Origin of the sequence: Streptomyces sp. 4N124 (assembly GCF_052245395.1) — a bacterium.
Taxonomy (GTDB): domain Bacteria; phylum Actinomycetota; class Actinomycetes; order Streptomycetales; family Streptomycetaceae; genus Streptomyces.
Genome location: NZ_JBQQBS010000041.1, coordinates 1 through 57671, shown reverse-complemented (window position 1 = coordinate 57671; position 57671 = coordinate 1). Strand labels below are relative to the sequence as shown.

Sequence of the window (57671 nt, the reverse complement as noted above, 5' to 3'; positions counted from 1 at the left end):
TGATGGCGCGCATGTGGGAGCGCATCGCGGCGAGCTTCTCCAACGACGCCCGGACCGGGGCGACATCGCCCGCGGTGAAGAGCTCCGCCAGATACTCCAGCGGAATGCGCAGGGTGTCGATCGCGCCGAAGAGGTTCCGCGCGTCCTCGCCGTCGTGCCCGGTCTCCGTCAGCGCCTCGACGACCGGCGACAACGGCGGGATGTACCAGACCATCGGCATGGTGCGGTACTCCGGATGCAGCGGTAGTGCCACCCGGTACGTGCTGATCAGCGCGTGCACGGGCGACCGCCGGGCCGCCTCCACCCAGTCGTACGGGATCCCCGCCTCCGCACAGGCCCGCCGCACCCCGGGATCTTCCGGGTCGAGGAAGACGCCCAACTGCGCCGCGTACAGCTCCTGTTCGTCGACCACGGAAGCCGCGGCCGTCACCCTGTCCGCGTCGTACAGCACCACCCCGAGATAGCGCAGCCGCCCCACGCACGTCTCCGAGCAGACCGTCGGCAGACCCACCTCAAGGCGCGGATAACACAGCGTGCACTTCTCGGCCTTGCCGGTGCGGTGGTTGAAGTAGACCTTCTTGTACGGGCATCCCGTCACGCACATCCGCCAGCCCCGGCAGCGGTCCTGGTCCACCAGGACGATGCCGTCCTCCGCCCGCTTGTACATCGCGCCGGACGGACAGGACGCCACACAGGACGGGTTGAGGCAGTGCTCGCAGATGCGCGGGAGATAGAACATGAAGGTCTGCTCGAACTCGAACCGCACCTTGTCGGCGGCCTGCCTGCGGACCCGCTCGACCATCGGATCGAGGTCGCCGTGGGCGGGGGCGCCCGCGAGATTGTCGTCCCAGTTCGACGACCACTCGATCTTCATGGGTTTGCCGTCGAGCTGTGAGACGGGCTGGGCCACCGGGTAGTCGTCGCCGAGCGGGGCGTCGGTGAGGTTCTTGTAGTCGTAGGTCCAGGGCTCGTAGTAGTCCTTGATCTCCGGGAGCCTGGGGTTGGAGAAGATGCCGGCGAGCTTCTTGAAACGGCCGCCGGCCTTCAGCGTCAGCGCACCCCGCCGGTTCAGCTGCCAGCCGCCCTGCCACGTGTCCTGGTCCTCGTAGCGGCGCGGATAGCCCTGGCCGGGGCGGGTCTCGACGTTGTTGAACCAGACGTACTCCATGCCCTGGCGGTTGGTCCACGCCTGCTTGCAGGTCACCGAGCAGGTGTGGCAGCCGATGCACTTGTCGAGGTTCATCACCATCGCGATCTGGGCCATCGGGCGCATCAGTACTCGACCTCCTGGCTGCGGCGGCGGATCACCGTCACCTCGTCGCGCTGGTTGCCCGTGGGGCCCAGGTAGTTGAACGCCCAGGAGAGCTGGGCGTAGCCGCCGACCAGGTGGGACGGCTTGAGGATCAGCCGGGTCAGGGAGTTGTGGATGCCGCCGCGCTGCCCGGTCGTCTCCGTCTTCGGCACGCCCACCGTGCGTTCCTGCGCGTGATGCATGTAGACGGTGCCGTGCGGGATGCGGTGCGAGACGACGGCACGGGCGACGACCACGCCGTTGCGGTTGACCGCCTCGATCCAGTCGTGGTCCTTGACGCCGATCGCGTCCGCGTCCTGCGGGGACATCCAGATGTTCTGGCCGCCGCGGGACAGCGCCAGCATGAAGAGGTTGTCCTGGTACTCGGAGTGGATGGACCACTTGTTGTGCGGGGTGAGATAACGGACCGTCACCTCGCTCTGGCCGTCCGGTCCGAGGCGGGGTTCGCCGAAGAGGCGGTTCATGTCCAGGGGCGGCCGGTACACCGGCAGCGCCTCGCCCAGCTCGTGGATCCAGTCGTGGTCCAGGAAGAAGTGCTGGCGCCCGGTGAGCGTGTGCCAGGGCTTGAGGCGCTCGGTGTTGAGCGTGAACGCCGTGTAGCGGCGCCCGCCGGACTCGCTGCCCGACCACTCCGGCGAGGTGATGACCGGGACGGGCGCGGCCTGTGTGTCCGCGTACGTGACCCGCTTGCCCTCGTGCTCGGCGGCCAGGTGTGCCATGTCCTGCCCGGTGCGCGCCTCCAGGGTGCGGAAGCCCTGGGTGGCGAGGCGGCCGTTGGTGGTGCCGGACAGGGCGAGGATCGTGTTCGCGGCCTTCACCGCCGTATCGAGGGAGGGGCGGCCTTCGTACGCCGTGCCGTTCAACTGCCGCAGATCCTCCACCTCCTCGGTCGGCCACAATGCGATCCCTTTGGCGGGCAGGCCCAGTTGCTCCACGAGCGGGCCGAGCGCGGTGAACTTCTTGCCGATGGCCGTGTAGTCACGCTCCACCACGGTCAGGTGGGGCATCGTCCTCCCGGGCACGGGGTCGCACTCCCCGCGCTTCCAGTCCCGGACCATCCCGCCCGGCTGGGCGATCTCGCCCGGTGTGTCGTGCTGGAGGGGCGACGCGACCAGGTCCTTGCGCACCCCGAGATGGTCGACGGCCAGCTCGCTCAGCCTCTCGGCCAGTGCCTTGAACGTGTCGAAGTCGGTGCGCGCCTGCCACGGCGGGTCCACGGCCGGGGTGAAGGAGTGCACGTAGGGGTGCATGTCCGTGCTGGACAGGTCGTGCTTCTCGTACCAGGTCGCGGCGGGCAGGACGACGTCCGACAGCAGCGTCGACGAGGTCTGCCGGAAGTCCAGCGACAGCAGCAGGTCGAGCTTGCCCTCGGGCGCCTCGTCCCGCCAGGTCACGTCCCTCGGGCGCTCGCCTGGCTCGGCCTCCCGCGCGCTCAGCGACGACTGCGTGCCCAGCAGATGCTTGGTGAAGTACTCGGCGCCCTTCGCCGACGAACCCAGCAGATTGGCCCGCCACAGCGTCAGCACACGCGGCCAGTTCTCCGGCGCGTCCGGGTCCTCGCACGCGAACTTCAGGGTCCCGGCGCGGAGTTCGGCCACCACCCGCGACACCGGATCGCCGAACGCCCCGCCCAGCTCCAGCGGATTGCGGTCGAAGGTCGGATACGACGGCATCCACCCCGAACGCGCCGACAGGGCAAGGCAGTCCGCGCCGGTCATCCCCGCGAACCGGCCCTCACCCAGCGGCGAGGCGAGCACATCGGCGGTGAACCGGTCGTAGCGCCACTGGTCGGTGTTGAGGAACCAGTACGCGGTGCCGATCATCTGGCGCGGCGGACGCGACCAGTCTGAGGCGGCGGCCAGCGTCGCCCAGCCGGTCACCGGACGGCACTTCTCCTGGCCCACGTAGTGCGCCCAGCCGCCACCGTTGCGGCCCTGGCAGCCGGTGAGCTGGAGCAGGGCGAGGAAGGCGCGGTAGATCGTCTCGGAGTGGAACCAGTGGTTCGTCCCCGCGCCCATCAGGATCATGCAGCGGCCCTTCGACCGCTCGGCCGTCCGCGCGAACTCCCGGGCGATCTTCACGCACTTGGCCGCAGGGACGGACGTGTGCGCTTCCTGCCAGGCGGGCGTGCAGGGCGAGCCGGCGTCCTCGTAGGAGGCGGGCCAGCGGCCGGGCAGGCCGTGGCGGAAGATGCCGTACTGGGCCAGCAGCAGGTCGAAGACCGTGGTGACCAGCGGGCCGTCGGAGCCGCCCAGCCGGGTCGCCGGGACTCCCCGCCGCAGGACGTCCCCGCGCCCCTGTCCGTGCTCGCCGCCCTCGGTGTCGAAGCGCGGGAGCAGTACCGCCACGCCTCCCGAAGCCTGATGGCCGTACAGGCTCAACTGCGGTTCGATGGGGCCGAGTTCGAGGTTCCAGCGGCCCTTGCCGGAGTCGGTCCAGCGGAAGCCGAGCGAGCCGTTCGGGACGACCGCTCGCCCGCTCGCCGCGTCCAGCACGACCGTCTTCCACTGCGCACCCTCGCCCTCGTGCCCCAGGTCGGCGGCGCGCAGGAACTTCCCGGGGACGTAGGCGCCGTCCCGTTCGGTGAGGGTCACCAGGAAGGGCAGGTCGGTGAACTTCCGTACGTAGTCCGCGAAGAACGGCGTCTCGCGGTCGACGAAGAACTCCCTCAAAATCACATGGCCCATCGCGAGCGCGAGGGCGCCGTCCGTGCCGGGGTGCGGATGCAGCCACTCGTCGGCGAACTTCGCGTTGTCCGCGTAGTCGGGGGCGACGACCACGACCTTCTGGCCGCGGTAGCGGGCCTCGGCCATCCAGTGCGCGTCGGGCGTGCGGGTCACCGGGACGTTGGAGCCCCACATCATCAGATACGCGGCGTCCCACCAGTCGCCCGACTCCGGTACGTCGGTCTGGTCGCCGAAGACCTGCGGCGAGGCGACGGGCAGGTCCGCGTACCAGTCGTAGAACGACAGCATCGGGGCGCCGATCAGCGAGTGGAAACGGGCGCCCGCCGCGTGCGACACCATCGACATCGCCGGGATGGGGGAGAAGCCGGCGATGCGGTCGGGGCCGTACGTCTTGATGGTGTGGACATGCGCGGCGGCGACGATCTCGACCGCCTCGTCCCAGCCGGCGCGGACCAGGCCGCCCTTGCCGCGGGCCTGCTGGTAGCGGCGGCGGCGCGCGGGGTCCCGCTGGATGTCGGCCCAGGCGAGGACGGGGTCCCGCAGGCGTTCCTTCGCCTCCCGGTACATCTTCAGGAGCACACCGCGGACGTACGGGTAACGCACACGGGTGGGGGAGTAGGTGTACCAGGAGAACGCGGCGCCCCGCGGGCAGCCGCGGGGCTCGTACTCGGGGCGGTCGGGGCCGACGCTCGGATAGTCGGTCTGCTGGGTCTCCCAGGTGATGATGCCGTCCTTGACGTACACCTTCCAGCGGCACGAGCCGGTGCAGTTCACGCCGTGCGTGGAGTTCACGACCTTGTCGTGGCTCCAGCGGTCCCGGTAGAAGGCGTCCGCCTCCCGGCCGCCGGTCAGGCCGATGCTGTGCAGGTCGGGGGAGGGCGTGCCGGAGCGGAAGAACCTCCCGGTGCGCAGCAGGAACGCGGCCGGCTCGGCGGGCGGCATCTGCGTGTCGGTCACGTGCGCTCCCTTGCTTGCCCCGGCTTCAAAGCTAGGGGCGAGCAGGCGAGCGCACCTGTTCACGGCGCCCGTACGGGTCAGGCCTTACGGGCGACTCCCGCATACACCGGCACGATGCCCTCGGCCTGGACCGCCACGTCCTCCGGGTCCGGCCGCCAGCCCGTCACCGGGATCACGCCGGGGCCCAGCAGTTCCAGGCCGTCGAAGAAGCGCGAGAACTCGGCGAGCGAACGGGGGAAGAACGGGGTGCCGCTGCGCCGGAAGTTCTCCGCCGCCTTCCCGATCGCCTCCGGGCTGAGGTCCGGGGTGACCTGGGACAGGACCAGGTAGCTGCCCGGGGCGAGCGCGGCGACGTACTTCCGCAGCAGTCCGTACACGTCGTCGCCGTCGGGGTCGTCGCCCAGGTAGTGCGTCAGCGCGACCAGCGACAGCGCCACCGGCGCACCGAGGTCCAGGGACTGACCGGCCCGGCTCAGCAGGGTGTCGATGTCACGGACGTCGGCGTGCACGTACTCGGTCGCACCCTCCGCCGAGCCGTGCAGCAGGGCCTCCGCGTGCCGCAGGACGATCGGGTCGTTGTCGGCGTACACCACCTTCGACTCCGGTGCGACCTGCTGGGCCACCTGGTGCAGATTGGGCTCGGTGGGGATGCCCGTGCCGATGTCCAGGAACTGGCGGATCCCCGCCTCGGCCACCGTCCGGGTCGCCCGGTGCATGAAGCGGCGGTTGGCGCGCGCCCCGCGCAGTACCGTGCCGTCGACGGCCAGGATCCTGCGGGCCAGCTCCTCGTCCACCGGGTAGTTGTCCTTGCCGCCCAGCCACCAGTCGTAGACCCGGGCGGGATGCGGACGGCTGGTGTCGATGCGGGCGAACTCGGCCTCGGATCCGGTCATGCGGTGTCTTCTCCTACGACTTCGGGTCGGGGTGGTGGCTCAGCAGTTCCCGCGATGGTCCTGAAGGATCTTCTTGGTCTGCTCGGCGGACGCGGCACGCGCCGTCATGTGGTCCAGCACCTCCAGGTGCGTGGAGACCTCCTTGCGGGAGTCGAGATAGAGCGCACCGGTCAGATACTCGGTGAAGACCATGTCGGGAAGCTCGGGCTCGGCGAACCGGAACAGCGTGAAGGGCGCGTACGTCCCCGGGTGCGGGCCCGCCTTGAACTCGGCGATCTGGAGGGTGGCGCGGTCGCGCTCGGCGAACTCCAGCAGCTTGTCGATCTGTTCGCGCCGCACGGAGCCGTCGTCGCTCACGGGACGGAGCAGGACCGTTTCATCCATGATCACCCACAGGTGGGGGCGGTCGTCGCGCTCCAGAAGCTGCTGCCGGGCCATGCGCAGCGACACATGCCGCTCGATGGCCTCCGGACCGGTCTGCCCGATCGTCCCGGCCTCCAGCACGGCCCGCGCATACGCCTCCGTCTGCAGCAGACCGGGCACGAAGTGCGGCTCGTAGGAGCGGATGATCCGGGCGGCGCCCTCCAGGCTCACATACAGGCTGAACCAGTCCGGCAGCACATCGTGGAACCGCTGCCACCAGCCCGGCTGGTTCGCCTCCTCGGCGAGCGAGACGAACGACGCCGCCTCCTCCTCGGGCACGCCATACGCATCGAGCAGCAGCTGGACGTACGGGATCTTCAGCGCGACATCGGCCATCTCCATGCGCCGCACGGTCGCGGGGGCCACCCGCAGGACCTGTGCGGCATCCTCACGCTTGAGGCCGGCCGCCTCGCGCAGCTCCTGCAGCCGCTTGCCGAGCACCACCTGGCCGACCGTGGGCGCGGGTCGCCGCTCGCTCACGCCACGCCTCCCCTACGTGCCGAAGTTCGGGAGCAGTGTGTCATGTTCGGGTGGGTGTCCGACAGAAACGGTGGTGAGTCTCTCACCACGGGGTGCTTCCCCGGAGAGCACGTCAGGGCAGCAGTGACTGGAGGTACTTGAGTGTCGCCGGATCGGCCGGGAGCAGTGTCTCGATGGCCAGCTCGGCGACGGTCACGTCCATCGGGGTGTTGAAGGTGGAGATGGAGGAGATGAAGGACAGCACCCGGCCGTCGTGCTCGATGCGCATCGGGAGGGCGAAGTACGGGACCGGTCCGGCCGGTTCCTCTGCGCGTTCCGCATCCTCGTCCGGCACCGGAAACGCGGCGACCTCCTCGTACAACTCCCGCAGCGGTTCGGAGCGTTGCAGCGCGATCTGCCGTTCCATCTGGGCGAGCAGATGGCCGCGCCACTCGCGCAGATTGCGGATCCGCGGCGCGAGGCCCTCCGGGTGGAGGGTGAGCCGCATCGCGTTCAGGGGCGGCATGAGCAGCGACTCGGGCAGGCCGTCGAGCAGGGCCAGGATGCCCCGGTTCGCGGCCACGACGTTGTACGTCGCGTCCACCACGAAGGCCGGGTAGGGCTCATAGCCCTGGATCAGCTGCTCGATGCCCTCGCGCAGCGTGTTCAGCGCCGGGTCGTCCAGCGGGGTCTCCCGGTAGCGCGGGGCGTAACCGGCTGCCAGGAGCAGGGCGTTGCGCTCCCGCACCGGCACGTCGAGATGCTCGGCCAGCCGCAGCACCATCTCCTCGCTCGGCCGGGAGCGGCCGGTCTCGATGAAGCTGATGTGCCGGGCGGAGGAGTCGGCCCGCAGCGCCAGCTCCAGCTGACTGACCCGCCGCCGCTCCCGCCAGGCCCGCAGCAGGGGACCGACGCCGTCGTCGGCGGGGAGTACGGCGCCGTCGGACGCGGGAGTGGTCATAGGACGACCGTAGTCCAGGGGCGTCGAAATGTGTCCGGAACAGATCTCCGGGCACCCGTCTGACCAGGGCGTCAAGTGCGCGGCTGTGGCACGCTGAAGAGGAACCCCGACGCCCTGGAAGGAGCGAGGCCATGCCCCTCGAACCGCTGTCGCAGAAGGAGATCGAGGAGCGGCTGGCGGAGCTGCCGGGCTGGTCCCTGGACGGGGACCGTATCGCCCGCTCCTACCGGCTGCGCTCACACCTCGCGGCCACCGCGATGGTCGTCCACATCGCCCAGGTCCAGGAGGAGCTCGACCACCACTCCGACCTCACCCTCGGCTACAACACCCTGTCACTGAGCGTGAACACGCACACGGTGGGCGCGGTGACCGAGCGGGACTTCAAGCTGGCCCGCCGGGTGGAGGAACTGGCGCCGGCCCACGGGGCGAAGTGACGCGGTGCTGGACTACGACAAGGAAGCCGACGCCTACGACATCACACGCGGCGGCGAACCCCGGGCCGCCGCGGCTGCCGACGCCGTCCTGGGCCTGCTGCCCGGCGTGACCGGCCGCCTCCTCGACGTGGCCTGCGGCACCGGCATCGTGACCCGGCGGCTCGCGGCGGCCCGGCCCGGCCTGCGGGTGACCGGCGCGGATCTGACGTCCGGGATGGCCCGCATGGCCGCGGCTCGCCTGCCCGGCGCGGTCGTGCTCGCCGACAGCCGACGGCTGCCGTTCCCGGACCGGGCGTTCGACGCCGTGACCAGCGTGTGGCTGCTGCATCTGCTCGACGAACCCGACGACGTGCGGGCCGCCGTCGCCGAGTGCGCCCGGGTGCTGCGGCCGGGCGGTGTGTACGTCACCACCGTCGACAAGGCCGCCTCGCACGACGTGGGCAGTGACATCGATGCCATGCTCGCCCCGCGCCCACGCCGCCCCGCCCGGGACGAGGCGGCGGCCGTGACGTCGTACGCCGCCGAACAGGGACTGCTCCCCGCCGGGCAGGCCCGCTTCCCGGGTGTGGGTCAGGGCCGCAGCCCCCGGCGGACCGCCGCCGACCTGCGGCGCGGCTGGTTCACCCAGCTGCCGCCCGGCGAGCCGCGCACCGAAGGGTTCGCCGAGCTGCTGGCGACGCTCCCCGACCAGGACCGGCCGCGCCCCGACCCCGTGTTCTCCCTCCGGGCCTTCAGGAAGCCGCCCGACGACTGAACTCCATGATCCAGTTCGTCAGCCAGGTCTCCCCGCCTGGGGAACGTGTCGTCGGCTCTCTCGGTGCCGGGCACCACATCTCCGCCTGTCCGGCGTTTGAGGACGAGGCCGTTCAGGCCGAAGCGGGGGTGTGGGGGCGGCAGCCCCAGCCACGGCCACGTACGCCGACCCGCACCTGAAACCCCGGATGCGGGCGGCTCACGCCAGCGCAGCGCCGTGGCTGCTCATGAGCGGTCTCCAGTAGTTCCGGCGGGCAGGGTGTCCGCCAAGTAGGCGTCCAGATCGGGGAGTTCGGGCGCGAGGATGTGCCGTACCCAGGCATCGCGTTCGTGCAGGATCGGCGGCAGCTCCCAGACGCAGCCGATCCACGGCTTGTCCGGGGTAATGAAGTGCGTGGGATCGTGGTCCGGGCAGCCGAGCACCGGCTGGCCCGCCGAGGCGCCGCGGAAGTGCAGGACGTTGTCCCACACCCAGCTGTACGCGTTGAGATAGGCGCCGTCGTCACCGCCCCGGTGCAGCACGACGAAGGTCGCCGGCGGAGTGCCGTCCGGTTCCGGCAGCAGCTCCGGTAGGAAGGCGTACGCCGCCTTCTCGACGTCCGGCGCGATGCCCGCCGGGTCGGCGGTGACGTGGTAGCGCTTGATGTGTCGCCCGGCCACCTCGATCGGCGGCGGCACGGTCAGCAGTTTCTCGGTGAAGCTCATGGCAGGACGCTAGGACCGCTTCACTGCCACCATGTGTCAGTGAAGTCCAGCCGCCTGATCTCGATCCTGCTGCTCCTCCAGACCCGCGGCCGGATGACCGCGGCCCAGCTCGCCGAGGAACTGGAGGTCTCCGTCCGCACGGTCTACCGGGACGTCGACGCGCTGAGCGCGGCCGGTGTCCCGCTGTACGGCGACGCGGGCCACGACGGCGGCTATCGGCTGCTGGACGGCTACCGCACCCGCCTCACCGGCCTGACCGCCGACGAGGCCGAGGCGCTGTTCCTCGCCGGGATCCCGGGACCCGCCGCCGAGCTGGGCCTCGGCTCCGTACTCGCCGCCGCCCAGCTCAAGGTCCGCGCCGCACTGCCCGCGGAGCTGCGCGCCCACGCCGACCGGATCAGCGGCCGCTTCCACCTCGACGCCCCCGGCTGGTACGCGGACGGCGAGGAGGCCCCGTATCTCCCGGAGGTCGCCGATGCCGTGTGGAACAGCAGGGTGCTGCACGTCGTCTACCGGCGCTGGCGCGAGCCCACCGACGTGGAGCGCCGCCTGGAACCGTACGGACTGGTCCTCAAGGCGGGCCGCTGGTACGTGGTCGCCGGTCCCGGGCCGCGCACCTTCCGGGTCGACCAGATCCTCGAACTCACCGCGTCGGACGAGGAGTTCACGCGTCCCGGCGACTTCGATCTGACGGCCTACTGGGAGGCGTACCAGAGGGACTTCCACGACCGGCTGTACCGGGCGGAAGCGGTGGTGCGCCTGGCGCCGTCGGCGACGCTCTCCGGCCCGCTCGCCCGCGCCGCGGCCACCAACGGCCGTACCGACGAGACCGGTTGGATCCAGGCCACCGTCCCCATCGAGTCCGTCGATCACGCGACGGGCGAGTTTCTACGTCTGGGCACGGACATCGAGGTGCTGGGCCCGCCCGAGCTGCGGGCGAAGATCGCCCGGTCGGTCGCCGAACTGGCCGAAAGATACGGCAACTTCGAGGTGCACGGCGACCACTGAGAGGCCGGAACCCGTCCGACCTCCAGGAGGTACGTCTCGTGCAGCACCCGCACAAGCACCGCAGACGAAGGGTCGTCGTCTCCGCGCTGGGCGCCACGGCCGCGCTGATCGCCGCCGGACTCACCGCGCTGACCGGCCCCGGCACGGCCGAGGCGGCCACCGCACGCCAGGTCGAGGCCCTCGACCGGGGTGTGGTCAGCGTCCACACCAGCAGTGGCAACCTGGTCAGCTGGCGCTGGCTCGGCACCGACCCGGGCGACGTCTCCTTCAACGTCTACCGCGCCGGTACGAAGGTCAACGCGACCCCGATCACCGGCTCCACCAACTACTTCCACTCCGGCGCGCCCGAACAGGCCGACTACACCGTCCGCGCGATCGTCGGCGGCGTCGAGCAGGCCGACTCGGTCCACGCGATCCAGTTCCGCACCGGCTACAAGGACGTCCCCATCTCCCCGCCCGCGGGCGGCACCACGCCCGACGGCGTCGCGTACACCTACGAGGCCAACGACGCCTCCGTCGGCGACCTCGACGGCGACGGCGCCCTCGACTTCGTCCTGAAGTGGCAGCCCACCAACGCCAAGGACAACTCCCAGTCCGGCTACACCGGCAACACCATCGTCGACGGCATCAAGCTCGACGGCACCCGGCTGTGGCGTATCGACCTGGGCCGCAACATCCGCTCCGGCGCGCACTACACGCAGTTCCAGGTGTACGACTACGACGGCGACGGCAAGGCCGAGGTCGCCATGAAGACGGCCGACGGCACGCGGGACGGCACCGGCGCGTTGATCGGCAGCGCGTCCGCCGACCACCGCAACTCCAGTGGCTATGTGCTCTCCGGACCGGAGTACCTGACCATGTTCAACGGGCAGACCGGCAAGGCGATGGGCACGGTCGACTACGTCCCGGCCCGGGGCTCGGTGGCGTCGTGGGGCGACTCCTACGGCAACCGGGTCGACCGATTCCTCGCCGGCACCGCCTACTTGGACGGCGCCCGCCCCTCGCTCATCATGGCGCGCGGCTACTACACCCGCTCCGTGATAGCGGCCTGGGACTGGCGGGGCGGCACCTTCACCCGCCGCTGGACCTTCGACACCAACTCCTCCACCAACACGGGGAAGGGGTACGACGGTCAGGGCAACCACAGTCTGTCCGTCGCGGACGTGGACGCCGACGGCAAGGACGAGATCGTGTACGGCGCCATGACCGTGGACGACAACGGCCATGGGCTGTGGACGACGAAGCTGGGCCACGGCGACGCGGGTCATGTGGGCGACCTCAACCCCGCCCGCTCGGGCCTGGAGTACTTCAAGGTCTCGGAGGACACCTCCAAGCCCGGCTCCTGGATGGCCGACGCTCGCACAGGTGCGCTCCTGTGGCAGACGGCCTCCGGTGCCGACAACGGGCGCGGGGTGTCCGCGGACATCCACGCGGGGTCCGCGGGCGCCGAGTCCTGGTCCGCCTCCGACACCACCCTGCGCTCCCCGACCGGAGCCTCGCTGGGTCGCGAGCCGTCCAGCATCAACTTCGTGAACTGGTGGGACGGCGACACCACCCGCGAACTCCTCGACGGCACACGCATCGACAAGTACGGCACGTCGTCGGACACGCGGCTGCTGACCGGTGCCTCGGTCCACTCCAACAACGGCACCAAGGCCACCCCGTCGTTGTCCGGCGACATCTTCGGTGACTGGCGCGAGGAGGTCGTCTGGCCGACGTCGAACAACACGGCCCTGCGGATCTACTCCACTCCGAACGAGACCGGCACGAAGATCACCACCCTGCTCCACGACACGATGTACCGCACCGCCCTGGCCTGGCAGAACACGGCCTACAACCAGCCCCCGCACCCGAGCTTCCACATCGGCAGCGGCATGGCGACGGCCCCCAGACCGACCGTCTACACCCCGTGAACGACGGTGGGTGCGGGACCGCCCGGGCCCGCACCCACCGGTTCGTGCTCAGCCGACCGCGCAGGTCTGGTCAGCCACCTTGAACGCCGTCGGTTTCGCATTCGCCCCCGACCAGCTCCCCGTGAACCCGAAGCTCACCGACGAGCCCGCCGCCACGTTGCCGTTCCAGCCCAGGTTCTTCGCTGTCACCGCTGAACCCGACTGCGTGTGATCGGCGTTCCAGAGCTGGGAGATGGTCTGGCCGTTCGGGAAGGTCCAGTTGAGGGACCAGCCCGACCAGGCACTCGTCCCGGTGTTGCTCAGCTGGACGTCCGCCTGGAAGCCGCCCGACCACTCGTTGGTCACCTTGTAGGTGACGGCGCAGGCGCCCGTCGGTGTGGGTGTCGGGTCGGTGCCGCCGCTGTCGGCGGTGTCGCCGTAGACGACGCCGCGGCCGTTCGTCGCCACGTACACCCGGCCGTACACGCGAGGGTCGCCGGTGATCGCCGCGCCCGTCCAACCCCACTGGTGGGCGTCGTCGTTGATGCGGGTCCAGGTGGCGCCGCGGTCGGTGGAGCGGAAGATGCCGCGTACACCGCCGATCTTCGCGCTGGTGTAGAGGGTCTGGTACGTCGCTCCGGGCGCCGCCTTGCCGAAGCCGATCGTGTCGGCCTGATCGACGTTCGGCAGCTTGGCGAAGGTGGCGCCGGAGTCGGTCGAGTGCCACAGGCCGTACGCACCGTCGCTCGCGCCGCCCGCCAGCCATACGTCCCCCTTCGTGCCGGGCAGCGCCTTGAAGCGGACGGTGTCGCCGGAGGGGAGTCCGGTCGCGGCCGACGCGGAGAAGGTCGCGCCGCCGTCCGTACTGACGTAGAACTTCCCGGACTTGAAGCCGTAGAAGGTCATCGGGTCGACCCGGTCGGACTCGACGATCGCGCCCGCCGGGATGCCGCTCGACGCCGACCAGGACGTGCCGAAGCCCGTCGCGTGGTGGACCCCCGTGCCCTGCGGACTCCACACGAACCGGCTGCCGTCGGCCGCCGCCGCGACCGTGCCGCCACCGCTGACGCCCGAAGGGTCCGTCCCCGCGAACCAGTTGGCGCCGTTGTCCGTCGAGAACGCGATGTGCGGTCCCGAGTCCAGGTTGCCGGCGCGGACCACGGTGTTCGGGTTGCTCTCCGCGAAGTCCAGGCTGGTCGTCGAGGTGAAGTTGGGTGAGGTGTACATCATCGGCGGGACCTTGGTGAGATCCGTGTGCCGGAAGCCGCCTATGTCGCCGAGCGCGCTGAGCAGGGGAGCGCCCGAGGGCGGTGACGCGAGGTCCAGCACGGCCGTCTCCTCCAGGCCCCGCACCATCGGCTTGATGGTGAACTGGCCTCCGCTGTCCCACTTCGACAGATCCTCGGTGCCGTAGATCGTCGCGCCCGTCCCGTACATCATCCGGTTCGAGTCGAACGGGTCGATCTCCAGCGACTCCGTCATCCAGCCCAGTTTCGGCGTCTGTTCGGGCGGCGCCGGGTTCGCGCCCCAGGTCAGCCAGGGCGACGACGAGACGTCCATCGTGTAGCGGTTCGAGCGGTCGGGGTACGACGTGTAGTCCCAGGCCTTCGTCCAGGTGGAGCCGCTGTCCGTCGAGCGGAAGATCTGGGTGTCCGGCCACCAGGAGCTGTACGCCGTCGCCATCACCGTGCCGGGCCGCTGCCGGTCGACGGTGAGACCGCTGAAGCCGTAGTACGTGTCGGCCTCCGCCACCGGGCTGATGTCCGTCCAGGTACCGGTCGCGGTCGCATACCGCCACAGCCGGCCCTTGCCACCGTCGTACGGACCGCCCGTGTCGCTGTAGGCGAGGTACAGATAGCCGTTCGTCGCGTCCAGCACGCCCTTGTGGGCCAGATAGCCGGTCGGCTGCCCGGCGACACGGGACCAGGTCGCCCCCGCGTCCGTCGAGCGGTACACCGCGTTGTCCTTGTCGGCGACCCCGACGTAGATCGTCCGTGTGGCGCTGCCCGCCGTACCGGTCGACTCGTCGAACGTGACCCAGACGATGCCCTGATTGTCGGAGGCGTAGCCGCTCGTGTCGCTCGGATCCTGCGCGTAGTTGCCGACGTTGGGGAAGTTCGTGACCTGCGACCACGTGACACCGGAGTCCGTCGACCGCCACAGCCCCTTGCCGCTGGGCGCCCCCAGATACAGCACGCTGTTCCTGTTCGGGTCGACGGCGAGCCGCTCACCCATGCCCCGGCCCGGCATGTTCCCGCCCAGCTTGAACGGCAGCTCGGCCTTCTGCCAGCTCGCCCCCCGGTCGGCGGAGCGCATGACGGCGCCGTTCCCCGGGTCCCAGCTGTTGGTGTACGTCCCGACCGCCGCGTACACCCTGTCGGGGTCGACGGAGTCGGAGGCCAGACTGACGACACCCGTGTGCGCCCAGTCGTCCCAGCCGACCGAGTCCAGCAGCGGCGTCCAGGTCTTCGTCGACTCCTGCCAGCGGTAGGCACCGCCGATGTCGGTACGGGCGTAGGCGAGGTTCTTCTCGGCGCGGTTGAAGACGATGCCGGGGACGAAGCCGCCGCCGTCGATGCGCGCGTTCTTCCAGGTGTAGGTGTCGGCGGCGATCGACACCTTCTTCGCGGCGATGACGTCGGAGGCGAGTGCGGGCGGGGTGCCGGCCAGGAGGCCGGCTGCTAGGGCCAGGACGGCCGTGAGGACGCGGGTTCTTCGCACGGGGGGTCCTTTCCTGGGTGGGGGAGGGATGTGGCGGTAAGCGCTTACTGCACAGCGCGAGAGTTGCCGGGCGGCCCTCTGTGCGGGAGAGGGCCGCCCGGCGGGGTGGCCTCGTCGTCCGGTGACGAGACCGCGCACGCGAAGCTTTGAGGCGGTTCCGCGGAAACGCCGTGCACGGGAGCGCCCCTTCAGGGGCGCGGGGAACTGCGCGACCAGCCACAACGGTCCCGCAGCCGAACACGGCCCAACCCGCGGAGCGCCCGGCGGGGACTATTCGAGAAGCTCCGCGTACGAGCCCATGGCCAGGGCGATGTCCGCCTGGGCCCAGAACCGGTGGTACGTGAAGGAGGGCGCGGCTCCGCCCGCCAGATAGGCCTCGATCTTCGACCAGGCCGGGTCGTCCTCGTAGAACGAGCGGATCGAGTCGAACGTCGACGACGAGTTGATCGCGTCACCGTTCGGCATCGTGCCGGTCCAGCCGGACGGGACGTGTACCCCGTCGTCGAACCGGCTGTAGTCCGCCCGTGTCTCCGGAACGGCGACGCCCAGCGCGTCCTGATGGTTGCTCCACATGCCGTCGAGCAGAGCCTTCGCCGTCGCCGCGGCCTCCGTGTCACCGGAGCGGTCCGCGTAGTACGTCAGGGTCTTGGCGTACGCGGCGGCCACACCGACGTCGTTGGTGTAGTCGGCGACGGTGACATGAAGTCCGTTGTTGGCGCCCGGACTTGACGGGTTCCAGGTGTCGGGCTGGCCCGACCACTGAAGTGTCGACGGAATCTGGTACGTGCCGTCGGGATTGACGGTCGTCTCGGACAGCGCCCAGTCGACCCACTTGTCGAGGACCGCCTTGGCGTCCGCGTTCCCCGTCTGCTGGTAGTACTCGGCCACCCGCTCCATCGACCACGCCTGGAAGCCGAACCACTGGTTGGACGGCGGGTCGTGGTAGACGGGCTGCTGGTCGTAGTACATGCCGTAGAACGTCGACTTCCCGGCCGGCGGAGTCGCGTACCGGCCCGCCCAGCTGTTGGTCGCGCCGCCCGCGATGCCGCCCTCGGCCGACTGCAGCCAGCGGTAGAACTCCAGCTGCCGGTCGAGCGACTTGGCCCAGTCCGCCTGGCCCGTCGCCGACTTGGGCTTCAGGTCGGCGTAGCTGCTCAGCGCGTACGCGGCCAGGGGGTTCTGGTAGCCGCCGTGTGCGTGACTGGAGCCGATGCGCCAGGACCAGCCCGCCGAGGTGTCGGTGGCACCGCCCCACGCGTAGTACCAGGACATCAGGTACATCGAGGCGTCCTTGCCGGTGCCGGCCGGGCAGGTGGTGGGCCCGACACAGTTGCCGACCTTCTTGAAGTACTTGTCGTACATCGAGTAGCGCAGGTAGTCGCCCATCTTCGCGGCCTTGCCGACGGTCGCGGAGACGTCACCGCCCTTGCCCTGCTCCTCGGCCCACTTGTCGGCCCAGTACGCGGCCTGCACGGCGCGCGCGTCGGCGTCCGGGGCGTTGGTGAACTTCCACTGCTTGGCGTAGGACGAGTCGCCGGTGAACAGGTCCAAGTACCCGTTCGGGCCGCCGTACTTGAAGGCGTCACAGGTCGGCTGCGGCACCGTCTCCCACACCGACTCCTGCGCACCGCGCTGGAAGGTGTTGATGTACGACGGACCGGTGTCCGACGGCCCCGCCTCGCACTTGCCGGGCGAGTTGCCGTAGCCGTAGACGTTGTCGACGTCCTGCAGCCAGTGCATGCCGTAGACGTCGTCCGTGCCGTACGCGCTCTTCAGCTCGGCCGCGATCGGGTCGGAGCCGACGGAGACCGACTGGTCGAGCCGGGCCGGGTACTCGTTGGGAGTGTCCAGCTCGGGCGCGTACGTCGCCGGCTTCGACGCGTTGTAGAAGGAGTTCGTCGGCTGGTCGGCGTGGGTGGGGATCATGAACTTCTCCATGATCTCCCAGGCGCCGTTGAACTTCGACCAGTCGCCGGTCACCTTGCCGTACATGGCCTGGAGCCACAGCAGATAGCTGTACGCCTCCGACGTCGTCTCATGGCCATGGTCCGGCGCCTCGACGATCAGCGTCTCGACCGAGTGGTACGGGATGCCCTCGGGGGAGAAGTAGCCGTTCGCCGGGTTGGTGATCTTGCCGTAGAGCTCCAGGAAACGGGCGTCGTACTGCTTCGTCGCCGCGATCTGCGTGACCGTGACAGCGGCCTTCGCATGCCCGGTGGCGGACGACTCGAACGTCGCCGAGCCCGTGCCCGACGAGTCCGCCGTGACCGTCACCGACTGCGCGGTGTTCCAGTTCGACGGAGTGAAGGTGAGGGACGCCCCACCGGTCACCGACAGACCCGAGTTGCCGCCCGTCCGGGCCGTCGTGACGGTCACATTCGCGGACGGCTGCGTCGACAGCTTCACCTGGTACGTGCCCGTCTTGCCCTGCTGGACGGCCAGTTGGTTGGTCGAGGCCACCACGGCGGGACCCGAGGCGACCGTGATGCCGACCGGCGTGGAGCTCGCGGACGCGCCCAGGCTGTCGTACGCCTTCGCCACCAGCGAATGACTGCCCACGGTCAAACTTGAGACCGAGAGCGAGTACGGCGCGCTGGTGTCGGTGCCGAGCAGCGTGGTGTCGTCGTAGAACTCGACCTTGCTGATCGTCGCGTCGTCGGCCGCCGCCGCGCTGGCCGCGAGCGGGACCGCGTCACCCTGCGAGTAGACGGCCCCCGCGGTCGGGCTGGTCAGCACGGTGATCGGCGGCTGATGTGCGCCCGTGCAGGGCGTGCCGTTGATCGCGAAGCTCGTCGGCGCGGTGTTGGTGCCGCTGTAGGTGAACTGCGCGCCGGTCGAGGCGGCGGCTCCCGCCGCGATCGTCGCGTTGTACGAGGCGCTCTGCACGGTGACCGTCTGGCCGGACTGGGACCAGGTGCCGTTCCAGCCGTTGGACAACTTCTGGTTGCCCGAGTACGCGTACGTCAGGGTCCAGCCGCTGATCGGATCCGTGCCGCGGTTGGTGATCGTCAGGTCCGCGGTGAAGCCGGAGCCCCAGTCGTTGGTCTTGTAGTCGACGCTGCACTGAAGTGCCGCCGCCTGGGCGGGCGTTGAGCCTGTCGACAGCATCGTGAAAGGGAGTGCGAGGGCCGCCACGACGGCGGTCCATAACCGCCGCGCGGTGCGGCGTCTCCTTCTGGGGGGCATGTGCTGGTTCCTCCTTGCGGCTCGGGAGAAGTCAAGGCTTGAACCAGTGGGAGCGCTCCCATAGTGGAGAGGGGCATCAAGGGGGTCAAGGTGCTTGAAGAGTCGAAAAGATTCGATGGATCCGGTTGAGGAAAAGTCAAGCGCACCCTCTGTCCTTTACCGTCACTTGGCGCTACCTTCCTTCGCACCAGTGGGAGCGACTCCATCAGTCGACGCGTCCGTCACGACGCGTCCGAACTGCAAGGACTCGCTCATGCGACACCCCCCGCGTTCAGGACTTTTACTCGGCTCATCCGCCGCGAGCACCAACAACACGGCTGCGGTGAGCAGTTGGCGTGTCCGTTACGAGGGCACCGGTGTGCGGAACCTGGACCTCGAACGGGTGGAACCGCAGCTGACGAGATCCCTTGCGCGCCCTCAACGGACAACACCTCCTATCTCCGACCGAGAGGGAAACCCGCACTCATGAGTCGTACCAGAACAGCGATGCTCGCCGCCCTGGCGCTGGTCGCCGGGGCCTCCGGGACGGCGTTAGCCGTCGACACCGGCGGGATGGAGACGGCCGCCGTCCCGTGCACCGTCGACTACAAGGTGCAGAACCAGTGGGACTCCGGCTTCACCACCGCCGTGACAGTCACCAACAACGGCGCCGCCAAGTCGGCTTGGGCGGTCAAGTGGTCGTACGCCGGAAACCAGAAGATCACCAACGGCTGGAACGCGAAGTTCAGTCAGAGCGGGGCCGCCGTCACCGCCGCCAACGAGTCCTACAACGGGACGCTGGCGGCCGGCGGTTCGATCAGCTTCGGCTTCAACGCCTCGTACAGCGGGAGCAACGCGCTGCCGACGACCTTCACCCTCGACGGCGTGACCTGCAACGTCGACGGCGGTGGCGGCCCGACGGATCCGCCGGACCCGACGGGACCGAAGGTCGACAACCCGTACGCGGGCGCCAAGGTGTATGTGAACCCGCAGTGGTCCGCGAACGCCGCCGCCGAGCCGGGCGGCAGCCGGATCGCCAACCAGCCGACGGGTGTGTGGCTCGACCGGATCGCCGCCATCAACGGGGCATCCGGCAAGATGGGGCTGCGCGCCCACCTCGACGAGGCCCTGACGCAGAAGGGCAGCGGCGAGCTCGTCGTCCAGCTGGTGATCTACAACCTGCCCGGACGGGACTGCTCGGCCCTCGCCTCCAACGGTGAGCTCGGCCCGACGGAGATCGACCGGTACAAGACCGAGTACATCGACCCGATCGCCGCGATCCTCGCCGACCCGAAGTACGCCGCGCTGCGGATCGTCAATACCGTCGAGATCGACTCGCTGCCCAACCTCGTCACCAACACCGGAAGCCGCCCGACGGCCACCCCGGAGTGCGATGTGATGAAGGCCAACGGCAACTACGTCAAGGGCGTCGGCTACGCGCTCAACAAGCTCGGTGACGTGCCCAACGTCTACAACTACGTCGACGCCGGGCACCACGGCTGGCTCGGCTGGGACGACAACTTCGGCCCCTCCGCCACCATCATGAAGGAGGCGGCAACCGCCGAGGGCGCCACGGTCAACGACGTCCACGGCTTCATCACCAACACGGCCAACTACAGCGCCCTGAAGGAGAACAACTTCACCATCAACGACAACGTGGCCGGTAAGTCCGTCCGCGAGTCCAAGTGGGTCGACTGGAACCGGTACGTCGACGAGCTGTCCTTCGCCCAGGCCTTCCGCACCCAGCTGGTCTCGGCCGGCTTCAACTCGGGCATCGGCATGCTGATCGACACGTCCCGCAACGGCTGGGGCGGCACGGCACGGCCCGCCGGTCCCGGTCCGCAGACCAGCGTGGACGCCTATGTCGACGGCGGCCGCTACGACCGTCGCTTGAACACGGGCAACTGGTGCAACCAGTCGGGCGCCGGCCTCGGCGAGCGTCCGCAGGCCGCGCCGGCCGCCGGCATCGACGCGTACGTGTGGGTGAAGCCGCCGGGGGAGTCCGACGGTTCGAGCAAGGCCATCGACAACGACGAGGGCAAGGGCTTCGACCGGATGTGCGACCCGACGTACGAGGGCAACCCTCGGAACAACTACAACATGTCGGGTGCGTTGCCGGACGCGCCGATCTCGGGGCGCTGGTTCTCGGCGCAGTTCCAGCAGTTGATGCAGAACGCGTATCCGCCGCTGTCGTGACGCGGTGAGTTCGGCTGCGGGCCGGCCGTGGCTGGTCGCGCAGTTCCCCGCGCCCCTGAAGGGGCGCTCTCGCCCGCCGGGGACTGGTCAGTTCTCTCTGTCCAGTCCCCGGCGGATTGCGAACTCCACTGCCGAGTAGTCGGCGTCGGGTCGCTCCAGTTCGATGGGGGTCGCCGGGTGCAGGGGTGGCTGGGCCATGAAGCGGGGGCGGGTGCCGTGGTGGGGCTGGGCTGCGTGGACGAGGAAGGGGTGGCAGAGGTAGACGTCGCCGGGGTGGCCGGTGGCGTGGGCGAGCGGGCGGTGCGCGGAGGCTTCGGCGACCTTCGGGCCGAGCTCCAGGTAGGAGGCGCCCGTTTCGCCGTACGGCGCCAGGACCGGCGGTACGTCGAGATGTGAGCCGACCCGGATGCGGGTCGGGGCGTTGTCCTCGGTGACCTCGCTGAACAGGAACAGCATCAGCAGGGCGCGGTCCTTCGAGCGCAGGTTCGTGTGGGGGTGCTCGGCGCCCTCGGGGACGTAGCTGCCCTCGATGTGCCAGCCCGCGTCGTCCGGTTCCTCCTCGTGCGGGAACCGCAGCGGGAAGGTGCCCAGCGAGTAGCGCGACTGCCAGCGGTCCTCACCCACCAGCAGGTCGAACGCCTCGTGCAGGGCGGGGGAGTTGGCGGCGGCCGCGAAGGGGCCCTGCGCCATGTCGTAGACCCAGTGCACCGGGTCCTTCCAGGTGCCCGGATCCTCCGGGTCGTACCCGGTCTCCCGCCACAGCAGCCGCGCGCAGTGCTCGGCGACGCGCGGCGGGAAGGCGCCCTCGATCTTCACGAACCCGTCTTCGAGGAACCGCTCCACCATCACGTCGTCCATGGGGCCATCCTGGGCGACCGGCGGCAGGCGACGCATCCGATTTTCGGCGTCGTGGTTTTTGCTGTGGTGGCAACTGCGATTGCCTGTTCGCGGTGCGTCGGCGCACGCTGGCCGTACCTGGACGAGAGGCTCACCACCATGGCGCACGATGACCAGCAACAGCATCAGCACGACCACCATCACCATCACGATCACACGGACATCGACTGGGCGGAGATGGCCCCGCTGCTGGAGGCCCAGGCGGAGCTGTACATGCCCCTGCACGAGCGAGCGCTCGCCTGGCTCGGCAAGAAACAGACCGAACCGGGGCTGATCGTCGACGCGGGCAGCGGACCCGGCGTCGTCTCCTGTCTGCTCGCCGACGCCTTCCCCGGCGCCCGGGTCGTCGCCGTCGACGGCTCTGAGCCACTGCTGGAGCGAGCCCGCGCGCGGGCGGAGCGGCTCGGCGTCGCGGACCGCTTCGGCACACTCGCCGGTGAACTGCCGGACATCATGGCCGACTTGGACTACCCGGCCGATCTGATCTGGGCCAGCCACAGCCTGCACCACCTCGGTGACCAGCGCGCCGCGATCGCGGCCTACGGTGAGCGGCTGACGTTCGGCGGCACGCTCGCGCTCGTGGAGGGCGGCCTGCCCACCCGCTTCCTGCCGCGCGACATCGGGATCGGGCGCCCGGGCCTGCAGGCACGTCTCGACGCCGTGCAGGAGGAGTGGTTCACGGAGATGCGGGCGGCGCTGCCGGGCAGTGTGGCCGTGCCCGAGGACTGGCCGGCCCTGATGACCGCCGCCGGTCTGAAGCCCACCGGCACCCGCAGCTTCCTGCTCGACCTGCCCGCCCCGGCTCCCGACCGGGCACGCACCGTCGCCGCCGCCACCCTCTCCCGCCACCGCGAGGTCATCGGCGACAGCCTCGACGCCACCGACCGCGCCACCCTCGACCGCCTCGTCGACCCCGACGACAAGGCGAGCGTCCACCACCGCCCGGACCTGTTCGTCCTGTCGGCCCGCACGGTCCACACGGCCGTCCGCACCGGCTGAGGCGGGCCCGGGGCAGCAGCGGCCGGGACGGGCACAGAGCACTTGACTTCAAGAGCACTCCAAGTGATGGACTCCTCCGCAGTTCACCTACGAACAGGGGGAAACCATGACCGACTCTCCGGTCGCGCTCATCACCGGCGGCGGCAGTGGCATAGGCGCCGCGGTCGCCCGGCAGCTGCTCGACGCCGGGCAGCGGGTGGCCGTCACCGGTCGCGGTGAGGCACGTCTGCGCGGCTTCGCCGAGGAACTCGGCGATCCCGAGGGCCTGTTGACGATCACCGGGAACGCGGGCGACTACGACCAGATCCGTGCGGCCGTCGAGGTCACGCTGAAGGAGTTCGGGCGGCTCGACACCGTGGTCGCCAACGCCGGTTTCGCCACGCACGATTCGGTGGCCGAGGGCGATCCCGCCGGGTGGACGGAGATGGTGCTGACCAATGTGCTCGGCCCCGCGCTGCTCATCCGCGCGTCCATCGACGCGCTGAAGGAGACACGGGGCCGGATCGTCCTGGTCGGGAGCGTCGCCGGGTTCGTGCCGGGCCCGGGCAATATCTATGGGGCGACGAAGTGGGCGGTGACCGGGCTCGCCGAGAACACCCGGCGGCAGGTCACCGAATGGGGCGTCGGCGTGACTCTGATCGCGCCCGGCCGCGTGGAGACCCCGTTCTGGGACAGCTACGGCAGTCTGCCACCCGGCCATCTCCTCACCGCGGACCAGATCGCCGACTCGGTGGTGTGGGCGATCCGCCAGCCGGAGGGGGTCGACATCAACACGGTCGTCGTACGACCCATCGGGCAGCCCAACTGACGCGATCGGGCGGCCCGACTGACGTATGCGGGCCGCCCGATCGGTGTTGCTCAGGCTTATTCGAGCGTGGCGGGGTCCGGACCGATGCGCCGGTCCTCGTTGAGCGCGCTGATCGCCGCCAGGTCCTCGGTGTCCAGGGTGAAGTCGAAGACCTCGATGTTCTCCTTGATCCGGGACGGCGTCACGGACTTGGGGATCACGACGTTGCCGAGCTGGAGGTGCCAGCGCAGCACGATCTGGGCGGGCGTGCGGCCGTGCTTCTGGGCGATGGCGACGACCGCCGGGACCTCCAGCAGGCCCTTGCCCTGGCCGAGCGGCGACCAGGCCTCGGTGGCGATGCCCTGCTCCGCGTGGTACTCGCGGGCCCGGTGCTGCTGGAGGTGCGGGTGCAGCTCGATCTGGTTGACCGCCGGGATGACCGACGTCTCGCCGATCAGGCGCTGAAGGTGCTCCGGCAGGAAGTTGGAGACACCGATGGCACGGACCCGGCCGTCGGCGAGGAGCTTCTCGAACGCCTTGTACGTGTCGACGAAGTTGCCGGTGGCCGGGCGCGGCCAGTGGATCAGGTACAGATCCAGGTGGTCCAGGCCGAGCTTGGCCAGGGACTCGTCGAAGGCGCGGAGGGTGGAGTCGTACCCGTGGTCGCTGTTCCAGAGCTTGGTGGTGACGAAGAGATCCTCGCGGGGAACGCCGGCGGCGGCGATCGCCCTGCCGGTGCCCTCTTCATTGCCGTAGATCGCCGCTGTGTCGATGCTGCGGTACCCGGCCTCCAGCGCGGTGGTGACCGCCTGCTGCGCCTCGTCGTCCGGCACCTGCCAGACGCCGAAGCCCAGCTGGGGCATCTCGACGCCGTTGTTGAGGATGATCGGGGGGACCTTGCTGCTCACGAGCTCTCGATCCTTCGGTTGTCGTCAGGTGGTACTCATATCGTCAACGATCACGAGCCGTGATGCATTCCTGACCGGAGAATCCCTCGAAACTCCTTGCACCGGCGTCACGCCCGGTACAGCGCCTCGACCTCGTTGGCGTACGCGTTCTCGATCGCCTTGCGCTTCAGCTTCAGCGACGGGGTCAGCAGCCCGTGCTCTTCGGTGAACGGCTGGGCGAGTATCCGGAATGTGCGGATCGATTCGGCCTGGGAGACGAGCGTGTTGGCGGCGACCACCGCGCGCCGCACCTCCGTCTCCAGGTCCGCGTCGCGCACCAGCTCGGCCGGGGACAGCTGGGGCTTGCCGCGCATCGACAGCCAGTGCTCGACGGCCTCCTGGTCGAGGGTGACCAGGGCGGCGATGTACGGGCGGTCGTTGCCGACGACGATGCACTGGGAGACCAGCGGATGGTCCCGTACGCGTTCCTCCAGCTGGCCCGGCGAGACGCTCTTGCCGCCGGAGGTGACGAGGATCTCCTTCTTGCGGCCGGTGATGGTGAGATAGCCGTCCTCGTCGAGGGAGCCCAGGTCGCCGGTGGCGAGCCAGCCGTCGTGCAGGGTCTCGTCGGTGGCCTTCTTGTTGTTGAGGTAGCCGTGGAAGATGTTGGCGCCGTGCAGCCAGATCTCGCCGTCGTCCGCGATGTGCACGGTCATGCCGGGGATGGGCTGGCCGACGGTGCCGTAGCGGGTGCGCTCGGGCGGATTGGCGGTCGCGGCGGCCGTCGACTCGGTGAGGCCGTAGCCCTCGAAGATGTGCACGCCCGCGCCCGCGAAGAACAGGCCGAGCCGCCGGTCCATCGCCGAGCCGCCGGTCATCGCGTGCCGGATGCGGCCGCCCATCGCCGCCCGGATCTTGGCGTAGACGAGCTTGTCGAACAGCTGGTGCTGCACGCGCAGACCGGCCGAGGGGCCGGGCCCGATGCCCCAGGCCTTGGCCTCCACGGCGTCCGCGTACTTCACGGCGATCTCGACGGCCTTCTCGAAGGGCCCGGCCTTGCCCTCCCGCTGGGCCTTGCGGCGGGAGGCGTTGAAGACCTTCTCGAAGATGTACGGCACGCCGAGGAAGAACGTCGGCTTGAAGGCGGCCAGGTCGGGAAGGAGGGCGGCCGCGTTCATCTGCGGCTGGTGGCCGAACTTGACCTTGCCGCGGATCGCGGCGACCTGCACCATCCGCCCGAAGACATGCGCGAGCGGCAGGAACAGCAGGGTGGCCGCCTCGTCGCCCTTCTTGGAGTGGAACACCGGCTCCCAGCGCTCGATGACCGTGTCCGCCTCGTACATGAAGTTGCCGTGCGTGATGACACAGCCCTTGGGGCGGCCCGTCGTCCCCGAGGTGTAGATGATCGTGGCGACCGAGTCCGGGGTGACCGCCTGCCGGTGCCGGTGCACGATCTCGTCGTCGATGTGGGCGCCCGCGTCATACAGCTCCTGCACGGCGCCGGAGTCGAGCTGCCACAGCTGGCGCAGCTGCGGCAGCCGGTCGATGACCGTGGCGATCGTCATCGCGTGGTCCTCGTGCTCCACGATCGCGGCCGTGCACTCGGCGTCGTACAGCATCCAGAAGCACTGCTCGGCCGAGGACGTGGGATAGACCGGCACCACCTGGGCACCGATCGTCCACAGCGCGAAGTCGAAGAGCGTCCACTCGTAACGGGTGCGGGACATGATCGCGACCCGGTCGCCGAACCGGATGCCTTGGGCAAGCAAACCTTTGGCGAGAGCCAGCACTTCGTCACGGAACTCCGCGGCGGTGACGTCCCGCCACTGGTCCAGCTCGTCCTTGCGGCCGAGCGCGATGTGCAGCGGGTCTTCCTGGGCGTGCTGAAAGACGACATCGGCCAGACCGCCCACCGGCGGCGCCAATGCCAACGGAGGGTTGGTGAACTCGCGCAAACCCCGCTCCCCGCTCCCTCTTACCTGGTTCGCTCATTGGTGACGCTCCGCACAGGCCGTGAAAGCTACCCCACGCGCGGGCGCGGCGGGAGAGGGGTCGAAACGGAGTGACTCTCAGGTACGCCCTGGTCAGCGTCGGAAAATGCGCTCACATGGGGAAGGGTCGGACAGTTTCCTGACGGTTGAGTAAGTTTCGGTGCCGTAATCTCCACCGAATCTGTACGACGCGATTACGGCACCGGACGACGTCAGTTCCGGTGTGCGGCCCTCTCTTCCGTCAGCGTCCGCGCGGGCGCTTTCGTCACTCCGCCCGGCGCCCTGACCAGCGCGAGGACGAGCACTCCGGCCGCCATCGCCACGCAACCGGCAACCCCCGCGGCCGAGTTGAGGCCCGCGGCGAACGCCTCGTGCAGCGTGCGCTCGGAGAACGTGCCGTGCAGCGCTCCGGCGCCACCGCCCGCCAGCGCGTGCGCCGCGTCGTGCGGCAGCGTGTCCTGCATCCGGGAGGTCAGCACCGTACCGAAGACGGCGATGCCGAGCGCATACCCGAGCTGCCGGAAGGTATTCACCGCGCCGCCCGCCATGCCCGCGCGGTCCTGCGGTACGGCCGCCAGCGCGGCGCCCGCGATACCGGGCGACACCAGACCCGTACCGACACCCACCAGGATCAGCCCGGGGACCAGCGTGCCCGCCGTCGAGTCCGAGTCCAGGACCGCCATACAGAACTGGCCGGAGCCGATCAGCAGCAACCCGCCCCCGATGGTGATCCGCGCCGGCACCCCGTGCAGCAGCCGCCCGCCGGCCGCGGCCACCACGAACGAGGCGAGCGACAGCCACAGGAAGACCAGCCCGCCACGCACCGGACTCATCCCGAGCAGGGTCTGCAGCCAGATCGACGTGTACGCCATCACGCCGAACGCGGCCCCGTTGAAGGCGAGCGCCCCCACCATCACCCCGGAGAACGACGGCTTCAGGAACAGCCGCGGATCGAGCAGCGGGTCGGCGACCCGCCGCTCCACCACGACGAAGCAGACCAGAGCCAGGGCGGCCACCGCGAAGGAGGCGAGCGTTCGGGACTCGGTCCAGCCGTGCGACCCGGCCCGCACCGCCCCGTACGTCACCGCACCGGCGAGCACCGCGAACGTCGCCGTGCCCGCCCAGTCGATCCGGCGCTCCCGCGGCCCCCGCGACTCCGGCACCACCCGCAGCGTCAGCCACACCGCGGCCACGCTGACCGGCAGATTGACGTAGAAGATCCAGCGCCAGCCCGGCCCGTCGGTCAGCAGCCCGCCGAGCACCGGCCCCACCGCGGCCGCCGCCCCGCTGACGGCGCCCCACACGCCGAGCGCCACCGAGCGCCGCTTGCCCTGGTACACCGAGCCCAGCAGCGGCAGCGTGGTCGCGAGCATCGCTGCGGCGCCCACACCCTGCAACGCGCGCGGTGACCAGCATCCCCGGCCCCGACGCCAGCCCGCACAGCAGCGACGCCACCGCGAACAGCACGGTCCCCGCCACATGCACCCGCCGCCGCCCCAGCACATCCGCCGCGGCGCCCACCCCGAGCAGCAGCGCTGCCAGCGCCAGCGCGTGCCCGTCCATCACCCACTGCAGATCGCTCAGCGACGCGTGCAGCGATCCGGCCATCTCCGGCAGTGCCACGATCGCGATCGTCACGTCCAGCAACAACATGAACGTGCCCAGACAGACGGCCGTCAGCGGCCCCCAAGTACGCATGTCCTCAACTCCCTGTGCGATGGCTGCGTATCGGTTCGTACGATGGGGTCCGTCCGGCCGATCGCGGCGGTACGAGGCGTTCGGCCGCTGGAATCCGATGGGAGAAGCCGTGATCGAGCTGGAATCCGACACCTTCGACCTGCTCGACGTACAGCTGCTGTCGGCGCTGGAGATCGACGCCCGCGCCTCCTTCAGCAGGATCGGAGCGGTGCTGGGTGTCTCGGACCAGACCGTCGCGCGCCGGTTCCGCCGGCTGTGCGCCCAGGGCGGGCTGCGGGTCGTGGCGGTCCGCGACGCGGTGCGGCTGGGGCAGGACGAGTGGATGGTGCGCCTGCGATGCGCACCCGACGCCGCGCAGACCATCGCCGACGCGCTCGCCCGGCGCCCCGACACCAGCTGGATCGGGCTCGCCTCCGGCGGCACCGAGGTCGTCTTCGGTACGCGCCCGCGCAGTCCCGGCGCCTACGACGACCTGCTGCTCGGCAAGCTGCCCCGCACCCCCAGCGTGGTGGAGATCCGCGCCCACCAGATGCTGCACCGCTTCTACGGCGGACCGATGGGCTGGACACGCAAGTTCGGGGTGCTCACCGAGGACCAGATCGCGGCCCTGCGCCCCGAGCCGGTGACCGCCACGGGCCCGGCCCGCGTCCCCGCCGAGGACGAGCCGCTGCTCGCCGTCCTGGAACGCGACGGGCGTGCCACCTATCCGGAGCTCCAGCGCGCCACCGGCCGCTCCGAGTCCGCCGTCAAGCGCCGCCTCGCGGCGCTGCTCGCGTCCGGAGCGGTCTACATCGACGTCGAGTACCACTCCGAGACCCTCGGCTACCCCTTCGCCGCCGCCCTCTGGATCACCACCAGTCCCGCCGCCCTGCACTCGGTCGGCGAGGCCCTGGCCACCCACACCGAGGTCGCTTACGCCTCCGCCACCGCGGGCCCGTCCAACATCATGGTGACGTCGGTGGTGAAGAACAGCGCGGGACTCTACGACTACTTGAGCGGGCCCCTCGGCCACCTCCCCGGCGTCCAGCACGTGGAGGCGACGCCGTTCCTGCGCCGGGTCAAGCAGCTGACGTATCAGAAGCCCTTCCGCTGACGCCGGTGCAGCCGGTCGCCGCCCGCCAGGATCGCCGCGGCGAGGGCGTCCGCCGCGCCCTGGGCGGAGGTGCGGCGGCGGCCGTGGACCAGGACGAAGTCGACCTGGCCGAGCTCCGGCAGGCCCGCCCGGTCCGGGACGCGGATGAGGCCGGGCGGGATCAGGCCGCGGGAGTGGGCCATCACGCCCAGACCCGCGCGGGCCGCCGCGACGAGGCCGTTGAGGCTGCCGCTGGTGCAGGCGATGCGCCATGCGCGGCCCTGCCGTTCCAGGGCCTCCAGGGCCAGGGCGCGGGTGATGCCGGGCGGTGGGTACACGATCAGCGGGACCGGGCGGTCGGGGTCAAGCCGCAGGCGTTCCGCGCCGATCCACACCAGGTCGTCGTGCCAGACCAGTTCACCGCGCGGGTCCTCGGGCCGCCGTTTCGCCAGGACCAGGTCCAGCTTCCCGGCGGTCAGCTGCTCGTGCAGGGTGCCCGACAGCTCGACCGTCAGCTCCAGGTCGACCTCGGGGTGGTCGTGCCGGAAGCCCTCGAGGATCTCCGGCAGCCGGGTCAGCACGAAGTCCTCGGAGGCACCGAAGCGAAGCCGGCCGCGCACCCGGGTACCCGTGAAGAACGCCGTCGCCTGCTCGTGCACCTCCAGGATCCGGCGGGCGAAACCGAGCATCGCCTCGCCGTCCTCGGTCAGCTCCACGGAGTGGGTGTCCCGGCTGAACAGCTGCCGCCCGGCGGCGTCCTCCAGCCGTCGCACATGCTGACTGACCGTCGACTGGCGCAGCCCGAGACGCCGGGCGGCCTGCGTGAAGCTCAGGGTCTGCGCCACCGCCAGGAAGGTGCGCAGGTGGGAGGGGTCGTACACACGGAACACGGTAGCGCTTTATCGTGGAACGCGATGACAGTCAGAGCGGTATGACGGATTCCCGATCACGATGCCGTGGAGGACGATGGAGAGGGGCCCTCTTGGCCCCGCACCGCCCGAGAACCAGAGCTAGTGGAGCACCGTGAAACGCCTGCGCCCGCCCCGTTGGATGCCGATCGACCCGTACATCCTGCTCCTGCTCGGGACGGTCGGCCTCGCCGCTCTCCTCCCGGCGCGCGGGACGGGCGCGGACGTCGCCTCCGGTGCCTCCACGGCCGCGATCGCCTTCCTGTTCTTCCTCTACGGGGCCCGGCTGTCGACGCGCGAGGCGCTGGACGGGCTGAAGCACTGGCGGCTCCATGTCACGGTCCTGGCCTGCACGTTCGTGATCTTCCCGCTGCTCGGTCTGGCGTCCCGGGGCCTCGTCCCGGTGCTGCTGTCGGAGCCGCTCTTCCAGGGCCTGCTCTTCCTCACACTCGTCCCGTCGACCATCCAGTCGTCGATCGCCTTCACCTCGATCGCTCGCGGCAATGTGCCCGCCGCGATCTGCGCCGGCTCCTTCTCCTCACTGGTGGGCATCGTCGCCACACCCCTGCTGGCGGCCTCGCTGCTGGGCAGCACCGGCGGTTTCTCCGCCGACTCGCTGATCGAGATCGTGCTGCAGCTGCTGGTGCCGTTCGTCGCCGGGCAGATGCTGCGCCGGTGGATCGGCGGATTCGTCGCCCGGCACAAGAAGGCGCTCGGGCTGGTCGACCGCGGGTCGATTCTGCTCGTCGTCTACACCGCGTTCAGCGAGGGCATGGTGCAGGGCATCTGGCACCAGGTGAGCCCGGCCCGGCTGGCCGGTCTGCTCGCCGTGGAAGCGGTCCTGCTGGCCGTGATGCTCGCGCTGACCTGGTACGGCGCCAAGGCGCTGCGCTTCGACCGGGAGGACCGGATCGCGATCCAGTTCGCCGGTTCGAAGAAGTCCCTGGCCGCCGGACTGCCCATGGCGAGCGTCCTGTTCGGCGCGCACGCCGCGCTGGCGGTGCTGCCGCTGATGCTCTTCCACCAGATGCAGCTGATGGTGTGCGCGGTGATCGCCAAGCGCAGGTCGCACGACAAGGTGCTCAGCGAGGCGGCTCCAGCCGAAGAGTCACGAATCGCGGTCGGTACAGGGACACGTTCCGGCTGAGCTGCGCCGCCGCGCCGCCGTTGGTGTCCAGCCAGTTGACGTCGTAGCTGAGCACCAGCCGCCCGTCGTCGCTCAGTTCGGGGTGGACCTGGGGGTTGTACGCGGCGACCTGGCCGTCGGGCAGCGCGGGGCTGAAGTCCCGCGTCGGCCCGTGCCAGGGCCCGGTGGGGGAGCAGGCCCAGTACGAGGTGATCGTCGTCAGCCCCTCGGCGCCCGCCGCCATGGTGAACAGCACATACGTGTCGTCCTCACGCACCACCGAGAACGCGCTGCCCACCCCGTCGCCCAGCACCGTGCGCGGGGCGCCACCGGCCGCCCACTCGGACCCGTTCCAGTACTGCCAGGCGCCCGGCTCGGCGAGCCTTCCCTCCGGCACCCGCGCCACGTACGCCGACGAGGCCGGGCGGGACGCGGCCTGGGCGTCGTCGCCACCGAAGACGTAGGTCCAGCCGTCGTGTTCGACCAGCGTCGTGCCGAACAGGATCCGCCGGGAGGGATCGGGGACGAGTTGCTGGTCCAGCACCGGGACGACCGACTCGACCCGCAGATCGGGCAGGGACAGGGTGGCGACCTCGGTGGCGGTGGGCAGGCCGTAGATCCAGGGCGACTGGCCGGCCGTCCGTACCCACAGCACCACCCGTACGACCTGCTCCGACGAACCGGGCGAGCGGGGCTCGACCCGCGCGGCGACCGGCCACCGCCACTGGTTCGGGCCCGGATCGGGAAACAGGGGCGCGGGGAGGGTGCTCAGGAGCCGGCCGTCCCGCATCGCCACCGCCGAGTTGCGGACCAGCGGCGCCGCGGTGTCCCGCCAGGCGTGCGACTCGCCGACCGGATTGGGCGGCGCGTACACCTGGCCCAGATAGGTGTCCGAGAACAGCCAGAGCACCCGCCCGTCCGGCAGCCGCACCGAGTGGGTGCCGTCGCCGCCGGTCCAGTCGTCCGCGCGGGACGCGTCGTCGCCGTAGCGGGCGAACTCGCCGGTCAGCCCGCGGTCCGCCGACCAGGAGCCCACCGTACGGGCCGGGCACGCGCCGCCGCCCTCCCGGTCGCCGTCCGGGAGGGCCGTGAGCAGCACGGCCCCGAGCACCAGGGTCAGCAATAGGCCGATCCCGGTCCCCGTCCGCTGTCGTGCTCGTACGTCGTCGGGCACGCCGCGACGTTAGTCGCTGCCGTTCACCTGGTCCATGGGCAGCCACACCACGGTGTCGAGGACCGGCCCCGTGCCGTCCGTACGGACTTCGCCGATCTCCGCATCGGTCAGCGCCCGGTCCCAGACACGGACGTCGTCGATCGCGCCGGTGAAGAAGGCGCGACTGTCCATGCGCTCGCCGATGTGCACACCGAAGGGCGAGTTGCGGCTCACCGAGCCGGGCACATCGGCGGAGCGGATCGCCTTGCCGTCGAGGAACAGGGTCAGTGCCCCGTCGCCGCGACGCAGCGCCAGATGGTGCCAGCGGCCGTCGTTGTACGCCCCGTCGGTGCTCACGGACGCCTTGCGCACGGTCGTCGGACCCTCCCGCGCCGTCATCAGGGCCTGCACGCGGTTGCTGGCGGGCTCGCCGCGCAGCGTGATGTGCGGCTGGCCGGTCGCGACGCCGCCCATCGACAGCAGCGGCTGCTCGCCGGACGTGGCGGTGTGCCGAAACCACAGCGAGGCGGTGAAGTCCTTGGTGCCGAGCGGGAGCCGGTCGTGGTACGGCAGGCGCACGGCGTCGTCGGTGCCGTCGAAGGCCAGCGCACCGTCGAACGCGCCCTCCGTCACCGTGGCACCACCGAGGACGGAGGCCGCCGGGGCGAGCAGGGCCTGGTCGGCGGTGGTGGGGTCCGGGCCGCGGCGCGGGCCGAGCCAGTCCTCGTTGAACCGGGCGAAGCGGATCTCGTCGCGGGCGTCGACGGTACCCGCCTCGTACAGCAGGCCCGTGGTGGTGCCGCTGATGTGCACCAGATCGGAGTAGCCGGACCAGTCCCGGGTGACGACCGTGCCGCGGTCGACGCTGTCCCAGGTGGCGCCGCCGTCGTACGAGGAGCGGATCATCATGGTCCGGCGGCGGTCGGGGTCGCCGGGGCAGGCCAGCAGCATGCGGCTGCTCACTCGCAGCATCGAGCACTGCACCTGCGGGGCGTACAGGTCGGGAAGGTTCTGGAAGGGCGTGTCGAAGCTGTCGCCGCCGTCCTCGCTGACGGCCTGCGTGCGATGGCCGACGTTGGTGCCGTCCTGCTCGCGGCCGCTGACCAGGATCGTGCCGTCGGTGCGCTCGGCCAGCGTCAGCTCGCCGTTCTTCTGCTCGAAGGTGCCGTCCGCGGCGACTTCCGAGGAGTCGGTGGCGCCGAGCCGCCAGTGGTCGCCGCCGTCGTCGCTGATGATGAGCGCCGCATGGTTCGCGGTGACCCGACTGCCGTTCCACGTCTCGCCGTTGACGCTGATGACGATCCGCCCTGCGTTCAGGCCCCGGGTGAGCTGGATGCCGTGCACGGGCCCGGTGGCGTACCACGAGTTCCAGTGCTCGGGCAGGATCTCGGCGCTCAGGTCGCGCGGCTCGGACCAGCTGCGCCCGTCGTCGTCGCTGTGCTGGAGATACGGGCTGCGTTTGCAGGGCACATCGCAGTTTCCGCTGTCCGTACGGCCCTTGTTGTACGTCTCCGCCAGCAGGATCCGGCCCGTGGACTGGTCCACCACCGGCGTCGGATTGCCGTGCGTGTCCCCGGCGCCCTCGTTCACCACCTGGAGCGGGCCCCAGGTACGGCCGCCGTCGGTGGAGCGCTTGACGACGATGTCGATGTCGGTGGCATCACCGCAGTTGAGGACGCGGCCCTCGGCGAACGCCAGCAGTGTCCCCTGGTTGGTGCGCACGATCGCCGGGATCCGGTAGCAGGCGTACCCGGGGTCCTGCGAGGCCTTGAACAGGACCTGCTGCTCGAACTCGGGCGCCTTGGTGGCCGGTTGGGCGTGTGCGGGGCTCGGCAGCGCGGCGGCCGCCGTACTGACGGCGGCCGCGGTGAGAGTGTGTCTCAGAGCTCGGAGGGGGGATCTAAGACGTGCACGAAGACTTGGCGGCATGGCATGACCTGCCCTTCAGGCATCTGGACATCTGACCGTCTGGACGTCCCACGTCCAACATGCGTGCATAAGACAGTAGTTGTGGCGTCGGCAGTTCACGAGAAGCGGGTGGGGGCCCGTGGGAGTGCAGAGGGGAGTGCTGCCGGTGCTGCGCGCCGCGTCAGGGCCGCGGCACCACCTTGCCGAGGGCTATTCGGCCTACCGGAGAGCCCGCCACGGCCTTGGCACCTACGAGCAAGAGGGGGCCACCGGGGGCGTCGTACCGCACGCGACGCATCGACCGCACCTCCAGAGGGCTCGTTGGGAGTCCCAACGATAAGCAGATGATCGTAGGGAAGTCCAACGACAATTCACCTAGTGTGTTGCCATGGCCGAAGCTCCCCTTCTCGCGATACGCACCCTGCCCAGCTGGCTCCTGGGCCGCGCCGCCGCCCGGGGTCGCGCCCTGGTGTCCGCCGCCCTGGCCGAAGAGGGCATGAGGACGTGGCACCACGCCGTCCTCTCGGCCGCCCACGACCTCGCCCCCGTAGCCCAGGCCGACCTGGGCAGAAGCGCCGGCCTCGACCCCAAGGACGTCGTAGGCATCCTCAACGACCTGCAGTCCGCCGGCCTGGTCACCCGCACCCCCGACCCGACGGACCGCCGCAAGAACGCCGTGTCCCTGACCCGGGACGGCACCCGACTCCTCGCGCGCTGCGAAAAGCTGGCCCGCGCGGCGAACGACGACCTCCTCAGCCCCCTCTCCGAGGCCGAACGAGCCCAATTCATAAGGCTGTTGAGCCGGATCTCCGGTACGGACGACTGATGCCGGCTGAGGGGGCTTCATGACAGCTTGAGGCCGCCACGCTGGTGCCTCCCAGCCCAGCCCGGCACCGGGCAAGGGCCCACCAACCAGCACCGGTCCGACGCGCCGGCCGTGAGGGAGCCGTAGGGGGCGCGGCGGTGTTGGAGAGGGGAACGCGCCGAGGCTCGAAGCGTCGAGCACGATCTCCGTCTCGACACCGGCATAAAGCACCCCCGGAGGCGACCGAACAAAAACAGCGGGACCCCTGAATGGCGCAGGGGGCGCTCCCCGCCGTTCGGGGCCCCGCCGTCGTGTCGCGGGGAGCCGGTCAGCCCTGGGCGGCCGCGGTCCGCAGGGCGATGCGGTCCTCGCCCGCGTACACGTTCATGGAGCTGCCGCGCAGGAACCCCACCAGGGTCAGCCCGGTCTCGACCGCCAGGTCCACCGCGAGGGACGACGGAGCCGACACGGCCGCGAGCACCGGAATCCCGGCCATCACCGCCTTCTGTGCGAGCTCGAACGAGGCCCGCCCCGACACCAGCAGGATCGTCCGGGACAGCGGCAGGCTCCCGCTCTGCAGCGCCCGGCCGACGAGCTTGTCCACCGCGTTGTGCCGGCCGACGTCCTCGCGTATGTCGAGCAGCTCCCCGTCCTCCGTGAACAGGGCCGCCGCGTGCAGCCCCCCGGTCCGGTCGAAGACCCGCTGGGCCGCGCGCAGCCGGTCGGGGAGGTCGGCCAGCAGTTCGGGTTCGACCCGGACCGGGGGAGTGTCGGCGATGGGCCACCGAGCCGTCGTACGGACCGCGTCCAGGCTGGCCTTGCCGCACAGACCGCAGGACGACGTGGTGTAGACGTTCCGCTCCAGCGTGATGTCCGGGATCACGACGCCCGGCGCCGTCCTCACGTCCACCACGTTGTACGTGTTGGAACCGTCCACCGTGGCGCCCGCGCAGTACACGATGTTCTGCAGCTCCGAGGCGGCGCCCAGCACCCCCTCGCTCACCAGAAACCCGGCGGCGAGCGCGAAGTCGTCGCCCGGCGTCCGCATGGTGATCGCGAGCGCCTTGCCGTTCAGCCGGATCTCCAGCGGTTCCTCGGCGACGAGCGTGTCCGGGCGGGTGGAGACCGCCCCGTCCCGGATCCGGATCACCTTGCGTCGTTCCGTGACTCGTCCCATGTCCTGATCAGCCCCGGTTCTGTACGTGCTGGTAGCCGAAACGGCCCTTGATGCAGAGGTTGCCGTGGGTCACCGGGTTGTCGTGCGGTGAGGTGACCTTCACGATGTCATTGTCCTGCACGTGGAGGGTGAGGTTGCAGCCCACTCCGCAGTACGCGCACACGGTCGTCGTCTCCGTCTGCTGGGACTCGTCCCACGTACCCGCCGCCCGCATGTCGAACTCCGACTTGAACGACAGCGCGCCGGTCGGGCACACCTCGATGCAGTTCCCGCAGTACACGCAGGCCGAATCGGTCAACGGAGCGTCGTGCTCCACCGCGATCCGCGCATCGAATCCCCGCCCCGCCACCGAGATGGCGAACGTGTTCTGCCACTGGTCACCGCACGCGTCGACGCACTTGTAGCAGAGGATGCACTTGTCGTAGTCACGCACATACAGATCGTTGTCGACCTTGGGTTCCTCATTCAACCGGGCCGCGTCCGGCCCGAAGCGGTCCGGCTTCGCCTCGTACTCCTTGATCCACTCAGCCACTTGAGGTGTGGTCGACAAATCGACCGACGAGGCAAGAAGCTCCAGCACGACCTTCCGGCTGTGCCGCGCACGTTCCGTGTCGGTCTTCACCTCCATGCCGGGCTCGGCCCTGCGGGAGCAGGCCGGGACCAGGGTGCGGGAACCCTCCACCTCGACGACGCACACCCGGCAGGCGTTCTTCGGGGTGAGCGTGTCGCCCTGGCACAGGGTCGGGATGTCCTTCCCCGCCGACCGGCAGGCGTCGAGGATCGTGGAACCCTCCGGCGCCCGTACCGGCTCCCCGTCGATGGTGAACTCCAGCAGTCGGCGCGGGATCCCCAGCGGTGTCACGGTCATTCGTACGCCCCCAGACGGTCGATGGCGGATTCCACGGCGTTCCACGCGGTCTGCCCGAGACCGCAGATCGAGGCGTCCCGCATGGCGCGGCCGACCTCCCGGAGCAGGGCGATGTCGTCGGCGGCAGCCGCACCGGTGCGCTCCGCGATCCGGTGCAGCGCCTCTTCCTGTCGCACGGTCCCGACCCGACACGGCACGCACTGCCCGCACGACTCGTCGCGGAAGAACTCGGCGATCCGCAGCAGCAGCCGCGGCAGCGGAACCGTGTCGTCGAAGGCCATCACCACGCCCGAGCCGAGCGTCGTCCCCGCCTCCCGGGTGCCTTCGAAAGTGAGCGGGATGTCCATCTCATCAGGCCGTACGAAGCCGCCCGCCGCCCCGCCGAGCAGTACGGCCCGCAACCCGTCCCGCACCCCGGCCAGCTCCAGCAACTCACCCAGCGTCGCACCGAACGGCAGCTCGTAAATCCCGGGCCGGTCCACCGTCCCCGACACACAGAACAGCTTCGGCCCGGTGGACCTGGCCGTCCCGATCGCCGCGTACGCGGGCGCTCCCATTGTCAGGATCGGCAGGACGTTGACCAGCGTCTCCACGTTGTTCTCGACCGTGGGCTTGCCGAACAGGCCCTTCTCCACCGGGAAGGGCGGCTTGGAGCGCGGCTCGCCGCGGTAGCCCTCGATGGAGTTGAACAGGGCCGTCTCCTCACCGCAGATGTACGCGCCCGCACCCCTGCGGATCTCGATGTCGAAGGCGTACCCCTGGCCGAGGACGTCCTCGCCGAGCAGCCCACGCGCGCGTGCCTGCACCAGCGCGTGCTCCAGACGCCGCAGCGCCCGCGGATACTCGCCGCGGAGATAGAGGTAGCCCTTGTGCGCGCCCGTCGCGTACCCCGCGATCGTCATCGACTCGATCAGCGCGTACGGGTCGCCCTCCATGATCACGCGGTCTTTGAAGGTGCCCGGCTCGGACTCGTCCGCGTTGCACACCACGTAGTGCGGATGGTCGGGCTGGGACGCCGTGGCCTGCCATTTGCGGCCGGTGGGGAAGGCGGCGCCGCCGCGCCCGACCAGGCCCGAGTCGCTGACCTCACGGATCACCCCGGAGGGGCCCAGCCCGAAGGCGCGGCGCAGGGCGGTGTAGCCGCCGTGGGCGCGGTAGTCGTCGAGCGACGCCGGGTCGACCACGCCGACGCGGCTGAGGAGGATCAGGTCGCCCGACCCAGCCTGGGGCACCGCGAGCGCCGCCGGCGGCTCCTCGGGCGCCGAGTCCGGCGCGGTCGCGGCGAGGACGGCCTCGCGGACGGTCGCCGGCGCCGACACCGCCGTACGCACCGGATCCCCGGCCCTGATCGCCAGCGCGGCCGGAGCCCGCTCGCACAGTCCCAGGCAGGGGCTGCGCTCCACCTGGACGCCGGGACCGAGTCCCGCCTCGATCCCGGCGCACAGCTCGGACGCCCCGGCTGCCGCGCATGCCAGGTCGGTGCAGACGTGCAGCACCGTCGCCGGACGCGGCTTCACGGAGAACATCGCGTAGAAGGTGGCCACCCCGTACGCCTCCGCCGGCGGCACCGTCAGCCGTCGGCACAGGTAGTCCAGGGCGCCGTCACTGATCCATCCCACCCGGTCGTTGATGGCGTGCAGCCCCGGCAACAGCAGGTCGCGGCGGTCCCGGGCCTCGCGTCCGCCGCGCGCCCATCGCAGGTCGGCATCGGAGCGGTCGGCGCCCTCCCAGGAGGACTCGGGCGGGCCCAACAGGGCGTCGACGGCCGCCCGTTCGTCGTCCGTCGGCTTACTGTCGCCGAAGTGCAGGTCCACTTACGTCACCTCACGATGGTCGCGACGGGGAGCTTCTCGATCCGGATCGCCGACGCCTTGAACTCCGCCGTCCCCGCGATCGGGCAGTTCGCCTCGATCGTCAGCTGGTTGGTGTCCACCTCGTCGGGAAAGTGCATGGTCATGAACGCCAGACCGGGACGGAGCGCCGGATCGACCCACACCGGAGCGACCACCGCCCCGCGCCGCGAGGTCACCTGGACCTCCTCGCCGACCACGACCCCGTACCGCTCCGCGTCCTCCGGGCACAGCTCGACGTACTCCCCGCGCCGCAGCGGCGAGGCGAAACTCCCGCTCTGCACACCGGTGTTGTAGGAGTCGAGCCGCCGCCCGGTCGTGAGCCGGATCGGGAACCGGTCGTCGGTGAGGTCGACCGGCGGATCGTGCTGGACCAGCCCGAACGGCGCCGGCATGCCCCGCTGCGCCGGGTCGGCATCCCACAACCGGCCGTGCAGATACGTCGGTTCGAGCTGCTCGGTGCTCGGGCACGGCCACTGGATGCCCTGGTGCTCCTCCAGGCGTTCGTACGTCATCCCGTAGTGGTCCGGCGACACCGACCTCAGCTCGTTCCAGACGGCCTCCGAGTCGGCGTACTTCCAGTCGTGGCCGAGGCGAGCCGCAAGCTCGCAGATGATGTCGATGTCCTCGCGAGCCTCACCGGGCGGCGTGACCGCACGTCGTACGCGCTGAACTCGGCGTTCGCTATTGGTGGTTGTGCCGTCGGTCTCGGCCCACCCGGCGGTCGCGGGCAGCACCACGTCCGCCAGCTCGGCCGTCTTCGTCAGGAAGATGTCCTGGACGACCAGGAAGTCGAGCGCCTGCATGCGCCGTACCGCCTGCTCGCTGTCCGCCTCCGACTGCGCCGGGTTCTCGCCGATGCAGTAGACGGCCTTGAGCGTGCCCTCCTCCATCGCCTCGAACATCTCGGTGAGGTTCATCCCGTAGTGCGGCTGGATGACTGTGTCCCAGGCCGACTCGAATTTCAGCCGGGTGTCCGCGTCGAGGATGTCCTGGAAGCCGGGGAGGCGGTTGGGGATGGCGCCCATGTCGCCGCCTCCTTGCACGTTGTTCTGGCCGCGCAGGGGCTGCAACCCGCTTCCGTAGCGGCCCACATGGCCCGTCAGCAGCGACAGGTTGATCAGCGCCCGGACGTTGTCCGTGCCGTTGTGGTGCTCGGTGATGCCCAGGGTCCAGCACAGCTGGGCGCGCTCGGCGCGGGCGTAGGCGTGCGCCAACTCCCGTATGGCGGCGGCCGGTACGCCCGTCACCTTCTCGGCGAGCGACAGCGTCCACGGCTCGACCAGCTTCCTGTACTCCTCGAAGCCGCTCGTCGCCCGCTCGATGAACGCCTCGTTGGCCAGCCCCGCGTGGATGATCTCGCGGCCGATCGCGTGCGCCATCGGGATGTCGGTGCCGACGTTCAGGCCGAGCCAGCTCTCCGCCCACTCGGCCGTCGACGTCCGGCGTGGGTCGACGGCGTACATCCGGGCGCCACCCCGGATCCCCTTCAGCACGTGCTGGAAGAAGATCGGGTGCGCGAAGCGGGCGTTGGAGCCCCACATCACGATGACGTCGGTGTGCTCGATCTCCTCGTACGACGACGTCCCGCCGCCGGATCCGAAGGCGGCCGACAGACCCGCGACGCTCGGGGCGTGACAGGTGCGGTTGCAGGAGTCGACGTTGTTGGTGCCCATGACGACGCGGGCGAACTTCTGCGCCACGTAGTTCATTTCGTTGGTCGCGCGGGCGCAGGAGAACATGCCGAACGCGCCGTGGGCGGCTTGCAGACCGCGGGCGGCACGGTCCAGTGCCTCGTCCCAACTCGCCCGGCGAAAGGGCTCGTTGCGGGAATCCCGTACCAGTGGGTGGGTGAGTCGGGTGTAGGTCTTCGGTTCGCGCTTCCTCGTGCTTTTCATGCGGCGCTCCTCAGCGCGAGCAGGTCCGAGATGGCGTGCACGGTGCGCAGGGTGGGCACCTGCACGCCGGTGATCTCCGCCAGCTCGACGACCGCGGCGAGCAGTACGTCGAGTTCGAGCGGTTTGCCGCGCTCCAGGTCCTGGAGCGTGGAGGTGCGGTGGTCGCCCACGCGCTCGGCGCCGGCGAGACGGCGCTCGATGGAGACGCCGACCTTGCAGCCGAGGGCCTCGGCGACCGACAGCGTCTCGGTCATCATGATCTCGATGACCTTGCGGGTGCCGCCGTGCAGGCACATCTGCCGCATGGTGGCGCGGGCCAGCGCGCTGATCGGGTTGAAGGAGATGTTGCCGAGCAGCTTGAGCCAGATGTCGTTGCGCAGGTCCGGCTCGACGGGGCACTTGAGCCCGCCCGCCTGCATGGCCTCGCTGAGCGCGAGACACCGCGTGGACACGCTGCGGTCGGGCTCGCCGATGGAGAACCGGGTGCCTTCGAGATGTCGTACGACTCCTGGTTCCGCCAGCTCTGTGGCCGCGTACACGACGCAGCCGATGGCCCGTTCGGGCGCGAGCACCGCACTGACCGCGCCGTCGGGGTCCACACTCTCGACGCGGTGGCCGTCGTAGGGGCCGCCGTGCCGGTGGAAGTACCACCAGGGGATGCCGTTCTGGGCGGCTACGACCGCCGTGGTGTCGTGCAGCAGTGGCTCGATCAGCGGCCCGCACGCCGCGTACGAGTTGGCCTTCAGGCCCAGGAAGACGAAGTCGGCCGGGCCGATCTCGGCCGGGTCGTCGGTGGCGTGGGCGCGGGCGGTGAAGTCGCCGCGCGGACTGAGCACCCGCACCCCGTGCTGCCTCATGGCCGCGAGATGCGGTCCACGGGCGACGAGGTGCACATCGGCGCCCGCGCGGTGGAGCGCGGCACCGACATAGGCGCCGATCGCACCGGCGCCGAGGACTGCGACTTTCATACGGGGGAGCTCCGTTCGGTCGAGGGATACCGCGGAGATGGCGCACTGCCGAAACTCTGTCGACGGAATATTGTCTACAGTATGGGACTTGGGGCAGCAAGAGTTCGCGCAAGAACCAGAACCGGCCACTGTGATCGTTGAATCAGTGACCGTTCATCGCGTTCTGGATACCGCTCACCGCATACGATCGACATCCGCCTTTTCAACCACCCCGGTTCTTCTTACCGTTCGGGATCATGAGTCCCCCAGTCGCACCCGCGGGCTGGAGCCGCTGGCTCGTTCCCCCAGCCGCGCTCTCGGTCCATCTCTCCATCGGCCAGGCCTACGCCTGGAGCGTGTTCAAGCCGCCGCTCGAATCCGCGCTCGGCCTCAGCGGCACCGAGAGCGCGCTGCCCTTCCAGCTCGGCATCGTGATGCTCGGTCTGTCGGCCGCGTTCGGCGGCACGCTCGTGGAGCGCAACGGACCGCGCTGGGCGATGACCGTGGCCCTGGTGTGCTTCTCGTCCGGCTTCCTGCTCTCCGCGCTCGGCGCGGCGACCGAGCAGTACTGGCTGATCGTCCTCGGCTATGGCTTCGTCGGCGGGATCGGCCTCGGCATCGGCTACATCTCGCCCGTGTCGACGCTGATCAAGTGGTTCCCCGACCGGCCGGGCATGGCCACCGGCATCGCCATCATGGGCTTCGGCGGCGGCGCGCTGATCGCCTCGCCGTGGTCGGCGCAGATGCTGGAGTCGTTCGGCAGCGACAGCTCCGGGATCGCGCTGGCGTTCCTGGTGCACGGACTGTCGTACGCCGTGTTCATGCTGCTGGGCGTGCTGCTGGTGCGGGTGCCGCGCACCGAGAAGCCGGTCGAGGGTGCGCCGAGCGCCTTCCAGGGACCGCAGGTCTCCGCCAACAGCGCCATCCGCACCCCGCAGTTCTGGTGTCTGTGGGTGGTGCTCTGCATGAACGTGACCGCGGGCATCGGCATCCTGGAGAAGGCCGCCCCGATGATCACGGACTTCTTCGCGGACACCTCGACGCCGGTCTCGGCGACGGCCGCCGCGGGCTTCGTGGCGCTGCTGTCGGCGGCCAACATGGCGGGCCGCATCGGCTGGTCGTCCACCTCCGACCTGATCGGACGCAGGAACATCTACCGCGTCTATCTGGGCGTGGGCGCGCTGATGTACGCGTCGCTCGCGCTGTTCGGCGACTCCTCCAAGCCGCTGTTCATCCTGAGCGCGCTGGTGATCCTCTCCTTCTACGGCGGCGGCTTCGCGACCATCCCCGCCTATCTGAAGGACCTCTTCGGCGCCTACCAGGTCGGCGCCATCCACGGGCGGCTGCTGACCGCCTGGTCGCTGGCCGGCGTGCTCGGGCCGCTGATCGTGAACTGGATCGCCGACCGGCAGGAGGAGGCCGGCAAGCACGGCTCGTCCCTGTACGGGCTGTCCTTCGTCATCATGATCGGGCTGCTCGTCGTCGGCTTCATCGCCAACGAACTCGTCCGGCCCGTCCACCCCCGCCATCACATCCCCGAACCCATCAGTCAGGAGGCCGTCGATGTCGAACGACAGCAGCCAGAGTCCGCCTGACCGGCGCGGTCTGATCGCCTTCGCCTGGGTGTGGGTGGGGGCGCCGCTCGCCTACGGGCTGTACGAACTCGTCCAGAAGGCGACGCAGCTGTTCACCGGGTGACGGTGCGGGAACTGTTCGGATGTCCGGGAACCTGACGGAAGCCGACAACCGGGGCGTCCGTTTCCTGTGGCTTCACCTGCCGCCGTACCGGTGAGTCACTGATCAGACTGGTGGATCCCGTAACCCGAAGCACCGAGGGGGACCACCCATGAACGGCTCGCGGATCGCCGCCGTCGGCCATTACCAGCCCGCCAGGGTACTCACCAACGAGGACCTGGCGGGCTTGGTCGACACCAGCGATGAGTGGATCACAAGCCGGGTGGGCATCCGGACGCGCCATATCGCCGGGCCGGACGAGCCGGTGGACGAGCTGGCCGCGCACGCCGCCGCCAAGGCGCTCGCGGCGGCGGGCCTGGCGCCCGCCGACATCGACCTGGTGCTGGTCGCCACGTCGACGGCCGTCGACCGCTCCCCGAACATGGCCGCCCGGGTCGCGGCCCGGCTCGGCATCCCGTCGCCGGCCGCCATGGACGTCAACGTCGTCTGCGCGGGCTTCACCCACGCGCTGGCCACGGCGGACCACGCCGTACGGGCGGGAGCTGCCGTACGCGCCCTGGTCATCGGCGCCGACAAGATGTCCGACGTCACCGACTGGACCGACCGGACCACCTGCGTCCTCGTCGGCGACGGCGCGGGGGCCGCCGTCGTCGAGGCCGTGGACGAGCCCGGTATCGGGCCGGTGCTGTGGGGCTCGGTGCCGGAGATGGGGCACGCCGTACGGATCGAGGGCACGCCCGCGCGCTTCGCGCAGGAGGGACAGAGCGTCTACCGATGGGCCACCACACAGCTGCCGCCGATCGCCCGCAAGGCCTGCGAGAAGGCCGGGCTCGCACCCGAGGACCTCGCCGCGGTCGTCCTCCACCAGGCCAACCTGCGCATCATCGAGCCGCTCGCCGAGAAGATCGGCGCGGTCAACGCGGTCGTCGCCCGCGATGTCGCCGAATCCGGTAACACCTCCGCCGCCAGCATCCCCCTTGCCTTCTCCAAGCTCGTCGAGCAGGGCGCGATCACCACCGGCGACCCGGTCCTGCTGTTCGGCTTCGGCGGCAATCTCTCGTACGCCGGACAGGTCGTCCGGTGTCCGTGAGCTGCGCCGACATCAGAGTGGGGCCAGGCGTGTGACTCCGGGTGTGACGAGGTCAACTCCGCGTTCCCCTGGCCCCGGTGCGCCGTAGACTGTAGACGAAAGACAATTCATACTCACGCTACGGCTGCTGTGCACGGCCCTGCCGAGGAGGGGGACCGCGATGTTGTCGACAGGACTGCCGCAGGGAGCTGTACCCAAGCTCGAACGACCCGGACCACTGCGCGACCGTGTCTATGAGGCACTGCTCGAACTCATCACCACCCGCGCCCTCCAGCCCGGCCAGCATCTGGTCGAGAGCGAACTCGCAGGCCATCTCGGCGTGTCGCGCCAGCCGGTGCGCGAGGCGCTGCAGCGGCTGAACACCGAGGGCTGGGTCGATCTGCGGCCCGCCCAGGGCGCGTTCGTGCATGAGCCGACCGAGGAGGAGGCCGACCAGCTCCTCACCGTCCGTACGCTCCTGGAGGCCGAGGCCGCCCGGCTCGCCGCCGCCAACGCGGGCAGCGCCGGCATCACCACGCTGGAAGAGCTGTGCGCGGAGGGCGAGAAGGCCGTCGCCGCCGACGACGTGGACGGCGCCGTCGCCATGAACGCCCGATTCCACGCCAAGATCATGGAGCTGGCCGGCAACGCGGTCCTCGCCGAACTCGCCGCCCAGGTCGACCGCCGCGTCCGCTGGTACTACACCCCGATCGCCCGCCAGCGTGGCCGGCAGTCCTGGATCGAGCACCGCGAGCTGATCGCCGCGATCTCCGAGCGGGACGAGGAGCGCGCCACGCAGCTGATGCGGGACCACACCGAGCACACGCGACGGTCGTATCACGCGCGGGCGAAGTCCTGACGTTCCCGCACGGGTAGGTGCCGTTCGCTCCGATGCGGAGTCCTCACGCCGACCTTTGTCCTGTGAGTGGAGAAAGTCAGCAGCAATCTCTGCACAGCTTCTTCCCAGCGTCGGCTACCGCTGCTACGTTCCCCTCGAAAGCCCGGCAACTGGTGGCCGATTGAGGCGGGGAGGGGCTCGTGAGACGCATGACGGCACGACCCGCGAATGCTCATCAGGCCCGTCTGCTCCTGCTGCTCAGGGACGGCGGCCCCAACTCGCGGGCCCAGCTGGGTGATCAGGTCGATCTGTCACGGTCCAAGCTGGCCGTGGAGGTGGACCGGCTCCTGGAGACCGGCCTCGTCGTGGCCGACGGACTCGCCGCCTCGCGCGGTGGCCGCCGCTCCCACAACGTCCGCCTCAATCCAGGACTGCGTTTCCTCGGCGTCGACATCGGCGCGACCTCGGTCGACGTCGCCGTCACCAACGCCGAGCTGGAGATCCTCGGCCATCTCAACCAGCCCATGGACGTACGCGAGGGCCCGGTCGCGGTCTTCGAGCAAGTCCTCGCCATGGCCGCGAAGTTGAGGGCCACGGGGCTCGCGGAGGGCTTCGACGGCGCCGGCATCGGCGTCCCGGGACCGGTCCGCTACCCCGAGGGTGTGCCGGTGGCTCCGCCGATCATGCCGGGCTGGGACGGCTTCCCGGTACGGGAGGCGCTCAGCCAGGAACTCGGCTGCCCGGTCATGGTCGACAACGACGTGAACCTGATGGCGATGGGGGAGCAGCACGCCGGGGTCGCCCGGACCGTGGCCGACTTCCTCTGCGTCAAGATCGGTACCGGTATCGGCTGCGGCATCGTCGTCGGCGGCACCGTCTACCGCGGCACGACCGGCAGCGCGGGGGACATCGGGCACATCCAGGCCGTGCCCGACGGCCGACCCTGCGCCTGCGGCAACCGGGGCTGCCTGGAAGCCCACTTCAGTGGAGCCGCGCTGGCCCGGGACGCCGTGGAGGCGGCCCAGCAGGGCCGGTCGGCGGAACTCGCCGCGCGTCTTGAGGCGAACGGCACCCTGACCGCCGTGGATGTCGCCGCCGCCGCTGCCGCGGGTGACGCCACCTCGCTCGACCTGATCCGTGAGGGCGGCAACCGCGTCGGCCAGGTCATCGCCGGACTCGTCTCCTTCTTCAACCCCGGCCTGTTGGTGATAGGCGGTGGAGTGACCGGCCTCGGCCACACCCTGCTCGCCGCGCTCCGCACCCAGGTCTACCGCCAGTCGCTGCCTCTGGCGACCGGCAACCTGCCCATAGTTCTAGGGGAGTTGGGCCCCACCGCCGGAGTCATCGGCGCGGCCCGGCTCATCAGCGACCACCTGTTCTCACCCGCGTAGACAGCACCTTCGTCAGGCACCTCAAGCACAGCGCCCCTGATCTGCCCTGCCCTGAACACGCATGCCCGCAAGCGCCCTGCAACCGGCCCGCACGCCCGCCAAGGGGAAGCCACATGGCACCAGAATCTCCGCTGCTCAGCATGTCCGGCATCACCAAGTCGTTCCCCGGAGTCCGGGCCCTGGACGGCGTCGACCTCGACGTCCAGGCCGGTGAAGTGCACTGCCTCCTCGGCCAGAACGGGGCCGGCAAGTCCACCCTGATCAAGGTCCTGGCCGGCGCCCACCAGCCGGACACCGGCACGATCCACTGGCGCGGCGAACCGGTCACGCTCCGCTCGCCCATCGCCGCCATGCGCCTCGGTATCGCCACCATCTACCAGGAACTCGACCTGGTGGAGCACCTGTCGGTGGCCGAGAACGTCCACCTGGGCCATGAACCCACGGCCGCCGGTTTCGTCGTACGACGCAGGACCGCGCGCGAGTCGACGGCCGCGCTGCTCCGGCGGCTCGGGCACCCGGAGATCGATCCGGCGCGGCTGGTCGGGGAGTTGTCGGCGGCCCAGCAGCAGATCGTGTCGATGGCGCGGGCGCTCTCCCACGACGTACGGCTCATCGTGATGGACGAGCCGTCCGCCGCGCTCGACCCCGACGAGGTCGACAACCTCTTCAGGATCGTGGGGGACCTGACCGCCGACGGGGTGGCCGTCGTCTACATCTCGCACCGCCTGGAGGAGATCCGCCGCATCGGCGACCGGGTGACCGTGCTGAAGGACGGGCGGGCGGTGGCGGTCGGACTGCCCGCGAAGTCCACGCCGACACGCGAGGTCGTGGCACTGATGACGGGACGGAACGTCGAGTACGTCTTCCCGGACCGGCCGACGCGAGATGCGTCGGGGAGTCCCCTGCTGGAGGTGCAAGGACTGGCCAGGGAAGGCGAGTTCGAGCGCCTGGACCTGACCGTGCACCCCGGAGAGATCGTCGGCCTGGCGGGTCTGGTCGGCTCGGGCCGCTCCGAGATCCTGGAGACGATCTACGGCGCTCGCAAACCCACCACCGGTCAGGTCCGGGTCGACGGACGGGTGCTCAGGCCCGGCAGTGTGCGGGCCGCCGTCCGTGCCGGGCTCGGCCTCGCGCCCGAGGAGCGCAAGGCGCAGGCGCTGCTGATGCTGGAGTCCGTCACCCGCAATGTGTCGGTCTCCTCCATGTCCCGCTTCTCGCGCGGCGGCTGGATGGACCACGGCGCCGAGCTGAGCGCTGCGCGGGCCGCCACCCGCGAGCTGTCGCTGCGCCCCGACAACCCCTCGGTTCCGGTGCGCACCCTGTCCGGCGGCAACCAGCAGAAGGCGGTCCTCGCCCGCTGGCTGCTGCGCGGCTGCCGGGTGCTGCTGCTCGACGAACCGACCCGGGGCGTCGATGTCGGCGCCCGCGCCGAGCTGTACGCGGTGATCCGCCGTCTCGCCGACGAAGGGCTCGGCGTGCTGCTGGTCTCCAGCGAGGTGCCCGAGGTGCTGGGCCTCGCCGACCGCGTCCTGGTGTTGCGCGAGGGGCGTGTCGTACACGAGGCGCCCGCCCGTGAACTCGACGAACACCGTGTACTCGACCTCGTCATGGAAGGAAGTCCGGCGTCATGACGCAGCACGTCTCCCCGCCCCGGGGCGGCACCGACAAGACGGTCCCGGTGGGCGAACCCCCCGCCTGGCGGGGAATGTTGGCCCGCTCCGACGTCCGTACGCTCTCCCTGCTCGGCGTGCTCGCCGCGCTGATCCTGATCGGCGGCATCACCAAGCCCGACGAGTTCCTCGACACCCGCAACCTCCAACTCGTCCTCACCCAGGGCTCGGTGATAGGCGTCGTCACGGTCGGTATGACCTTCGTCATCACCTCCGGCGGCATCGATCTCTCCGTCGGCGCGATCGTCGCCCTCGCCTCGGTCTGGGCGACCACCGTCGCCACCCAGGAGTACGGCTTCGCGGGCATCCTCTTCACGGCGGTGATCGTCGGAGTGGGCTGCGGCCTGGTCAACGGCCTGCTCATCGCGTACGGCGGGATGGTCCCGTTCATCGCCACCCTCGCCATGCTGGCCTCGGCGCGCGGGCTCGCCCTCCAGATCACCGACGGCAAGACCCAGATCGTCACGGTGCCCTCCGTCCTGGACCTCGGCGAGCGCGACGCATACGTCCTCGGCGTCCCGCCGCTCGTGATGGTGTTCGCCGTCGTCACGATCATCGGCTGGCTGATCCTGAACCGCACCACCTTCGGCCGCCGCACCGTCGCCGTCGGCGGCAACGCGGAAGCCGCCCGGCTCGCCGGCATCGACGTACGCCGGCAGCGGCTGTACCTCTATCTGCTGTCCGGACTGTGCTGCGGCATCGCCGCCTTCCTGCTGATCGTCCTGTCCGGCTCGGGCCAGAACACCAACGGCAACCTGTACGAACTCGACGCCATCGCGGCCGCGATCATCGGCGGCACGCTGCTGAGCGGAGGCCGCGGCACCATCGTCGGCTCGGTGCTCGGCGTTCTGATCTTCACCACGATCACCAACATCTTCGCCCTGAACAACCTGCAGAGCGACGTTCAGCAAATCGCCAAGGGCGCGATCATCGTCGCGGCCGTGCTGGTCCAGCGCCGTACCGCGAGCACGACTTGAGGAAAGGGTTCAGTGATATGTCACATCTCACCAGTCGCAGAGGACTGCTCTTCGGGGCCGCCGCCGTATCCACCGGAGCCCTCCTCGCAGGTTGCACGAGTAACGAGTCGAGCAACGACGAGCCGGCCGCGAACGACCAGCCGGCCGCCGACGACAAGCCCGGCAAGCAGGTCACCATCGGCTTCGCCGGCCCGCAGGCCGACCACGGCTGGCTCAACGCGATCAACGACAACGCCAAGAGCCGGGCAAAGAAGTACTCCGATGTCACCCTGGAGATCACCGAGGGCTCCAACGACACGGCCGCGCAGATCGGCCAGATCGAGACCCTGATCAACAAGAAGGTCGACGTCCTGGTGATCCTGCCCGCCGACGGCAAGGCCCTCACCCAGGTCGGGTTGCAGGCGATGCGCGCGAACATCCCCGTCGTCAACCTCGACCGGATCTTCAACACCCCGCAGGCGTACCGCTGCTGGATCGGCGGCGACAACTACGGCATGGGCCTCAACGCCGGTCACTACATCGGCGAGAAGCTCAAGGGGAAGTCGGGCGCCCGCGTCATCGAGCTGGCCGGCCTGGACAACCTGGAGCTGACCCAGCAGCGCACGAAGGGCTTCGACGACGCGCTGAAGAACTACCCCAACGTCAAGAAGGTGGCCCGTCAGGCGGCCGAGTTCACGGTGGAGTCCGGGCAGGCCAAGATGGCCCAGCTCCTCCAGGCCCAGTCGAAGTTCGACGCCCTGTGGAACCACGACGACGACCAGGGCGTGGGCGCCCTGCGCGCCATCGAGCAGGCCGGACGGGACGACTTCCTGATGGTCGGCGGGGCGGGTGCGCTCTCCGCCTTCCAGGCCATCAAGCAGGACGACGGCGTGCTGAAGGCGACCGTCCTCTACCCGCCCACCATGGCCGCGTCCGCGATCGACCTCGCCCGCGCGCTCGGCCAGAGCAAGGGCATCGGCGGCCTCGCCGAGTTCGAGATCCCTGCCTCGCTGACGCTGTACTCGGCCGTCGTCGACAAGACCAACGTCGACCAGTACATGCCCACCGGCTTCAAGTAAGCGCGCCCCGCACACCCGGGTCCGGCCCACGCACCGGGCCGGACCCCACCCCCCACCGCGCCACGACGACGAGGAGGACCACTCCATGGGACAGCCGAACCCGCCCGAGGGAGCAGAGGGAGCCGGGGGAGCCGAGCCCGAGAAGCCGCCGCTGCGTGTCGGCATGGTCGGGTACGCCTTCATGGGCGCCGCCCACTCCCAGGGCTGGCGGACCGCGGGCCGGGTCTTCGATCTTCCCCTGCGTCCGGAGTTGACCGCGATCTGCGGACGGGACTCGGCCGCCGTACGCGCCGCGGCCGACCGGCACGGCTGGGCGTCGGCCGAGACCGACTGGCGGGCCCTGGTCGCACGGGACGACATCGACCTCGTCGACATCTGCACGCCCGGGGACAGCCACGCCGAGATCGCCCTCGCCGCGCTGGCCGCCGGCAAGCACGTCCTGTGCGAGAAGCCGCTCGCGAACACCGTCGAGGAAGCGGGAGCCATGACGGCGGCCGCTCAAGAAGCTTCGGAACGCGGCCAGTTGGCGATGGTCGGCTTCAACTACCGCCGGGTGCCCGCCACGGCGCTCGCCCGCCGGATGATCGCCGACGGCAAGCTCGGCAGTCTGCGCCACGTCAGGGTGACGTACCTTCAGGACTGGCTCGTCGACCCCGAGTTCCCGCTCACCTGGCGGCTGCGCAAGGAACTGGCCGGCTCCGGCGCCCTCGGCGACCTGGGCGCCCATATCGTCGACCTCGCGCAGTATCTGACGGGGGAGCAGCTGGCCGGGGTGTCCGCGGTCACGGAGACGTTCGTGCGTGAACGCCCGCTGCCGGGCGGTGCCGTGAAAGGGCTGTCCGCGGTGTCGGCCGAGGGCACCGGCCCGGTCACCGTCGACGACGCCGCCCTGTTCACCGGCCGCTTCCCCTCCGGCGCCCTCGCCTCCTTCGAGGCGACCCGGTACGCCACCGGCCGCAAGAACGCCCTGCGCATCGAACTCAACGGCGAGCGCGGCTCGTTGGCCTTCGACCTGGAGCGGCTCAACGAGCTCGAGTACCACGACGGTACGGAGCCCGGCACGCACGCGGGCTTCCGCCGCATCCTCGTCACCGAACCCGACCACCCCTACCTGGAGGCCTGGTGGCCGCCCGGTCACGGCCTCGGCTACGAGCACACCTTCGTCCACCAGGCCCGCGACCTCGTCCACGCCATCGCCGAGGGCCGCCGGCCGGAACCGTCCTTCGCGGACGGCCTCCAGGTGCAGCGCGTCCTGGCGGCGGTCGAGGAGAGCGCCGAGAAGAACTCCGTCTACACACCCATCGCCGTCTGAGGAGGCCTCTGTCCATGCCGCGGAACTTCACGCTCTTCACCGGCCAGTGGGCCGACCTCCCCCTCGAAGAGGTCTGTGGCCTCGCCCGCGACTTCGGCTACGACGGACTCGAACTCGCCTGCTGGGGCGACCACTTCGAGGTCGACAAAGCCCTCGCGGACCCGTCGTACCTCCAGTCCCGGCACGCGCTGCTCGACAAGTACGGCCTCAAGTGCTGGGCGATCTCCAACCACCTCGTCGGCCAGGCCGTCTGCGACGCCATCATCGACGAGCGCCACCAGGCGATTCTGCCGGGCGAGACCTGGGCCGACGGAGACCCGGAGGGGGTGCGGCGGCGGGCCGCGGACCGTATGAAGGACACCGCGCGTGCGGCGTCCGCCTTCGGTGTCGACACCGTCATCGGCTTCACCGGCTCCGCGATCTGGCACCTGGTCGCGATGTTCCCGCCCGCCCCCGAGTCGATGATCGACCGCGGCTACCAGGACTTCGCCGACCGCTGGAACCCGATCCTCGACGTCTTCGACGCGGAGGGCGTGCGGTTCGCCCACGAGGTCCACCCGAGCGAGATCGCGTACGACTACTGGACAACTCACCGTGCGCTGGAGGCCGTTGACCACCGGCCCGCCTTCGGCCTGAACTTCGACCCCTCCCACTTCGTGTGGCAGGACCTCGACCCGGTCGGCTTCCTCTGGGACTTCCGCGACCGCATCTACCACGTCGACTGCAAGGAAGCCCGCAAGCGGCTCGACGGCCGCAACGGCCGCCTCGGCTCGCATCTGCCCTGGGGCGACCCGCGCCGCGGCTGGGACTTCGTGTCGGCGGGCCACGGCGACGTCCCCTGGGAGGACGTCTTCCGCATGCTGCACTCCATCGACTACCAGGGCCCCATCTCCGTGGAGTGGGAGGACGCCGGCATGGGCCGGCTGCAGGGCGCACCCGAGGCCCTGACCCGCCTCAAGGCCTACGACTTCGAGCCGCCGTCGGCCTCCTTCGACGCGGCCTTCGGCAACTGAGCAGTCCACTTCTCCGGGGTGACGGCGCACCCCGGCGCAAGGCACCCGCATGTACAACCAGCCCCATTCTGGAGGCACCCGTGCACGCGTACGACCGCACCACCAGCACCGACAGAAACGAGATCCACAGACGACGCCGCCTGTCCTTCCGCAAGGCGGTCGCCCTGCTCAGCGGGACACTGCTGGCAGGCGCGTCCCTCACCCTCGTAGCGCCTCCTGCCAGCGCCGAACCCTCGGTGGCCGCCGAGGACTTCCAGCAGGTCACGCTCGCCAAGGGCGAGCCGGAGACCGGCGAGCCCATGTCGCTCGCCGTCCTCCCGGACCGCTCGGTCCTGCACACCTCCCGCGACGGCGAACTCCGCCTCACCGACGCGGCGGGCACCACCAAGCTCGCCGGCAAGCTCGACGTCTACTCGCATGACGAGGAAGGTCTCCAAGGCGTAGGCGTCGACCCGGGATTCGCCGACAACCGGTTCATCTACCTCTACTACGCGCCCCCGATGAACACCCCGGCGGGCGACGCCCCCGAGACCGGCACCGCGGCCGACTTCGCCCCGTTCGACGGCGTCAACCGCCTCTCCCGCTTCGTACTGAAGGCGGACGGCACCCTCGACACTGCCAGCGAGAAGAAGATCCTCGACGTCCCGGCCACGCGCGGCATCTGCTGCCACGTCGGCGGCGACATCGACTTCGACGTGGCGGGGAACCTGTACCTGTCGACCGGGGACGACTCCAACCCGTTCCAGTCGGACGGCTTCACCCCCATCGACGAGCGCGCCAACCGCAACCCGGCCTTCGACGCCCAGCGCACGGCCGGCAACACCAACGACCTGCGCGGCAAGATCCTCCGCGTCAAGGTGAACGCTGACGGCTCGTACGCCATCCCCGACGGCAACCTCTTCGCGCCCGGCACGGACAAGACGCGCCCCGAGATCTACGCGATGGGCCTGCGCAACCCGTTCCGCTTCAGCGTCGACGAGAAGACGGGGATTCTGTACGTGGGTGAGTACGGCCCCGACGCCGGAGCCGCCGACCCGGCTCGTGGACCGGCGGGCCAGGTCGAGTTCGCCCGCATCACCAAGCCCGGCAACTTCGGCTGGCCGTACTGCACCGGCGACAACGACGCCTACGTGGACTACGACTTCGCAACCGGCGCCTCCGGTGCGGCATTTGACTGCGCCGCCCCCAAGAACACCTCGCCGAACAACACCGGCCTGACCGACCTGCCCCCGGCGCAGCCCGCCTGGATCCCGTACGACGGCCCGTCCGTCCCGGAGTTCGGTGACGGCTCCGAGTCCCCGATGGGTGGCCCGGTCTACCACTACGACCCGAACCTCGACTCGCCGGTCAAGTTCCCCGAGGCGTACGACGGTGACTTCTTCGCGGGCGAGTTCGGCCGCCGCTGGATCAAGCGCATCACCTCGGACGCCGACGGCACGGTGCAGTCGATCAACGACATCCCGTGGACCGGCACCCAGGTCATGGACATGGAGTTCGGCCCGGACGGCGCGCTGTACGTCCTCGACTACGGCGTCTCCTGGTTCGGCGGCGACGAGCACTCCGCGCTGTACCGCATCGAGAACGCGACCGACGGGCACTCTCCGGTGGCACAGGCGTCCTCTTCCGTGACGTCCGGGCAGGCGCCGCTGAAGGTGAACTTCTCCTCCGCCGGCACCAGTGACGCCGACGGCGACTCCCTCACGTACAGCTGGGACTTCGGCGACGGAGCCAAGTCGACCTCGGCGAACCCCACGCACAAGTACACGAAGAACGGGACCTACACGGCGACGCTGACGGCCAAGGACCCCAGCGGCCGCACCGGCAGCGCCAGTGTGCAGATCGTGGTGGGCAACACGGCGCCGACGGTGACTCTGGAACTGCCGCGGGACGGGCAGCTATTCAGCTTCGGGGACGCCGTGCCGTTCAAGGTGAAGGTCACCGATCCGGAGGACGGGACCATCGACTGCGCCAAGGTCAAGGTCACCTTCGTCCTCGGCCACGACAGCCACGGTCACCCGGTGACCTCGGCGAACGGCTGCACCGGCACCATCCAGACCAGCGCCGACGGCGGCCATGACGAGGACGCGAACATCTTCGGCGTCTTCGACGCGGAGTACACCGACGGCGGTGGCGGCGGCCAGGAGGCGCTCACCAGCCACGACCAGTCCGTCGTCCAGCCCAAGCACCGCCAGGCCGAGCACTTCGGGAAGGCCTCGGGAGCCAAGGTGCAGACACGTGCCACCGCGCACGGCGGCGAGACCGTCGGCGACATCAACAACGGCGACTGGATCTCCTTCGAGCCCTACGTCCTGAGCAACGCCAAGAAGCTCACGGCACGGGTCGCCTCCGCCGGCACGGGCGGCAAGCTCGAGATCCGCGCGGGCTCACCCAAGGGACGCCTACTCGGCACCGCGAACGTTCCGGTGACGGGCGGCTGGGAGACCTACCAGGACGTCAGTACGTCCCTGAAGGGCGCACCACGCGGGACGACCACGCTCTACCTGGTCTTCAAGGGCAGCGGCACCGGCGCCCTGTACGAGGTGGACGACTTCACCTTCACCACGGGCTGAGAGGAGACGTGATGCGATCAACCAGCCGAATGGCAACCGCGGTTGTGGGCGCGGCACTGGTCCTCGGCTGCGTCTCGGGGCCGGCCGCGTCGGACCCCGACGCGGACGCCGGGCGGGTGCTGGTCTTCTCCAAGACCGCGGGCTTCCGCCATGACTCCATCCCCGAGGGCGTGGCAGCCCTCAAGGAACTCGGCGCGTCGAGCGACTACACCGTCGACGCGACCGAGGACGCGCGCGCCTTCACCCCGTCGAACCTGCGGCGCTACGACGCCGTGGTCTTCCTCTCGACGACCGGGGACGTCCTGAACGGCAAGCAACAGCGCGCCTTCGAGGGCTACATCCGGCAGGGCGGCGGCTATATGGGCGTCCACGCCGCAGCCGACACCGAGTACGACTGGGCGTTCTACGGCGGCCTCGCCGGTGCGTATTTCGAGTCGCACCCGGCGATCCAGCGCGCGACGGTGCGGGTCGAGGACCATGCGCACCCCGCGACCGCCGGTCTGGACGCCGCCTGGGACCGGACGGACGAGTGGTACAACTACCGCTCCAACCCCCGGGACCGGGCCCATGTCCTCGCCTCGCTGGACGAGTCCTCGTACACGGGCGGCACGATGGACGGCGACCACCCGATCGCCTGGTGCCAGCAGTACCAGGGCGGACGCTCCTTCTACACCGGCGGCGGGCACACCAAGGAGTCGTTCGCCGAACCGGCCTTCCGGCAGCACCTGTTGGGCGGGCTGCGCTGGACCGTCGGTGACGCCCAGGCCGATTGCCGTCCGGAGAACGGCTACCGCCCGATCTTCGACGGCACGGCCGCCTCACTGGCCGACTGGAAGCAGGCGGGCCCGGGTTCGTTCGACCTGAACGACGACGGCACGCTCACGACGACCGGCGGCCTCGGCATGCTCTGGTATGCCTCCAAGGGCTACGGCGCCTACTCACTGAAGCTCGACTGGAAGGTGGACGGAGACGACAATTCCGGTGTATTCGTGGGATTTCCGCCCTCGGACGACCCGTGGTCGGCTGTCGACAACGGCTATGAGATCCAGATCGACGCCACGGACGTACCGGAGAAGACGACCGGGTCCGTCTACGGCTTCCAGTCCGCCGACCTCGCCAAGCGCGACCGTGCGCTGAACCCGCCGGGGGAGTGGAACACGTACGAGATCCGCGTGGAGGGCGAGCGCCTCCGCGTGTGGCTCAACGGCGTCCAGATCAACGACTTCACCAACACCGATCCGGTCCGGAGCCTGCGCGACGGACATGTCGGCATCCAGAACCACGGAGCCGACGACCAGGTGTCCTTCCGCGACATCCGGATCAAGGAACTGCCCGTGAAGGGGTCGAAGACCTCGGCCTCTCCGGGCGACTGAACGGCGGCGGGCGGGGGACGCCGGACTCCCGCCCGCCGTCTCCCACTTGTGCGTTCCCGGACGACGGCTCGTGCACGGCGGCTCGTGCAAGACGACTCGAGCACGGTGTTCTCGCCCGGTGATCGCGTACGACAAGGAGGCTGCCCATGTCCGCGTCCCTTCCTCGACCGCCTCGCGTGGGGGTATGGCTGATCGGAGCCCGCGGCTCCGTGGCCACGACCGTCGTCGCGGGATGCGCCGCCGTCACGGCGGGCCTGCATCCGCCCACCGGCATGGTCACCGAGACCCCCGACTTCACGGACTGCGATCTGCCACCCCTGTCCTCCCTCGTCTTCGGCGGCCACGACACGGTCGACTGCCCCCTGCCGAAACGCGCCGAGGCCCTCGCGGCGGGCGGCGTCCTCCCACCCGGCCTCCCTGCGGCGATCGCCTCCGAACTGACCGCGGCGGACCAGGAGATCAGGACCGGCGGCCCGGCTCCCGGCGACACCCGGGACGAGGAGGACCTGATCGCCGCCTTCGCCGCGGACATCCAGGATTTCGTACGACGGTGTGGGCTGGAGCGGGCGGTGGTGGTGAACGTCGCCTCCACGGAACCCCCGGCCACCGGCGCCGCGCTGCCGCCGAGTTCCCTGTACGCGGCCGCTGCCCTCCGCGCGGGCTGCCCCTACGTCAACTTCACCCCGTCGACAGGTCTGCACCACCCCTCGCTCGCCGCCCTGGCCGAGGCGAGCGGTGTGCCGTACGCGGGCCGTGACGGCAAGACCGGCCAGACGCTGCTGCGTTCGGCGCTGGGCCCGATGTTCGCGCAGCGCGCCCTCGCCGTCCGGGCCTGGTCCGGCACCAACCTGCTGGGCGGCGGTGACGGCGCCGCGCTCGCGGACCCCGGCGCGGCGGCGGCGAAGAACGCCGGCAAGGAGCGGGTGCTGGCGGACACCCTCGGCACCGTCCCCGAGGGCGAGGTCCATATCGACGACGTCCCCGCCCTCGGCGACTGGAAGACCGCCTGGGACCACATCGCCTTCGACGGCTTCCTCGGCACGCGGATGATCCTCCAGACCATCTGGCAGGGCTGCGACTCGGCGCTTGCGGCACCCCTCGTGCTGGACCTTGCGCGACTGGTGGCCCGCGCCCACTAGACGGGTCTGTCCGGCCCGCTGTCGGAACT

Annotated in this window: 41 protein-coding genes and 2 pseudogenes (1 of these 43 running past the window's edge); 23 read left to right on the top strand and 20 right to left on the bottom strand. The window is 70.1% G+C overall.

Annotated features, from left to right (window positions below; genetic code table 11):
• The 5 genes from narH to ACTWQO_RS32760 form a co-directional block, all read right to left on the bottom strand.
• Positions 1-1273: the 5' portion of a nitrate reductase subunit beta gene (gene narH, locus ACTWQO_RS32780; RefSeq protein WP_443241003.1), read on the bottom strand. Its footprint begins 326 nt before the window's first position; 1273 of the gene's 1599 nt are visible here — the first part of the coding sequence; its start codon is at positions 1271-1273; its stop codon lies beyond the left edge, outside the window.
• On the bottom strand, positions 1273-4956 hold the full coding sequence (locus ACTWQO_RS32775; RefSeq protein ID WP_443241002.1) for a nitrate reductase subunit alpha: 3684 nt from the start codon (positions 4954-4956) through the stop codon (positions 1273-1275). The genes narH and ACTWQO_RS32775 overlap by 1 nt, the downstream gene beginning before the upstream one ends.
• A gap of 77 nt (positions 4957-5033) precedes the next feature.
• Entirely contained in the window at positions 5034-5849 is an 816-nt protein-coding gene (locus ACTWQO_RS32770; RefSeq protein ID WP_443241001.1) for an SAM-dependent methyltransferase, read from the bottom strand.
• Positions 5850-5888: 39 nt separating this feature from the next.
• Positions 5889-6752 (bottom strand): helix-turn-helix domain-containing protein, encoded by an 864-nt coding sequence (locus ACTWQO_RS32765; protein WP_443241000.1) that lies wholly within the window; start codon positions 6750-6752, stop codon positions 5889-5891.
• Positions 6753-6864: 112 nt separating this feature from the next.
• Positions 6865-7692, bottom strand: a complete 828-nt coding sequence (locus ACTWQO_RS32760) for a helix-turn-helix domain-containing protein (protein ID WP_443240999.1) — start codon at positions 7690-7692, stop codon at positions 6865-6867.
• Positions 7693-7823: 131 nt separating this feature from the next.
• Here ACTWQO_RS32760 and ACTWQO_RS32755 point away from each other — a divergent pair, with 131 nt between their 5' ends.
• Both ACTWQO_RS32755 and ACTWQO_RS32750 read left to right on the top strand, forming a co-directional pair.
• The gene (locus tag ACTWQO_RS32755; RefSeq protein ID WP_443240998.1) at positions 7824-8126 is read left to right on the top strand and encodes a 4a-hydroxytetrahydrobiopterin dehydratase; all 303 of its coding nucleotides are present in this window, start codon (positions 7824-7826) and stop codon (positions 8124-8126) included.
• A gap of 4 nt (positions 8127-8130) precedes the next feature.
• On the top strand, positions 8131-8880 hold the full coding sequence (locus tag ACTWQO_RS32750; RefSeq protein WP_443240997.1) for a class I SAM-dependent methyltransferase: 750 nt from the start codon (positions 8131-8133) through the stop codon (positions 8878-8880).
• Positions 8881-9104: 224 nt separating this feature from the next.
• Here ACTWQO_RS32750 and ACTWQO_RS32745 read toward each other — a convergent pair whose 3' ends face one another.
• Positions 9105-9584 (bottom strand): hypothetical protein, encoded by a 480-nt coding sequence (locus ACTWQO_RS32745; protein ID WP_443240996.1) that lies wholly within the window; start codon positions 9582-9584, stop codon positions 9105-9107.
• A 39-nt stretch (positions 9585-9623) separates the two neighbouring features.
• Between ACTWQO_RS32745 and ACTWQO_RS32740 the strand changes: the two genes are divergently transcribed.
• A complete protein-coding gene (locus tag ACTWQO_RS32740; protein ID WP_443240995.1) occupies positions 9624-10592 on the top strand; it encodes a helix-turn-helix transcriptional regulator in 969 nt (322 codons plus the stop codon).
• Positions 10593-10630: 38 nt separating this feature from the next.
• Entirely contained in the window at positions 10631-12505 is a 1875-nt protein-coding gene (locus tag ACTWQO_RS32735) for a rhamnogalacturonan lyase (RefSeq protein WP_443240994.1), read from the top strand.
• Between the two features lie 48 nt (positions 12506-12553).
• Here ACTWQO_RS32735 and ACTWQO_RS32730 read toward each other — a convergent pair whose 3' ends face one another.
• Together ACTWQO_RS32730 and ACTWQO_RS32725 are read right to left on the bottom strand one after the other, a co-directional pair.
• Positions 12554-15205 carry a cellulose binding domain-containing protein gene (locus tag ACTWQO_RS32730; RefSeq protein WP_443240993.1) on the bottom strand — a complete coding sequence of 884 codons (2652 nt, stop codon included), beginning with the start codon at positions 15203-15205 and terminating at the stop codon, positions 12554-12556.
• 270 nt (positions 15206-15475) lie between these two features.
• Complete coding sequence (locus ACTWQO_RS32725) at positions 15476-18391, bottom strand: glycoside hydrolase family 48 protein (protein WP_443240992.1); 2916 nt, start codon at positions 18389-18391, stop codon at positions 15476-15478.
• A gap of 465 nt (positions 18392-18856) precedes the next feature.
• On the opposite strand from ACTWQO_RS32725, the gene ACTWQO_RS32720 reads away from it, so the two are divergent.
• Positions 18857-20566: a glycoside hydrolase family 6 protein gene (locus ACTWQO_RS32720; protein ID WP_443240991.1), complete on the top strand. Its 1710-nt coding sequence runs from the start codon at positions 18857-18859 to the stop codon at positions 20564-20566.
• Between the two features lie 87 nt (positions 20567-20653).
• Here ACTWQO_RS32720 and ACTWQO_RS32715 read toward each other — a convergent pair whose 3' ends face one another.
• Positions 20654-21424 carry a phytanoyl-CoA dioxygenase family protein gene (locus ACTWQO_RS32715; RefSeq protein ID WP_443240990.1) on the bottom strand — a complete coding sequence of 257 codons (771 nt, stop codon included), beginning with the start codon at positions 21422-21424 and terminating at the stop codon, positions 20654-20656.
• Between the two features lie 138 nt (positions 21425-21562).
• On the opposite strand from ACTWQO_RS32715, the gene ACTWQO_RS32710 reads away from it, so the two are divergent.
• Both ACTWQO_RS32710 and ACTWQO_RS32705 read left to right on the top strand, forming a co-directional pair.
• Positions 21563-22462 carry a class I SAM-dependent methyltransferase gene (locus ACTWQO_RS32710; protein WP_443240989.1) on the top strand — a complete coding sequence of 300 codons (900 nt, stop codon included), beginning with the start codon at positions 21563-21565 and terminating at the stop codon, positions 22460-22462.
• A 106-nt stretch (positions 22463-22568) separates the two neighbouring features.
• Complete coding sequence (locus tag ACTWQO_RS32705) at positions 22569-23270, top strand: SDR family oxidoreductase (protein ID WP_443240988.1); 702 nt, start codon at positions 22569-22571, stop codon at positions 23268-23270.
• 56 nt (positions 23271-23326) lie between these two features.
• On the opposite strand, the gene ACTWQO_RS32700 is transcribed toward ACTWQO_RS32705, so the two are convergent.
• The 3 genes and pseudogenes from ACTWQO_RS32700 to ACTWQO_RS32690 form a co-directional block, all read right to left on the bottom strand.
• Positions 23327-24157 carry an aldo/keto reductase gene (locus ACTWQO_RS32700; protein WP_443240987.1) on the bottom strand — a complete coding sequence of 277 codons (831 nt, stop codon included), beginning with the start codon at positions 24155-24157 and terminating at the stop codon, positions 23327-23329.
• 107 nt (positions 24158-24264) lie between these two features.
• On the bottom strand, positions 24265-26091 hold the full coding sequence (locus ACTWQO_RS32695) for an AMP-dependent synthetase/ligase (protein ID WP_443240986.1): 1827 nt from the start codon (positions 26089-26091) through the stop codon (positions 24265-24267).
• Positions 26092-26339: 248 nt separating this feature from the next.
• Positions 26340-27825: pseudogene (locus ACTWQO_RS32690) on the bottom strand (MFS transporter).
• A 112-nt stretch (positions 27826-27937) separates the two neighbouring features.
• Between ACTWQO_RS32690 and ACTWQO_RS32685 the strand changes: the two are divergent.
• Entirely contained in the window at positions 27938-28918 is a 981-nt protein-coding gene (locus ACTWQO_RS32685; protein ID WP_443241041.1) for an Lrp/AsnC family transcriptional regulator, read from the top strand.
• Here the strand turns inward: ACTWQO_RS32685 and ACTWQO_RS32680 are convergent.
• A complete protein-coding gene (locus ACTWQO_RS32680; RefSeq protein WP_443240985.1) occupies positions 28900-29778 on the bottom strand; it encodes a LysR substrate-binding domain-containing protein in 879 nt (292 codons plus the stop codon). The genes ACTWQO_RS32685 and ACTWQO_RS32680 overlap by 19 nt on opposite strands.
• 169 nt (positions 29779-29947) lie before the next feature.
• On the opposite strand from ACTWQO_RS32680, the gene ACTWQO_RS32675 reads away from it, so the two are divergent.
• The gene (locus tag ACTWQO_RS32675) at positions 29948-30952 is read left to right on the top strand and encodes a bile acid:sodium symporter family protein (protein WP_443241040.1); all 1005 of its coding nucleotides are present in this window, start codon (positions 29948-29950) and stop codon (positions 30950-30952) included.
• On the opposite strand, the gene ACTWQO_RS32670 is transcribed toward ACTWQO_RS32675, so the two are convergent.
• Positions 30888-32105, bottom strand: coding sequence for a DUF4185 domain-containing protein (locus ACTWQO_RS32670; protein ID WP_443240984.1), 1218 nt, complete (start codon positions 32103-32105; stop codon positions 30888-30890). The genes ACTWQO_RS32675 and ACTWQO_RS32670 overlap by 65 nt on opposite strands.
• Positions 32106-32114: 9 nt before the next feature.
• Positions 32115-34013, bottom strand: coding sequence for an exo-alpha-sialidase (locus ACTWQO_RS32665; RefSeq protein WP_443240983.1), 1899 nt, complete (start codon positions 34011-34013; stop codon positions 32115-32117).
• Between the two features lie 367 nt (positions 34014-34380).
• Between ACTWQO_RS32665 and ACTWQO_RS32660 the strand changes: the two genes are divergently transcribed.
• Complete coding sequence (locus tag ACTWQO_RS32660) at positions 34381-34818, top strand: MarR family winged helix-turn-helix transcriptional regulator (protein WP_443240982.1); 438 nt, start codon at positions 34381-34383, stop codon at positions 34816-34818.
• Positions 34819-35125: 307 nt separating this feature from the next.
• Here the strand turns inward: ACTWQO_RS32660 and fdhD are convergent, their stop codons facing one another.
• Genes fdhD through ACTWQO_RS32635 form a run of 5 tightly spaced genes read right to left on the bottom strand, consistent with a single transcriptional unit; the run spans position 35126 to position 41558 of the window.
• Entirely contained in the window at positions 35126-35974 is an 849-nt protein-coding gene (gene fdhD / locus ACTWQO_RS32655) for a formate dehydrogenase accessory sulfurtransferase FdhD (RefSeq protein ID WP_443240981.1), read from the bottom strand.
• A gap of 7 nt (positions 35975-35981) precedes the next feature.
• Positions 35982-36842: a 2Fe-2S iron-sulfur cluster-binding protein gene (locus ACTWQO_RS32650; RefSeq protein ID WP_443240980.1), complete on the bottom strand. Its 861-nt coding sequence runs from the start codon at positions 36840-36842 to the stop codon at positions 35982-35984.
• Entirely contained in the window at positions 36839-38656 is a 1818-nt protein-coding gene (locus tag ACTWQO_RS32645; protein ID WP_443240979.1) for an NADH-ubiquinone oxidoreductase-F iron-sulfur binding region domain-containing protein, read from the bottom strand. Before ACTWQO_RS32645 ends, ACTWQO_RS32650 begins: the two co-directional genes overlap by 4 nt.
• 5 nt (positions 38657-38661) lie before the next feature.
• The gene (locus ACTWQO_RS32640; protein WP_443240978.1) at positions 38662-40590 is read right to left on the bottom strand and encodes a molybdopterin oxidoreductase family protein; all 1929 of its coding nucleotides are present in this window, start codon (positions 40588-40590) and stop codon (positions 38662-38664) included.
• Positions 40587-41558 (bottom strand): 2-dehydropantoate 2-reductase, encoded by a 972-nt coding sequence (locus ACTWQO_RS32635; protein WP_443240977.1) that lies wholly within the window; start codon positions 41556-41558, stop codon positions 40587-40589. The genes ACTWQO_RS32640 and ACTWQO_RS32635 overlap by 4 nt, the downstream gene beginning before the upstream one ends.
• 236 nt (positions 41559-41794) lie before the next feature.
• Between ACTWQO_RS32635 and ACTWQO_RS32630 the strand changes: the two genes are divergently transcribed.
• The 13 genes and pseudogenes from ACTWQO_RS32630 to ACTWQO_RS32570 form a co-directional block, all read left to right on the top strand.
• Entirely contained in the window at positions 41795-43132 is a 1338-nt protein-coding gene (locus ACTWQO_RS32630) for an OFA family MFS transporter (RefSeq protein ID WP_443240976.1), read from the top strand.
• Positions 43101-43235: an MFS transporter small subunit gene (locus ACTWQO_RS32625; protein WP_301985634.1), complete on the top strand. Its 135-nt coding sequence runs from the start codon at positions 43101-43103 to the stop codon at positions 43233-43235. Before ACTWQO_RS32630 ends, ACTWQO_RS32625 begins: the two co-directional genes overlap by 32 nt.
• A 148-nt stretch (positions 43236-43383) precedes the next feature.
• Positions 43384-44322: a beta-ketoacyl-ACP synthase III gene (locus ACTWQO_RS32620; RefSeq protein WP_443240975.1), complete on the top strand. Its 939-nt coding sequence runs from the start codon at positions 43384-43386 to the stop codon at positions 44320-44322.
• 160 nt (positions 44323-44482) lie between these two features.
• Positions 44483-45160, top strand: a complete 678-nt coding sequence (locus ACTWQO_RS32615) for a GntR family transcriptional regulator (RefSeq protein ID WP_443240974.1) — start codon at positions 44483-44485, stop codon at positions 45158-45160.
• A 188-nt stretch (positions 45161-45348) separates the two neighbouring features.
• Positions 45349-46530: an ROK family protein gene (locus ACTWQO_RS32610; protein ID WP_328352804.1), complete on the top strand. Its 1182-nt coding sequence runs from the start codon at positions 45349-45351 to the stop codon at positions 46528-46530.
• A gap of 113 nt (positions 46531-46643) precedes the next feature.
• On the top strand, positions 46644-48161 hold the full coding sequence (locus ACTWQO_RS32605; protein ID WP_443240973.1) for a sugar ABC transporter ATP-binding protein: 1518 nt from the start codon (positions 46644-46646) through the stop codon (positions 48159-48161).
• On the top strand, positions 48158-49177 hold the full coding sequence (locus tag ACTWQO_RS32600; RefSeq protein WP_443240972.1) for an ABC transporter permease: 1020 nt from the start codon (positions 48158-48160) through the stop codon (positions 49175-49177). Before ACTWQO_RS32605 ends, ACTWQO_RS32600 begins: the two co-directional genes overlap by 4 nt.
• A 17-nt stretch (positions 49178-49194) precedes the next feature.
• Positions 49195-50235: a substrate-binding domain-containing protein gene (locus ACTWQO_RS32595; RefSeq protein WP_443240971.1), complete on the top strand. Its 1041-nt coding sequence runs from the start codon at positions 49195-49197 to the stop codon at positions 50233-50235.
• Positions 50236-50320: 85 nt separating this feature from the next.
• The gene (locus tag ACTWQO_RS32590) at positions 50321-51547 is read left to right on the top strand and encodes a Gfo/Idh/MocA family protein (RefSeq protein ID WP_443240970.1); all 1227 of its coding nucleotides are present in this window, start codon (positions 50321-50323) and stop codon (positions 51545-51547) included.
• Between the two features lie 14 nt (positions 51548-51561).
• The gene (locus ACTWQO_RS32585; RefSeq protein WP_443240969.1) at positions 51562-52560 is read left to right on the top strand and encodes a sugar phosphate isomerase/epimerase family protein; all 999 of its coding nucleotides are present in this window, start codon (positions 51562-51564) and stop codon (positions 52558-52560) included.
• 80 nt (positions 52561-52640) lie between these two features.
• Complete coding sequence (locus ACTWQO_RS32580) at positions 52641-55130, top strand: PQQ-dependent sugar dehydrogenase (protein ID WP_443240968.1); 2490 nt, start codon at positions 52641-52643, stop codon at positions 55128-55130.
• A gap of 11 nt (positions 55131-55141) precedes the next feature.
• Complete coding sequence (locus ACTWQO_RS32575) at positions 55142-56503, top strand: ThuA domain-containing protein (protein WP_443240967.1); 1362 nt, start codon at positions 55142-55144, stop codon at positions 56501-56503.
• Between the two features lie 146 nt (positions 56504-56649).
• Positions 56650-57639 (top strand): annotated as a pseudogene (locus ACTWQO_RS32570) (inositol-3-phosphate synthase); the annotation flags it as partial.
• Positions 57640-57671 lie beyond the last annotated feature (32 nt).

Excerpts from the sequence above, each read along its gene's own strand:
- ACTWQO_RS32770 (WP_443241001.1), bottom strand. The coding sequence starts at position 5,849 with ATGACCGGATCCGAGGCCGAGTTCGCCCGCATCGACACCAGCCGTCCG.
- ACTWQO_RS32760 (WP_443240999.1), bottom strand. The coding sequence starts at position 7,692 with ATGACCACTCCCGCGTCCGACGGCGCCGTACTCCCCGCCGACGACGGC.
- ACTWQO_RS32755 (WP_443240998.1), top strand. The coding sequence starts at position 7,824 with ATGCCCCTCGAACCGCTGTCGCAGAAGGAGATCGAGGAGCGGCTGGCG.
- ACTWQO_RS32745 (WP_443240996.1), bottom strand. The coding sequence starts at position 9,584 with ATGAGCTTCACCGAGAAACTGCTGACCGTGCCGCCGCCGATCGAGGTG.
- ACTWQO_RS32725 (WP_443240992.1), bottom strand. The coding sequence starts at position 18,391 with ATGCCCCCCAGAAGGAGACGCCGCACCGCGCGGCGGTTATGGACCGCC.
- ACTWQO_RS32720 (WP_443240991.1), top strand. The coding sequence starts at position 18,857 with ATGAGTCGTACCAGAACAGCGATGCTCGCCGCCCTGGCGCTGGTCGCC.
- ACTWQO_RS32715 (WP_443240990.1), bottom strand. The coding sequence starts at position 21,424 with ATGGACGACGTGATGGTGGAGCGGTTCCTCGAAGACGGGTTCGTGAAG.
- ACTWQO_RS32710 (WP_443240989.1), top strand. The coding sequence starts at position 21,563 with ATGGCGCACGATGACCAGCAACAGCATCAGCACGACCACCATCACCAT.
- ACTWQO_RS32705 (WP_443240988.1), top strand. The coding sequence starts at position 22,569 with ATGACCGACTCTCCGGTCGCGCTCATCACCGGCGGCGGCAGTGGCATA.
- ACTWQO_RS32675 (WP_443241040.1), top strand. The coding sequence starts at position 29,948 with ATGCCGATCGACCCGTACATCCTGCTCCTGCTCGGGACGGTCGGCCTC.
- ACTWQO_RS32665 (WP_443240983.1), bottom strand. The coding sequence starts at position 34,013 with ATGCCGCCAAGTCTTCGTGCACGTCTTAGATCCCCCCTCCGAGCTCTG.
- ACTWQO_RS32660 (WP_443240982.1), top strand. The coding sequence starts at position 34,381 with ATGGCCGAAGCTCCCCTTCTCGCGATACGCACCCTGCCCAGCTGGCTC.
- fdhD (WP_443240981.1), bottom strand. The coding sequence starts at position 35,974 with ATGGGACGAGTCACGGAACGACGCAAGGTGATCCGGATCCGGGACGGG.
- ACTWQO_RS32650 (WP_443240980.1), bottom strand. The coding sequence starts at position 36,842 with ATGACCGTGACACCGCTGGGGATCCCGCGCCGACTGCTGGAGTTCACC.
- ACTWQO_RS32640 (WP_443240978.1), bottom strand. The coding sequence starts at position 40,590 with ATGAAAAGCACGAGGAAGCGCGAACCGAAGACCTACACCCGACTCACC.
- ACTWQO_RS32635 (WP_443240977.1), bottom strand. The coding sequence starts at position 41,558 with ATGAAAGTCGCAGTCCTCGGCGCCGGTGCGATCGGCGCCTATGTCGGT.
- ACTWQO_RS32630 (WP_443240976.1), top strand. The coding sequence starts at position 41,795 with ATGAGTCCCCCAGTCGCACCCGCGGGCTGGAGCCGCTGGCTCGTTCCC.
- ACTWQO_RS32625 (WP_301985634.1), top strand. The coding sequence starts at position 43,101 with ATGTCGAACGACAGCAGCCAGAGTCCGCCTGACCGGCGCGGTCTGATC.
- ACTWQO_RS32620 (WP_443240975.1), top strand. The coding sequence starts at position 43,384 with ATGAACGGCTCGCGGATCGCCGCCGTCGGCCATTACCAGCCCGCCAGG.
- ACTWQO_RS32615 (WP_443240974.1), top strand. The coding sequence starts at position 44,483 with ATGTTGTCGACAGGACTGCCGCAGGGAGCTGTACCCAAGCTCGAACGA.
- ACTWQO_RS32610 (WP_328352804.1), top strand. The coding sequence starts at position 45,349 with ATGACGGCACGACCCGCGAATGCTCATCAGGCCCGTCTGCTCCTGCTG.
- ACTWQO_RS32605 (WP_443240973.1), top strand. The coding sequence starts at position 46,644 with ATGGCACCAGAATCTCCGCTGCTCAGCATGTCCGGCATCACCAAGTCG.
- ACTWQO_RS32600 (WP_443240972.1), top strand. The coding sequence starts at position 48,158 with ATGACGCAGCACGTCTCCCCGCCCCGGGGCGGCACCGACAAGACGGTC.
- ACTWQO_RS32595 (WP_443240971.1), top strand. The coding sequence starts at position 49,195 with ATGTCACATCTCACCAGTCGCAGAGGACTGCTCTTCGGGGCCGCCGCC.
- ACTWQO_RS32590 (WP_443240970.1), top strand. The coding sequence starts at position 50,321 with ATGGGACAGCCGAACCCGCCCGAGGGAGCAGAGGGAGCCGGGGGAGCC.
- ACTWQO_RS32585 (WP_443240969.1), top strand. The coding sequence starts at position 51,562 with ATGCCGCGGAACTTCACGCTCTTCACCGGCCAGTGGGCCGACCTCCCC.
- ACTWQO_RS32575 (WP_443240967.1), top strand. The coding sequence starts at position 55,142 with ATGCGATCAACCAGCCGAATGGCAACCGCGGTTGTGGGCGCGGCACTG.